Below are 57,671 nucleotides of genomic sequence, written 5' to 3' on the forward strand. Positions count from 1 at the left end.
CACGAGGTTTTTCGCTTACCTCTGGTCGACCTTCAAACGCAACATCAAAATTCTCTTGAAAGTTGACAATGGACGATTCTGCCATGGCATGTGAAAACGGTTTCAGGTAATTGGATAGAAACTCCGATTCCGTTCCAATTTGACCAGAAGGCAGTAAGCCCATTTGGGGATCATCCATCCCAAGTTCTATTGAATCCGACATCATCCCCCATTGGAATACCTGTTCCATAAGGGCTATCAACTCATCTAGGTCATCAAGGTTCACCCATTTGTCACCCGTTCCAGGCTGCGCGGCCACAAATTCTATCAAGCAACGAACAGCGAGTGTAGTTTGTACAAACTCCTTATTAGTCTTTACTAGTTTTCCCACTTCCGAAGCAAAGTCACTGCAACAGGAAACTTTTGCTGGAATATCTATTTCCTGATACTCTCGCTTCTGAATACAGCCTTCATGCATACTCATAAGCCATTTCAAGAGGGTTTCGCTTGGATATTTTTGCATTTTGAGGACAATCTCGTCCACCAACTTGGCCACGATTCTGTTGCAAAGTTTCTTTTTGTCTTCAATGTTGTCGATTGTCTCTGGTATTGGCGATTCCAAGTCCAGTTTGTCTACTAAGTTTTCTAGAATGTGTGACACATCACTTTCTTGAATCGCTCTAAAAGGTAGAATCCACCTGTTATCCAGTCGAAGGTCTCGGCTAGAATCTACAACGATTATCATTTTAGCCGAGGTTGGTATCATGATCTTCTTGACCCATGTATCAACCAAGTCTATTTCTGGGTATTCAAGTTCAGAGGATTTAAGTAAATCCGACATCCCGGAAAGGACACTTCTCATTATTTTTTGCTCCCCCACATTGTTTGACTTCATCAGGTCAAACATGATTTTTTCGGATAACTTAACCATAAGAGAAAGACTCTCGGGCAAACACTCAACTTCAATGTCCGTTTTTGAACTCTTTATCTCATCAACAACAGATGGGTGAATAATACCGTCTTCCAGTTCTATCTCGATTTCGACAGGTTGATTGGCCGTAAATTGATTTAGATACGGCTTCAACTCGTCTTTCATTCTGAAAATCCAATAGACTATGGCCTCGGAGAAAATGTTTATCATCCACTTATCAGCTGGCTGCTTCGCTTGCGTATTTTTAACCCACAACGGAGAAGAAAAACATTCAAGAACCAATTCGTGTCTGGCGCCATTTTGTTCTCTAAGTCCATAAATCGGTGCAAAGTCCTTATACCTGGTAACCGGAGCCAACCTTATTTCTCCATTGAAACGCTGACGAACGGAGTGTTCATCTCTATGCCCCTGCACCTCCCTTTCAAAATCATTGGACAAACCAACGGAGAAGCTCATAAATGACATTTTTGGAGCATCTGATGGAGTAAGTGATTGTCCATTGGTCCTGTAATATGAATACGAATCAAGTATTCCAAACAACGGCATAGATGGAACCGAAGAGTTAGAGTACGTAGCTGTTCGAACGTTCGCAAACTTCCATAGACCTAAAGCATCTAACTCCTCAGAATGCACAAGAGTCTCCAGCTCACCGTATTTGAGAACAAGCAGTTGGTCCAAATCATTTTTTGAGCCGTTTGTAGAAAACGAATAATAATCAACTGTAAAACTCTCGCCAAGAATATTGAGAATGAAGTATCTGTATGGATAATCAACATTCAGTTCATTTCTTAAGAAGTCTATTACGACATTGACTCGCTTATCCCGAGGCTTTCTTTTTCCCTTACCAATATTCTCAAATGCATTGCGTTGGTCTTCCGGATTACTCATCCCCGGCATAATGAAACGGACGTAGGCCAACTTGTCGTTATCAAACCTGTATACGCTTTCAAAAAGTTTAGACTCTGAGGGGGGAAGTTGTATACTCGTTTCAGCCCAGTCAATCTTTGTCAATAGCTTTTTTGAATTATCCCATTGTGTTCCAGCAATAAGTTCCAAGAGCATATCTTGACAACCAAATTCCATCGATTGCTCTTTTAAATACTGTAATAGGCAGTCAACAATTGCTGTAGGCAAAGCAAAAACATATTCACCATCAATAGTTTTGACAATCGGTCTTCGTAAAAGTGGGTTGGAATCGGCATCGTCACCATACAAGTCCTTATCCTCCCTATCAACAACAAATGCCTCAAATGCTTGAATTGATGAATTGACGGTATTAACCAAGTCTTTTATCTCATCTTGACTAAATGTCACAACCTGCTTGAGAAATTCCAGTCGACTTCTTTCAGGAATTTCGATTTCTGTTTCTATCGGTTCTTCAAAAAGATTTCGGGTTAGGCCAGCATTGGAGGTAATGCTTTCGCTAATTGCAAGAATAAGGGTAGTAGCTTGCCCTATTCTATGTTTAAATTGGATTGGCAACTGGTTCTTTTGCAAAAAGATTGCCTCTAGGGTGGTTCGCAGAATTCTTGTCCCGCCTGTGGTAAGTCCAGGGAGGACCGTGTGGTCTCCTCCATACCAACTAATGTTCTCAGAGAAAAAAGAACTTACTGGATCTTCTAAATAATGATCTGTCAGGTTCTCTTTGAAGAACTTTAACAAACTAGAAAATTGAATTTCAGGCTTAACAGATGTCTGAATAGATCGTGTCAGTTGCCTTGCAATAATTTCGAAACGAACATTCTTGCCATGGTTCTGAGGAACCAGTTGGCAAGCAGCGTTAATTTTCAGTAGATCATCCGTGTCATACCGTGATATTAAATCTCCCAACGGAGTTGAGGAGTTCGGTTTCGAGAACTGTTGCTCCTTTTTGATACAACATTTCTTGAACTTTTTTCCACTACCGCAGGGACAAGGGTCGTTTCTTCCAATCTTAGCCGCCATTCGTCATCTTTTAAACCATCACATATACTTCAATTTCAGAACACTCGCCTTCAAGATTTTCAATTCTGTCGATACGTTCACAATGTAACAACAACTTAGCTTATATGTCAGACAGGAATTTAGTCAAAACTTCCGTGCATAGTTCATTCGGAATCTTCGACCTTTCATAATTCCCTTTCAATCCTTGAGTTCCACTATGACTTCCCTTCGGTGCTGATTCATGACACTTCGCCCGAGGCTTGCACATCGGCCTTGGTTTCCAGTTCGAGTTGTTCGTCCAGATGTCAGTTGGTTTCATTCGGAAGTCTCCGTATTGGCAATACGTGACCGTATGCCTGAACGGTAGGTTCTGCATGAATTTTTGATGCCTCAGTTTACCGCGTGGATTCTCGATGTACCAGATAAGGTTCGGGTTGAGCTTCTGGTAATATCGGATGAGTTTGAGTGTCTTCTTGACCAGCTTGATTCCAAGCAAAGCTGTATCTGTTACGGGAACAGAGTTTTCAACTTTTCCCATTCAATGCTTCCAAGGAGAAGATTTTTATATTCAATTTTTCTGCGGCCTTGCCGACACCTCCGCTGCCGGCAAATAATACTAAAGTATACACACCACCAAGCTGGCATGATCAGAACGCGAATTCCAGAATTCAAATATTGTCAAACGAACATTTACCCTCCGCTATGATCAACTAATCTCCAATCCCATTTTTAAAAACACCACGCTAAGCGCGACTAATTTTTGAAAAAGCAATTTCCGGTAGAAAAGCGGTTGAAACCGTTTCGGAACTGAATTCTTCCAATTGATTTCCAAAACCATTTCAAATACATTACCGCATTTTCCTAATACGTTGATTACACCAACAGCATTAGAAAAATGCTATGGCGGAGCCAATTCTCTTCTGTGGCTCACTTCTGCCAAAGCAGCAAATTAAAATCGGAAGTCATGAATTACAAACATTAGATAATCTGTCTTCCTCTTGACCTATAGATCTTGTTTCACGACCGTAAAACTCCGAATCGCCTCTCCAATAAATAACTGCCCGAAATAGATGCCCTGTGCAAGATTGGACATGTCAATCTCAAGCTTTCCTGCTTCTTGAGCAATTACAGATGGCGTCAATTGACGGCCGCTGGCATCATACAGATGTAGCTGGTAATTGCCATGGCTTTGACCTTGCCAAGTGAGGGTAGTGGCTGAGTTTGTGGGGTTGGGGTATATTGTTAATTCGGTTGAGTTGGTCTCTACCTCTTCTACTACAGAAAGTGTACCGCACCGGTCTGTGAAATCGTCACCTACCCATTTGGCCACCCGAAGGATGGTATCATTATTTATGGTTCTGAAGCCCCCTCCGATATAGAGTTCTCCTTGATGAACAGTAATCGCGCCAATAGTATTGTCGAATACATCACCGAAGCCACACCATTCTTCTCCATCCCACTTGGCAACATAGAGGGCATCCACTCCTCCTGCCTGTTGGCAAGTACCTACAGCGTAGAGTTCACCTTCAAACACTACCATGTCGCGCACATCGCAGCCCAAACCTCCGGGTTCATAGATGCCGCCTCCCACATCCAACCATTCCTGTCCATTCCAACGGGCGATGTTCGGCCCTGGATTACCGTTTCCGGCAAAGAACCGACCACCGACAAACAGGTATCCCTGATAGATCTCGAAGCAGTTGACAGAAGCGATTCCACCACGAATGCCGTTACCCACCTTGTGCCATTGAGAACCATCCCATCGGGCAATGCGGTCAATGTCAAGTTCAGTATTATGCATATTGCCTCCGATGTATAGATCTCCCTGATATTCTATAGCACAAGCCGTTGCACTAACGCCCCATTTTGTTGTATCGATGGCACTCCATTGCTGACCGTCCCATCTAGCTACCCGACTTGCAGCAACTGAACCTATGGTGTCGAACCAACCAACGGCAATAAGATCATCCTCAAAAATACCCATGCCCAATACAGCTGAATTGCTGCCGCCTCCGAGTAACGACCATGCTGAACCATTCCAGTATTGTATATCACAGCTTCCTGCCGCAATCAGGTTTCCGTTGAATTTGGTAATAGCCAAAACAGGTCCCATTCCACATCCATTGTCTATCGAATCCCATTCCATTCCATTCCATTTACTGATTGGGTTATGTGAGTTATTATAAACCTCAGTCCCCACGTACAATTCAAGTCCATCCGAATACATCACTCTAGGATTCAACGACAACCCTGTATCAACTGATTGCCAATTCTGTGCCCTAATATTTGCAGAATAGGACACCAGAATACATTGAAACAAACCGAACCATCTGGTTATCTTATCCATGTTTAATCACTTTTTTCGTAACCATTATGTCCCCTGCAAGAACCCTGATGAGATATGTGCCTTGCGGAAAACCAGTAAAATCAATCTCCTCACGCACCTGACCATATCGTTTTCCCATGTTCAACGTTTGCATTCTCCTTCCCTCAATGGAATAAATTTCCATTTGCACTTTTTGCGAACCATCAATCTCAAACTCAACGGTAACGGAATAAGAGGTGGGATTTGGATAAACTGCAACTGGAAATGCGAAGTTTACATTCTCCATGTCTTCGACACTCATAAAATGGGTATTGGCACTAAACCTTACGAGGAATGAATTACCTGGTAACCCGTTGTTTGATGGGGTTAAATATGCATTTGGACAGCAATAGAGGTAATCGCCACCTCCATGACTGGCGTATCTATTGAAGTCATCGCTCGCGGTATAACCCGTAAAATAGTAAAAGCGATTATTCGCATCCGTACTGTAAACTGTCAGCGCATTAGCCCGATCCAAATTATTCATTCCATAAAGTGTAGAGTATATCCGAACAGATGGGTCGGTTTCAAATATTCCAAAAAGACCATCTGATAAACCTGCACGTTCAAACTGTTTGTACCAGAATGATCCGCCCTCGTTACACTCCAATACCAGATCCCCATTCAAATCATCATCAGGATAACTATAAGACTCACCGCAGAATAATAAACGGTCGGTATATTCCTCAATATCTAGGTCATAAATGGCATCTGCCAACTCTCCGCCATAGTAGGTGGCCCACGTAAGATCCAATGAAGGATTGAACTTTGCGAAAAATCCATCAGAATCACCACCACGGTAATGTCCTAATCCAAGCACGCTGTTCCCTTGGAAATAACCTCCGGATTCTGGACACTGTGGAAAATGACCCGTAGTGGGAACTTCACAAAGACAAGTTGAACAAGCTGCTGTAGAACTTGAGGTAGAACCGGCAACATAAATGTTGTTCTGAGCATCGATTTCAATGGCGTAGCCTGCATCATCTCCATTCCCTCCATAATAGGAACAGAAATCGAGCACCAAAGAAGAAGTGAATTTACCTATGAAAGCATCCTTACCGCCTCCGTGGTCATTCTGATCATACCCTCCTCCATCGCTAATCGGAAAACCTGAAGCACTATACGTCTCTCCTGTTATAAAAAGGTTTCCAGTTCCGTCAAAGGTCAGGTCATGGATCTCATCAAATGCACTTCCACCGTAGAACGAACTCCATTGCAGCTGCCCTGTGGTGCTGAAGCGGGCAATGAAGCCATCGGTTTCTCCTCCAGTTGCAACTGAATTATCATAACTGCTGGAAGTATTGCATTTAGGGAATCCAGCATCGCCAGTGGCAGGAACTGCACAAGTGGTGGAAGCATAGGCATCGGTGGAGGTAGAGCCGACCACATAAATGTTGCCAGAACCATCTGCGGCAATAGCTCTCCCTATCTCGTTTCCGCTACCACCGAAGTACGTACTCCAACGATCACCTAGTATTCCACCGTCTAGATTGTCGAGGGAAATGAGAAACGCATCTTGTCCTCCTCCAAGCGAACCGTCAAAATAACTTCCAGTTTCATTAAAGGTTGAGAAGTCAAGGCTGCTGGTATACCCTGTAATATAGACGCTGCCCGTTTCACCGTCTCCCACGTTGACTGAGGCATATGCTCTGTCATTATCTGTACCGCCCCAGTAGGTGGTCCATTCAAGTTGATCAGCATTTGAGACCACCCCTAGTGTTGCTCCGTCAGCGGATCCGAAACGAGCGATGTAAGCGTCCTCGCCACCTCGGTTGTACCCAAATACTGCTCCTATCGAAGTTGGAAAATCAGGACTGCTTGTAACCCCACAGTTATACAAGTTCCCGTCCTCATCCAATGAAAGACTAAATCCTTCATCATACTCTCGTCCTCCAAATTGAGTTGACCATTCTGGATTACTGATGTGTCTTGGTTCAGCAACATATTCCTCACCCAAAGTAAAGATCAACACCTCTGCGGGGTTGTAACTTCCGATATTGACAAACCGCACCGTATCTCCGGTAACACTCAGATCCCAATCAGGTTGCCAGCCAAGTTCAACTGCCGCACCCACGGTATCTATTTTCAAGGCGGTGGGTTTGGGGAAAATGTAGGTACCGATACTGCTGGTCACAATCAGCAATCCCAATGACTGTATCACCTCCACGTTATCTGCTCCTTCAAAGGTCATGAGTATATCTTCCGGGTCGCCACCGGGGTGTATCACAAATTCAAACTTCATCCAACTGTTATTGCCTTTTATGTGAAGGTCGGTATTTTCATACAACTCAGGATAGACCACTCTGTTGTACGAAGGTGTAAGGGTCACGCCATCGGGGCAATGGGCGTAATAGTAATTGTAATGATGCGAGTTGAGTCCCATGCCCAAGGGTTCGGCCTCTCTGAACGTTTCGAGGAAGTGGATGTCCACCCGCGCCAAGGTATCGGGTATGGCGGCCACGGTATCTATCTTGGCGTGGACGAATGATAGGCGATTATCTCCGCAATACATCATGGGGCTGGCCTGATGGCTGTAGATGCCAACGTCTGGTCGCGGTGCACCATCGGTATCTATTATCTGTCCGTTGTTCACCACAAAATCGAGCGATGAACGGGCAGTGTCCTCCGGCAATACCGTTATGTATACCACCAAGGTGTCCGTGGCCACGCAGCTATTTTCTCCAGTCACTTCCAACACATATTGGGTTTTGGTGGTAGGGTAGGCGCGTGTGATGGCCGAATCAGACTCTTCCACGGTGGCAGAGGGTACCCATGTGTAATCCCAATCTGGTTGCACCATGACTCCGATGGCTACGGTATCGCCTGCTACCATCACACGATCGGGCCCTGCATCGGCACTGAGACCGCTGAAGTTGCCCCATGTGTATGCACCATATATGGATGTGGTCTTTTCGGTACGTGCCGTTCCTGTCACCACTGTTCCGGCCTCTGCGCCATTTCCCAGATTTTTCCATTGCGTACCGTTCCAAGCGCAGACGTCAGGGTCGCTGATACTAGAGATGCCGCAGGCTACATCGCGCCAACCCAGTGTAACGTAAACATTTCCAGTGCCAGCGATCCTGTTGAACATCCAATACTGCGAACGGTCGAGATAGGCAATAGATCCGTCACGGTTGCTGTGGATGTAGTCGGGGTCAGAATCCTCGTCAAAGTATTCAGCTCGGAAGGCATGAGAGGTGGAGCTGGGCGCGCTGATCGTTAGCGGCTGGTAGATACCGTTCCGGCCAATAGGAAAGGAAAAGCCATCGTTCCCCACCTTCTCCACGGGGCCTTGCACATGGCTGGCATCGGAAGCAGACGAAACAGTAGTGTTGTCCAGTACTTTTACAAGACCTGTGTCAACTGCATGAATTACTCCTTGCATCAGGACCATTGAGTTGCTTACCTGCATGGTGCCAGTCAGCCGTGCGTACCCAGACGGTTTATTAAAAGTGATGGTCTGCACATCGCAGACCCCACTTTGCTCCAAAGCGAGGGTTTGTACACCTAAGCCCGCCACTATGAAATCGCCTCCCGAAGTACCTCCCAGTATGATGTCGCCCGACTGTTGATCGCAGTAAATGCTTCCCATGGCCACGAACTCATCATAGGCTCCAAGAATGAGGTCATTGGAGGTGGTAGTTCTGAGTTGAAGGGTGGAAAATGCCGTGTCAGGGTTGGTGTAGGCAAACTGCATTTCAGCTGAGCCAGATTGGACAATGGTGGTCGGGCCGCGGAAAACATTGCCCCCATTATTGTTGGTATTACCCCCTTTTTTCTCTAGGTACGCTGAGGAATTGAATTGATTGTTGGTCACTATCAACGAATTAGCAGAGATATTAGCAGGTGCATTTACCACCGCCCCATCAATGGTCACATCATCGAGGTCAATGGTCAGACTTCCGATGTTCGGGCCATATGTGCCTTCTGAGAGATAGAATTCCTGCGCATCGGCACCTTTGTTCAATATCACGCCTCCCCCAGTTCCTTGCTGTGTCAGTCCCATGATCTTCAGAAAACCATCCGTATATCCCGTACTTCCGTCAATTACGCCATTGCCACTTGTTTGGATCAGTTCGCAGGTACCGGAGGTTACAGCGATGTTCAGATCGCCTACACCGCTCTTGTTGATGATAATGTTGCCATCGACCTTCATCTTGGCCGAGCCATTTCCACCTGCCAATCCGAAACTGGTTCCTGAAGGTCCTTCATCATTGATCACCACATCCTCCTGAACATAATTATACGGGTATTGATAGGCCAAACGTATCCTTCTTCCAGAAATAGTTAATCCTGCAAAGCATGAATCTGCAGGATTGTTCCCCATGTTCATGTTGGCATTGGATGTGTTCTCCACATCCACGTGACCATAAAATTTATTTCCGCGCCACCAGGTAGACCCGCTGCCAGTGGTCTGATGGATCTTGACACTGTCTGTACATGTAGCGTATTGAACCGTAACGGTCGTGGCGGTCAGGTCCAACTTACAGTTCACTGTGGCATTGGTAATGGTCGTACTGTTGGTAGCACTCTGAACAATCTTTCCAGATGTTGTAGTTCCACCGTACATCAGCAGTTGGTCATTGACCGTCAGTGTATGATTATTAAGGTTCATCATACCGCTGTTGATACGATATCGTTCTATGGTCTTATCACTTGTCAGCGTAAGGTTATTGGATGCTGAATTAATGACAATGTAATCAGACGAACTTGGAACTCCGTTCGGACTCCAGTTAGTAGACGTGCCCCACGAAGTGTTCGTGGAACCTGTCCACGTATACGAAGTCTGAGCAAATAGAGAGAGGTTGAATACCGTGAGCGGAAAGAGGAGGAGAAGATTTTTCATGGTCAATATGTTTAGGTTCTGGTTGTCCTGCGTTGATGACGGGCGTTACTTTTTAATGGTTATGGATATGTGCCTTGGGCGACAGTAGGCCCTACCAAAGGGGTATTGGCATTGACCAATTTCACCCTGAAGGCAGAAACATTTTCGAACTGCCCTAGACCTATGGTCCATGCTCCCGGTTTTCCATATACATAGGTACTGTCCGGAAATGCCTGTACTTCCAATGGGAATACCCGGTCAACATAGTTGGTAAGTCCGTCAGGGCTTTCCATGATCACTCTGACGCTTGGTGCAGAGAAATGAAAATCGATCACGCACTCCTTTGGAGCAGCCTCCAGTGACGAAAGAGAGAGACTATTCGCATCAACATTTCCTGCCACATGGTAGTCGATACTCACAGGTGCCTGGGCGTTTGTGTTGAAGGAGATGATGGCCAAGGCCAACGTGATGAATGAGGATAACAGTTTCATGGTCAAGTGGTTTTGATTATAGACGTCCACAATGTCATAATTTTGACCGTATAGAACAGTCGATTTACCGTTACGAGTTATCAACGATCTGACCAGACGGATATTAACTGACTGTTATGTACTAATGCGTGCAACAATTCTGTCGTTGCAGGGTTTTGAACTTATCAGCTAGTGCATTTAGTCGTAATGTTTAGGCAACATCTCGACCTTAGATCTGTGAATAACTTTCTCCGATGATCAATGTTGAATTTTGTGCTTCTACGTGATATTCGTAGTCTTGATGTGGGATTTGGAGCTGGACACAACGGATTAAAACCTTTGAATGGTCGCTAAGCTTCCTGTAAAAAATAGAGAAAACACATATGTCCTGCTCGATGAAGATATTCTTCAAGATCTGAGGGACGATTCTGAGTTAAAGCGAAAGGCTTTCATCGAAAAACTTTCTCTCCACTCACGAAGTGGATACATATATTTCCAACGTTATCTGTCATACAAGCAGTTTCCGAAGTATGAGACCGTATACCTGCATAAGCTCATTGCGGAACGCTACTTAGAAAAACCAATTACTGACAAGAAGCTCTTTGTTCGATTTATCGATGGTGACCCCCTCAATGTCCAGTTAGCTAATTTGGAGTGGGCGCAGATGAAAACGATCAGAAGGGAAATGAAGGGAACCAGTTCTACGGGGTTCAGAGGCGTGACCAAAGACCGTGGTCGGTTCAGAGCCGTTATCTACGTGGGCGACAAGAAGCATGATCTGGGATTCTTCAGCTATGCTGAGGATGCGGCAGAGGCCTACAATGACAAGTCCCGTGAGCTGTTCGGTGAAACCGGGAGTCTTAACGTGATTGATGGAGGCAATAATCATTAGAACCCCGAGTCACTCAAAGGTCTGTTTGTTCATACCCCACTCTTGCAATACGTTCAAGTGACTGCATGGGAAAAAAAGGGAAATCCAAAAACTCTTCTTAGTGCAACCCTTAATAAGTCAGGCCTTTGAAATAATGTTGAAGAGGAACTGAAAAGGAACGTCAACTTGTTCAACCAATCTCGTTTTCTTGCGTACCGCGTATCCTAACCAATCCAGATACGCATGGAATCATTCAAACACGTTTCTTTAGATTTTCTTCGGCATTGTATATATGAGAAAGGGCTCAATGAAAAAACCCTCAAAGCCTACCAAACAGACATTAGGCAATTCAGAGAATTCTTGGCTCTTTCAGCGCCTGATATTCAGATTCTTGAAATTGACAAATCCATACTCCTTGCATACCTGAAGAATCTTCACGAGAAACAGTACAAGGTCAAATCTATTAAGCGAAAACTCGCTTGCATAAAAGCGGTCTTCAACTATTTTGAGTTTGAAAATGATGACTTCATCAACCCGTTCAGGAAAATCAGGATTAAACTTAAGGAACCATTTGTCGTTCCAACAGTGATGAACTTTAACGAGGTCAGAGCCATTTTTCAAAACCTGTATTCCCTGAAACTGGAAATATCGCCTTCCGATGTTTACCAATACCGGGCTCTAGTACGGGATTTAGCTGTTCTTGAGTTGTTCTTTGCTACAGGGCTCCGAGTTTCTGAGTTGACGAATCTGAAATATGACAATATCAACTTGGATGAGGGTGTACTGAAGGTGCATGGAAAAGGAGGAAAAGACCGTGTCATTCAGCTTTGCAATGCGGGCGTTATCAAATGCCTCAAGGAGTACGAATCGCTATTTATCAATGAGATGAAATCCACAGGCTGGTTTTTCATCAACCGACTTAGTAAAAGGTTGTCTGAACAGTCAGCCAGAAATACTGTGAAAAAGTATGCTTCCGCTGGAAACACTTCCAAGTTGATTACACCCCATACTTACCGTCACACCTTTGCCACCATGCTGCTAGAAGAAGGAGTGGACATCAAATACATCCAGAAACTTCTTGGTCATAGTTCAATTATGACCACTCAGATTTACACACATGTAACCTCTGTCAAACAGAGGGAGATTCTCGCGACCAAGCATCCCCGAAACCGAATGTCGATGATGGTCTAGTTATCCTATGCAGGATAACTGTCAATTATGAATGGTAAGGGCTTATGTTCTATAATAATACCGTACTACAATGAAACGCACCTGATAGAAGGATGTATTTACAGCATCCTACAGTCCGTCCAGACCAAACGGGTTGAAGTGATAGTGGTAGTATCTAATCCCTCTATTGTTGAACCAAATATCGATGATGAAAGAGTTTCCATACTAAGAGGAGAAAAAGCACTCAGTTATCCGGAAGCGATAAATTTTGGGGCTGAAAAATCCAATGGCAAATACCTGATCTTTTCTGATTCTGATGTTTTTGTCTCGAAATCATGGTTCACCTCATTAATTCACTTTTTTATCGCTAATGAATCGAAAGGTGTTGGAATTGCAAGTTCTAAGTTGCTCAATCCCGATAACGATTCGATTTTGGATTTCGGAATAGCGTTTAGCAATTACAATTCACCTCATTTACATCGTAGTCGAAGAAAGGACACGCCCTTAACCAACGAGAATCAGGCGGTACAAGCGGCTTGTTCAGCGTCCATGATGACCACTAGGGAAAAGTTCCATGCCGTTAGTGGGCTAAACACCAGACTTCCATACTCATACTGTGACCTTGACCTTTGCTTAAGGTACAAATCAAGAAATTGGAGTACATGGGTAGTCGCTGATGCAATTGCTTATCATCAGGGAGATTCATCCAAAATAATTTCAGGGACAAGTAAAAGCGATGTGAAATCAAGGTTTTGGGCTTTGAATGAAGGAAATATTAGCATCGACTTACCGGATTACTTCAAGAAACACTTCGAAATATTTAATCGATCATTTAAACTCTCAGATTCTTACCTATTAGTAGATGTCTCGACCGTTGTGGACCGGGACTGGTATTACGACATTTTCGTGAGCGACCTAGGTATTCCAATCAATGATATTTACCAAAAAGGATTTTCAACAAGGGATGCTTCCCATATTCCCCTTTATGGCTTTTTGGGTTGGAACGTTCTGAAATTGAGGTTTCCATTGTTGTTTTTTACCGATGATTTTTCTGCCTTAGTGCCGAACAAACTTTGGTGGGAAATTCGTCCTAAGGGAAAAGACATGATAATTGATAGGAACGCCAATTTTTGTTCTTCACTAGACATTATCAGAAATGATTACTAATTGGGACGAACGCGTTATTCGGGAATGTGAGTTTTTCGAAGGTAAACGAATAGAAATCTATCCTATTTATCTTGATGACCCAATACATAAGTGCTTCTTGGTCCGGTCTGATAAAAACTACAAAGTTCGATTATCAAAGAAGCAATACTCTCGGACCGTGCAGGCAGAATTAGATGCAATAAGACTGTTAGAGAAGCATGTTGAGTGGACACCTACTGTTTACTATTCTAACGTAAGCAATGCAAACAGAAAATTACTAGTTTATGAGTTCATTGAAGGCACCAGTCTAGACAAGATTGAAATCTCTGGACAGCAATTCGATAGCGATTCGATATGCAAACAGTTATCTCGAATCCTTAACCAAATTCACCAGATACCAGGAGATTATTTCGGGGAATTTGATGGTACGCATTTTGCCTCTTGGGAGCATTATCTTGGGTTTAAATTCGAAAATCACCTTAACAAATCGCTGGAATTAAACCTGTTGGATTTATACGACCTTAAACTGATTGAAAGTAGGATTTCTCGACATTGCGATTACTTCGCTCAAGTAACACCCACCTTCTTGCATTTTGACGTTAAACCCGCGAATATTGTGCTATCTGACGGGGGAACCGTGACACTTATTGATTTCGAACTTTCGAGATTTGGAGACCCTGCCATGGAGTATTCCAAAATGTTGACTGACTTTGGAACCACGTCTAACGTTAAAGATAAAATACTTGGAAAGTTGGCTTCAGACTGGTTCAATAATCTAAGTAAGGAACCAATAAATTTTAGCGAAATAGTGATGCTTTATCAACTCTACAATCAATTAGCGTATTATACAACAAGCCTACTTAAACACCATACACCACGTCCTAAACTCATACCATTAATTAAACAGCAAATACAAAGCATTAGGGATTCGGAAAACTTGTTCGTCCATCGGTAATGTTGGTTTTAGGTTCTAAGGCGTATAAGAATTCAGCAAACCTTTCGTTATCCATATTCAGAATCCGTTTTACTTGACTTCGGACTTGTTTACTCCTAATGCAGGTTTGGAGTTTTTCATCCACATCTTCCGATTTTAGTCGAGAGAACTGACGCAGCGAAATTGCCATATCCTCGAAAAAGTACAGGTATCTTTCCTCCATTCTATTATCAACTATGATGGTGCTTAACAGTTCTAAGGCGACCAAATATGACTCGTTCTTGACACTATGATCACTGGTCACTTTTCCTAGTAGGTAATGAGATTTCCAATACGACCTATTAGAGCTGTATCGTACACATAAATCAATGGCTATTTGCGCATAGTCTGCAGGTGATTCATTAGAATGGTTCTTTCCAAGATAAAAAACAAGACTCTTAACCATTGTCAGTTTAATCTTGTTAAACACGTCCATTCTTATATCAGCCCATAGAATACCTTGTTCAACATAATTCAATGATTCATCATACTTACCACGGATAAGGGATGTAAGCGCGCGATGGAAGTAGGCAGAAACCCTCCTTCTTTCTACGCTTTCATCTTTGGCTGCCAGAAACATCTTCCATGCCTCATCCCAATTGGCGAGGAGCTCTGTTTGTTTTTTCCGATTCTTGTAATAGATGTAACCTATGTCAATGAAATTCTTAATCATCAAAGAATGATCCTGTAATTCCGAAGCAATCTTCAGTGACTCACTTCCAACTATTTCTGCTTGTTCTGGATAATTGGCTGACTTATATGTGACACAAAGCCGATTAAGTATGGCTGCCTTTAATCTCTTTCTTTGAGCGTCCTCTGAGAATTCAAATCTTTCAAGCCTGTCAAGCTCTGATAAAAGCAGTTCGTGAGCCGAAGAATCTAAGTGGAGAGACAGAAATGAGTTGGAATATCTTATAACAAATTGGAAGTAATCATCTCCTAAAGAATAGAATCTCTTCTGATCACTTGACATAATCTCATACACCTGCTTGTAAACAGTCACTGCCATAGAAAAAGTCCCATAATCCTTTATCTCATCGCAAATCCTTGTAAATGCACGAATGATAGAGATTTGACCAAACCAGAGTGATGAAAACCTCTTTACTGCTTCAAAGAGTTTCAAGGAAAACGTGACCTTAAGTTCCCTTGCTACTTTTCCCTCAAATAAGCAGTCTAAGCCAAAACTTACAACATCACTATCTAAAGGATCGAGCGTATTTTTCGCAATGAACCATTGAGATGGATACAGCTCTTTCAAATTAAACTTATCAGTTATGATTAGTAGACGTGAACAAATTTCTTGATCGACCCCACTCGAAAAGAATGTTTCATAGAAGAAAGTTTGAAGTTTTTGATGGCGGAAAACCACCTGATTTGTGGATGTGACATCTAAAAAGCCAAGTTGAACAAGTTCTCGAACCTTATTAAGATGTATCTCCAACTCATCCAACAATGAGAAGGATACTTGTTGAAGTAATGCCAAGTACTTAAGCAAAACTTCAAACTTCCGCGACTCTACCTGTTCCTGTATAAAGCGCCAACGCAATAAAAACAGCCCCTCAATCCGTGGAGGAAGTTGTTTTAGGAGTGAGTGAAAACCATTTATGTCAAATATGTAGAAGTAGTCTTTTCTTTTTCGAATAACCCCCAAGTCAAACATATGAAGCAGAGTTTGCTCAATGTATAACGGAGATTTATCCAGTCCTTCTAACGCGAACGCAAAGGTTTTCGGATATTTCTCCCTTAGGTCTGGAATACAATGCGACACAAATTTTTCAGCGTCAGCAGTAGAGAAATCCAAAACTTCGAAGTCAAACACGAAATTGGTTCGTGCAATTCCTTTTTCCCGGACCAGATTAAACAACGTGCCAATATGAGATTGTTCTATCACAAAATCTGTATTGAAGCTAAGTACTAAGCAAATGCCAGAGGTCTTGCCTACGGATTTTCTGATTAACTCGTTTAATATTGCCCCAATGTCCTCATTGAAAAATTGTACGTTATCTATTACAAAAGCAAATTTGGAATTACTGATTTTTTCCACCAAATCATCGATTACAATCGAAAGGTTGTCTGACAAAAAACTATCCTCGTAGAGAGCTCGGATCAATTTGTTGGTGTGTCCAGTTAACTGCTTCTTCGAATTCGAAGTACCCGCAAGAATCTCTGTTTGCGGCAGTCCAACCACCTCAGAAATCCACTTTTTGAGAACCTGAAACCCTGATGATTCACTTGCTTGAAAATCACCATCAACACTAACAATTCGAAAATTATTGCTCAGCAGGACATCATTTGTCTCCTTCAGGAGCCTGGATTTTCCAGTACCGCTACGACCATAATAAGTAAAGATTCTGCCTTTATTTATTCCTACGGTTTCGTTTTGAATTATATCTAAAAACTCAAGTCGACCACGTCCTATTATTGGTGTTGAAATCACCCATGAGCAGTTGATGTTTCCAAGTGATAGTTCTACTTCAGTTCCATCCTCACAAATGGAATACACTTTGGGCAAAGGAATGGTCTTGTGGTACTGCTCAAGTTTGAATACAAATCGATGGAACTCTATGCTAGCTTTATCAATACGAATATCAACTTTCCAATGATCTCGCTTGAGTTGTTCGCTAAGACATGAGAAGTGTCTTTTAAACTCATTTGGTTTTAAGAATAGGATGGCAGCACGGTCCGCATCTGTTTTATTAGAGACGAAAACGTCAATGCAGAAAGTTTCGTTAACGTTGAGAGCCGCGTTTTTATTCTGTAGTTGAGTAACTATCGTTTTAGACGAGTAGTCATAAGAAACATCTCGTTGGAGGTTAATTCGATATTGTAATTCTTGTTTCGTTCCAAAGTTCCGACTGCGATTTTCTATGGAAATCCCCGGGAAATACTGCTTGAGAATTGAATCATGTTTAAGAATTTCCTCCTCAAGGATTTCGTCTTCAATAAGCTGGAACTTAAGACCTGTTTTCGACTTAAACTGTGTAATGTAGTTTCTAGCGTTATCATTCAACTTAGTTGGTGTAAAAAAGAAGACCGCTTTAACCTCCTTAATCACTGCCATAACTAAAGTCGGACTTAGCGTGTCAATGGAAATATTCGCTGATCGATTTTTACACTCTACCCAATATTCGTCTGTATAGAAAAACTCATCGGTTAATCCAATTTCAAAATCTCTCTTACCATCATGGGTTCTTCTCGTCCTCTTCCAATCTAGCTTAGGATGTTGTTTTGATAAGAGATCTTGGACGAGATCCTCAAACCGCTCTCCTTTATTTTCCGACATTAAAGGCTCCCAATCAGAATCCGTTAAGAACTTCATTTACAAGGTAATTGACAGTTATCGTTTATTGGTTTTCCTTATTCAAAACTTGAAGTTTGACCTAAGCAAACACATTGGCAAGGTACACTTCCCTTAATTCATTTCCTATGCTACAATACTGGCATGGAAAAATTCCCAGAACAATTCAATTCAAACAAACCAGAAGTGGTACCAGTCCAAGCGATAACTGTTCAAGATTTAAGCAAATTGGGGCCTGCGTTAGCAAAAGGTTTAAATGCAGCAATGGAAATCTTATTTACTGTAAGTTTTATTCACCCGAAAGCCGATCAAAAATATTTGATTGATTCTCTCACAGATGGCGATGTCATTACTGAAGATCAAGCGCGGGATACGATTGAGAATCTTATCCAAAAGAAGATAATTGCTGAAAATCCTGATGGAACTTATAAAGCCCTTGTTAAAGTTAGACCCGAAGATGAGGCATCTTAAACTTATTTCTTAGCTGAAAAACCGCCCAAACGGGCGTTTTTCACTTCTTAGCATTTCTCATTACTTCTACACACAACTCCTTCGGAATCTTCGACCTTTCATAGTTATTCTTCAATCCCTGTGTTCCCCCGTGACTCCCCTTAGGAGCACTGTCGTGACACTTCGAGCGAGGCTTGCACATCGGTCTTGGTTTCCAATTCGGGTTGTTCGTCCAAATGTCGGTCGGTTTCATTCTGAAGTCTCCGTATTGGCAGTACGTGACCGTATGCCTGAACGGTAGGTTCTGCATGAATTTTTGATGCCTCAGTTTACCGCGTGGGTTTTCGATGTACCAGATCAGGTTCGGGTTGAATTTCTGGTAATGGCGAATGAGTTTGAGCGTCTTTTTTACAAGCTTGATTCCAAGCAAAGCAGTTTCAGTTACAGGAATAGAGTTTTCTGCTTTTCCTTTCCAATGCTTCCACGAGCTTGCGACTGAGAACCCTGTACATGGTGGGCTTGCCCAGATCACATCAGGAATGAATGGGATGTCTTTAGGAGTTAGTTCTAATACGTCTTTGACGAGGTCAATCTTCTCGAACGGCTTTACATCCGTTGAGAACACCTCCATATTCAGTTTTTCTGCGGCCTTGGCGATGCTTCGGCTGCCAGCAAACAGCTCTAATATTTTCAGATATTTTCATCAGGTCTGACCTATCTTTTGGTTCTGTGATAGAGCGTCATCCAAAGACTGTAAGGGGTTCGCAAGTTCTTGGTATTCACTCCTGGGAGCGAGTATTCCTTCAAGTGCTTTTCTCGGTAGGTTATCCCATCCTCATGAACCGTAATGGTTCGTTCCCCTTTTTGGATATAGATCGCTTCTTTATTCTGTAGCAGTTGCTCCATGCTTCCTGCTTGTTTCAGTTCCTTTTGGAAAAGTTCTATGTCATTTTCCGTGAACCGATAGTTTCCGTTGGAGTCCACCTCTTTTGTAACGGTTTCTTTTGTTATTGGCAATTTCTGTGTTGGTTGCTGGGCAGTTTTTTCTCTGCCGCCCTGGGTTTCCACAGCTTTTCCACTTGGTTCTTGGAACCTGTAGAACATCCTCAACTTGCCTTTCCGCTCTTCCGCGGTTCTGAGTTGAAGGCCTGCTTCTCCAGTCACTTGGATCAGTTTTTTCTTGATGAGTGTTGAGGTTGCATCTGTCAGGGCACGCCTTGAACAGCCTGTCTTCCTGCGAAGCTGGCTTCCACTTATCCAATCTTTTGTTTTTCGTTGTTGCGTTCGTGGATCTCTCCATCCCCATGTTTGGCGGATGATGATGAGCAGCAACTTAAGTTCCGTGGACTTCAGCTTTGGAAGATGCTCATCGAAAAGACCGTTCGGAACTGGTGTTGTTCCGCTAAGTTGTTTGTTGTTTTCCTGCATAGACCTACATCTCAATCTCTATCGAGGGCATGTCGTCCGGGTGTAGTTCTTCTTCCTCCTCGTCCATGTCAAATACATGGAAGTCCGTCTCTGGTTGATGGAACAGGGTCAGGAACTTCGTTCCCTTTTCTGTGATTCGCATGGTTCCAACTTGGAACCAGAGTATGCGTTCCTTACCGTCTATTTGTACGCTCTTTTTGGTACAGATCTTTAGATATGTCATGACCTTTTCGGTTATCCGTATAATCTTCTTTCGACCATACTCTGACCGAAGGACGATGTGGTGCACTGGAAAAGGTTGGGGACACCTACAAGCACAATGCGACTTTACGACTTTTAAGTCTTATTGTGCGACATTCAGAACTGCAAAAAATAAGCAGCACACATCAGAACGGTCACCTAAACAAGACCTAGTTAATAATGGATGCCCTTACCCTTTTCTTCTTTATGAACGATACATCGTTTCCTTCTATCAAAGTACTTTTTGATCATACATGGATGGTCTGTCTTTGACAATATCTTTTTTGGTCAGGCCGCAAACTTGTACGGGCTGTCAACCTTGTGCAACTTTTTCCCTTTGCTCGATTCTTTTGGTAGAAAACGTTGAAGCATTTCTCCCTGTTCTTGCAGATTGAGACGTACATAAATCTCACTGGATGTGATACTTGAGTGCCCTGCTATGCTCTGTATCTGATGGCGATTTCCGCCAGCATTCAGAACAGCATGACATTTGCCATGCCTGAAGGCGTGGGGACGTATCGGAAAACCAAGAAAGTCACTCAGTTCCCTGCACCAGCGTTGAACCGTCCGTGGCTGTAAGCGTGTTCTCCTTCCTCGGTTTCTGGAGGTCGGTGGCGTTTGGAACAGTTCATCACTTTTGTTCATGCAGATTCGGATACCGATATACTTCATCAGTAATCGGTGACACTCGTCATTCCACATCACCATTCGAAGCTTTTTTGTTTTTAGTGTGGTGATGTAAGTATGGTTGCGGTCGGTTTGGATGTCGCTGATCTTCAATGACAGAAGTTCGGAGATTCGCATGCCTGTGTTCCAAAGCAGTTGAAAGATGACCTTTCTTGTCAGTTGGTTGTAATCATCCTCGTCCAAGGTCTCATCGATCAGGTCAATTTGCTCCTGTGAGATGAAATCCGGAAAGGTTTCAGTGATTCGTGGACCTTGGATCAGTTCCCAACTCACGGTGCTCTCATCCTTGGCCGACCAATGTTTGAAGAAGGCCCTAATGGAATTAGCGGCCAGCGAACGGGTTCGCTCTTGGTAAATGGTTATCAGATATGCCAAGTAATCATCCACGTGGTCATCGGTGACCGTATGCAGCTCTGGATTGTCCAGCCACTTGCAGAAGAGCATCAGGACGCTCTTATAGGTTGATAATGTTCTCACCGATAATCGGCTTGAACGACTGTTTAAATATCGTTCTATTGATTTTTCAAATTTCATGGTAAAAAGGACCCACCAAAGCAATCAGTGGGCCCTTTGTACCTGTCCAATCTGCCGTTTCCGCGCTGAACCAGATAGTATATGACCCCATTGTTGCTTTATTCCAGTCTAACGACTGAAAGACCTCTTTCGAGGCAACGGGTTATTCTTGTTTAGGTTATTAATATTATATACGACCATATTGAATTTGACAACCTGTTTTCCACAGGCAGGGCGGATAGTGATAACATATCTTGGATATAATGTCAATAGGTGAAGGTCGAATACCTTCCAAGGCCGATGCGCCTCTTGCCTCTCTTTGCCTGCGCTCGGGTCTGGGACACTCATCCCGTTCCACCCGTTGCGGTGAACAGATGGAACTGTATGAAAGTCCCTTTTTGACCGTGGAAGCCGTTCCGTGACCCCTTCGCATACTCGGTTTCCCTGAACCGCTTCCTTTTCTCTGTTCCCGCCCGTTATTCCCTGTCGCTGGTTATCATCCAATTGGTCTGTGTCCGTGCTTGGGTTTCTGCTAAACACCGAATGTAGCAGGGGTCGGAAAATGTGCAAGCAATTGCCCCAGAAGGGTTGGGGTTCCTACTTGCACTTATTTCCTACTTCCCCTGCTATGGCATTGGTGTTTATCAATTAACCCTATAAGCATTATGAACACTAAAGACCAAATTCGGATCATTAACCAACTTAACGACATCGTGAAAAACGAGCATGGGACCATCCGCGCTTGCGTGGCACAAGAGGCTCTTGACTATTCAGCCGAAGACATTGAGGCATTTTTCAAAGACCTGCTTTCTCACGGATGCATCAGCGGCATGATCAATTCACTGATCTACTACGCGGACACCGCCATCTTCTTCGATAGACATTACCTTGAAATTGAAAGTCTACGCTTTGAGTACCTCGAAAATGGTGGCGAACCGCTTCAGTTCGATGGTGATCTGAAGAACGCTATGGCTTGGTTTGCTTTTGAGGAAACTGCAAGAAACTTGGTGGCTGAATTGAAAATAGACCTGTAATGGGTCTATTTTTATTGGTCTGAGCACTACTTGCTCAGGCTTCTTTTTTAGGGTCTGGGAAGGGTGAGGTTTTGTGGTTTTTCAGATGGTTTTTCGACTGGAATTTTATTCTCAGGTTCAGACTGCTATGGCAGTGCAAGATAGCCTTGGGACAGTCTCGCTATGCTTTTGACTGCCCAAGGCGATCTTGGAAGGAGGAGTCCTTCACCTCTTTTTAAAGATTCGTCAGCTTTGCTGACAACCGACCTTCGGTCGAGGATACTACAATTATGTAAATGCCCGAAGGCTGGTTTTCCAGAGCAACACTTCCGAAACCTGTATTGCCCGTCATGATCTGCTCTCCCAATGAGTTGTAAACGATGAACCCTTCCGATTTGGAAACCCGGTCATTGCTGAATGAAAACTTACCTGCGCTGGGGTTTGGATATACCATCAGTTGTTTTGAACTGGGATTGTCCTCAACTGACGTGGGGATTGAATTGGGGTCAAGCTTCCAAAGTTCAGCACCTGATGTACCATCATCAGCAGAAAAATAAACAAACCCCCCAGCTTCGGTCATATGCTTCGGATTGCTATCTCCTGTTGGATTTATGTCTGCCACCATCATGGTGTTAAGCCCATCATGAACCCACAATTCTCTTCCGTTTGAACCGTTAGCAGCTGAGAAGTACAGCTTATCATCTATTACGACCAGATCTTGAGGATTGGAATTACCTGTTGGATGTATATCATGAACTAACGAAACAGTTGCCCCATCATAGGAGAACAGCTCCCACCCATAAGTGGGGTCATCGGTCACGAAGTACAATCGGTCATCGTACTTCATCATGTCTTCCTGACCGATATTTTCAATAATGGTCGTAAGTGTTTGTCCATTCCATTTGAACAGGTTGTTCTGCGGTAGTGGAAACCCTCCATCAGATGCCCGAAAACATAATACGGTATCAAGGACCGTCAGATCATTAGGGTACGAACCAGCACCACCGACAACGATATCAGCCACCATTTGACTTGACTGACCATCATATTTCCAAAGCTCATTTCCTGAGAAGCCATCGTTTGAAGAATAATAGACTTCTCCATTAAAGTCGGTAAACCAAACAGGGTCACTGTCGCCTTGTCCTGGATGATTATCGCCCATTGAGTTGATTCCGAAGCCATCGAATACATACGGTTCTTGACCAGAACTTCCATTATCGGAAGCAAAAGTTAGCCCGAATTGAGTAGAGCCAATTGCACCTTCATCCAAACCTGACGGAAGGTTGGAGAGATGTTGTACTGTTTGCCCTGAGACTCCTTTCAACTCATACAATGTGGTTTGTCCGATGCCTTTGTAGTAGTAAAAACCATCATGCGCAACCAACGGAATACTGAATGTCATCGACTGAGAAAGTGGATGAATAGAAGTGTTGATCCCATCGAATTGCCAGACCGAGGTAAAACCAGTTCCCGTATCGACCGAGAACATCAAGAGTCCGTTCTGCTCTATCAGATGTTCCGCTTCTCCGTTCCAAGGCCCAGTATATGCATCAAAGACCGTTTGAATAGTGCTGCCTCCATCAATCTTGCGAAGTTCTCTTCCCGTACTTGGTTCAATGGAGGAGAAATAAAGTTCATCCTCGAACTCTAGCAGATTATTGGGTTCCGAACTGACTTCTCCAGGGTAATGGTCGGTCACCATTTGAACCTGCTGGCTGAAGACCAAGTGAGTGGATATTAAAAATGATAGTGTTAAGATTGTGCTTTTAGTGGTCATGATATTTGTATTTGAGTTCATCCAAAAGTAATAGGAAATGAATAATATATTGACGTTTACGTATATTATATAGTCATTATGATTAGCTGACCCTGCAATACGATACATGACTTTTGACGGTCAAAACAAATGGCTGCCAACATTCATATCGGTAAACTTGTACAGGACAGAGTAGGCGAAATGAACCTGTCGATAGCGGAATTCGGACGTAGGATCAATAAATCGAGGGCAAGTGTTTATCACATCTATAAAAGCTCATCAGTGGATGCTGAACTGCTTTTGGCCATATCCCTTGTTCTTGAAAAGAATCTGTTCGCACCTTATTTGGAGTTACTTCCTGATGCTGGATCAGAAAAAGCGCTTCTTTGTCAGATAGAGGAACTGAAAAAAGAATTGGAACTGAAGGACAAGCTCATTGCCTTGATGGAGGAGAAGATACGGAAGTAGGTCATCGTTCGATGTCCATTTCCCTATCGTCATTGTCTTCTCGCAGCTGTTCTAGTTGCTTTAATCGGTCATTCTGAATATCCAACTGTTCGAATTGTTCCTTTCCGATTCGCAATCTGGAGAATCGCATCTTCTTTTCATCTTCCCCAAAATACACACCCATGAGCTTTCCACCATGGTCATACGTTCTCAGTCCCATTTCTTCGAGTTGTTGCTTGAACTCTTTGGTGTTACCTGAAAGTCGGAACAGACGCTGAACGGTCATTGCGAGTTCATCTTTCGTCAGTGTCAGAAGTGGGTTTCTTTTCTGTTTATAGTAGGCTTTTTCTGAGTGCAAACGCTTGCCATAATTGGACATATCGATACCGATGGTCAGTTCTGGATGGTGTTCCTGCATGTAGAGGATCATTTCCTGTTGTACGGCTCTTAGCTGTCCCTTCGTCTGGCGGGTGGATGTTTTTGACATAAGTTCGTTTCCGCTGATGATCAGGTGGCTATGCCGATGGTCCTGTTTCATATGGTGACATCCGAAGACAATTGCTTTTGGAAAAGCGGTTTCGATGTAATGTCTGGACAGGTCGTCCATTATCTCCATCGTGACCTTATCACGGTCAATCGGGTTTACGGATAATATGACGTGCTTGGCCTTGTTCTTTATTCTGTTGCTGGCATGGTTAGCAAAGTTGGTTTGCAGTTGGGTGGCAATCGACCGTTGGTCGGTGCGATTAAGATTATGAAAAATACCCTGCTCATGATGGTCCTTTATCCGCCCATCATCGGAAGCAATGTAGTTGACCACATTTGAAATGGCGTTGTAACTCTTAAGTTGAATGACCTTGATTATCATACGTGTTGAGCCATGCTGTCAATCTGCCAACCTCATCCGGGTGTTGCTCCAAATACTGTTTGAGCACTTCGAAAATGCTGGGTGGAAGGGTTATTGTTTCAATGACGGTTTCCTCCAATTGCTTTAGAAGTTCTTGCATTTGCTGAAAGCCTTTCAGATCGAGCTCCCTGCGGGAATTTGCAAACCTGACGGTCTGGTTCAGGTTATTCCCAATTTTTTTGAACTCATAGACCATCTGTTCGAGTTTGCCATCATCGGGCAGTACATATCCATTGCCTTCCATGTCGGCCTTTATGAGTGCCTTTATGAGCTCTGGAACCGAGAATCCGGTGCTTTTGGCATGGTTGAGAACCTTTTCCGCTTCCACTTTGGGAAGGGACACCGAGAACGTACGGTGACGTTTGCGGTATTCCTGTTTGCGTTCGGTGTCCTTACTCATGTCAGGCATGTTCCATTACATGTTGCTTTTTGGCGGCTATTAATTGGTCAATGTCCATCAGATTGAGTTCTGATGGAACTTTGCCTTTGAAGGGTGCTGGGGGAAGCTCGCTTATCTTCCGCATCGACCTGTCTTTGAAATACGGCTTTACCTTGACCTTGGCAGGTCTGTGAGACCCAGCGACCAGCATCGCTTCGCTCTTTTCAAGGTGTATCAGTTCTGATCGGGTCAGAATTTCCCGCTGGCCTCGACCTTTGCCATCTTTACGCTCGAAGCTCCATTTGCCTAATCGCTGTTCGAGCTCCGTTGCCAAACTCATCTCCATTCCTGGAAAGATCAGCTTGCTCCAACAGTTGTTCTTGATGGTGTTGGCATCATGCTGACCGTATCGTTCTTCCAATTGGGAGAGCGTCTGGATACAGCTCATTGCCGAAACATCGTACTTCCGTAAATTTGCCAACGCTTCCGGAAACCCTTTCACCGTAAAAGATCCCATCTCATCCGCCAATATGTTGATCGGCAAATCTCCATCTTTAGGCATCTCTTTCATGAACGCTCGGAACATGAACGTGAACAGCATCTCATAGATGAACGAGTGGTAATCGGACATAACATCCGTGAAGATGTAGAGTGCTTTTTTCTGCTTTCGGAACGCTGAAAAGTCAATGGTGTTTACCGAAGTACAAAGAGCCAGTTCATCATCGGCAAAGGCTTTCAACGCACTTTGAATACTGCTCAGAATATTTTTGAGAACTTTCGGATCCTGAGCAATGAATGCCTTGTAATCGCTGTAGAGCCTATCATCACCATACAGCACGCAGAGCTTATCGACCTTGGTGCCTGACATCAATTCGTCATTCAACCGTTTGAGATTGACCGGATTGTGGTAGATTTTTGGGAGACACTTCAGCAGTCGTGTTTCTATCGACAGTCCAATGGATGCCGCTGAAGGCCAGAAGATATCCTTGGACGCTTTCATCTGTCTTGCCATGAGCATCTCCGCGAGCATGTTTATTTCGGTTGACGTATTGGCCAGTTCAATAGGATTGAAGCCTTCTGAAATTCGATGGTCATTAGGCGAGAAAACCATGACCTCGGCTCCATGCTTTGCCCATTGTCCTGAACTTTTGGTATGTCCTTCGCGAGCGGGGTCAAGGAATATCATCGAGCAGTCCTCACTTCCAAATTTTATCGCACTGGGAAGTAACGTTGATACGGTCTTTCCTGAACCCGTATTTCCAATGACCAGGGCGTGCATGCGGGAATGTTCTCTGCTGATTCTACCTGACCCGATATAGAAACCTGTTAGCCACGGTTTTATCAATCTGAACGGATTGAGCAGGTTATCATCATAATCTTGCTTGCGCTTCTCTTTCGTCAACTCTACCACCAGGGCAATTCCGATGAACAGGACGGCCAAGTGCCAGAGTTTGGGTGTATATGCGTATAAATAGTCCATATCGTTTTTCTTTTAGTCGAGTATCAATCTGATGAGGTTCTCAATGGAATTCAGGACAAAGGCCAGTAATCGTAGCATTGCTGTGAACAGCCAGAGGATGAGCCGTCCGGTCAGTTTGAATACTGACCAGACGGCTTCCCAAAATGTGTTTCCGCTAGCTGCCATGGTTTCCGTTTCCTTGGTTGATGGCTCCATGAATGTGAACTTCTGCACCGAGTTCGGTCAGTCGGGCTCTGAGGTAGTTCGCCCGTAATCGGTATGCAGCATCTTCATTCGAATCCTTCGGTCTGTGAATCAGATGGACAACTATGCCTGAAAGGTTCTTCAACTTCCTTGCGCCATCAAATCGGTTCCAGAGAACCTTATCATTGAATTCCAATTTCACGCTGGTATCGAAATCCGATATCCAATTGTCTCTTGGCGTGTTCTGACCGAGATCCGAATACACGTACACATATCGGTCGTCATTCGGAAATTTCTCAAGGTGGATAAGCTCTTGTATCAGCGGTTCCATGACGGCCGAATGGTCGTATCCTGTCTGTTGCTCAGCGAGCTTTGACAGTTCCTCGGAAACGGTGGCCTCCAATTTCTTGACACGGCTTTTTCTGAACAGTTCATTGTCGTCCAAAGCCCAAGTAGATGGGGCACCCCAGTCCCGAAAGGTCGGGAGGGTCAGTACCGTCAGGTCTTCGACCGCAACGTCTGTTATCCTTCTCAGTCGTACTTCTCTTCCCTGTTTGAATGCATCCCATGAGAACTCCTGCTCATCGAATTGGAATGTCTGTTGGATTTTGAACGTATCAGTTCTATCCAGCAAAAGAGTTGCCCTATAAACGGGACGCTGTGGTGCGTTATACAGGTTCAAATAAGCCAATACTCCTGCTGTCAGGATGATGGCCATGCTTAATACTATAATCGTTACTTTTCTCATGATCTTGGTTCTTTTATGTTATTGTTTTTGTTTTCGAATTCATCGTGTAAAGGCGGTATATCGGTCACGAACACCCCTGATCCCTGACTGCCATGTGGTCGTCTGGAATTGTAGATGCTCTGATATTTATTGACCGTCCCTTTATAATGGTCTGCCAGATACTTCTGAAGTGACCTTGCATTGTCCATCGAGATAAGACGTGAGCCCAATCGGTTGCTTCGCTCGTTTTCGACCGCTTTTATCTCAGATATGATGTCCTTCTTTTTAGCTTCAAGCTCATCGAATTGGACGAAAACCTTGTTCTCTTCGGTAAGCTGCATTTGTTTCGCTCTGACCTCCTCAGCGAGGAATTCCGCGACCCATGCCGTGAGTGAAAAAAAGAAGGACAGGAATGCCAAAATGATAGGTCCGTAAAGTGAACCTCCATCCTGTGCCTGTAGGTAGGCGTGTCTTGAGAAGCCCAGAAAAGCGGCCACAACTCCGTAGGTGAACAGGCCGACAGAAACCCATGCCCATTTTTCCTGCTTCGTTGTTGCATTACGGATTCGCTTGTTTAGGAATTTGGACAGAAAGTATTTTCCTCCATTGAGCAACGCTGCCCAGAAGTAGGAAATTAGCCCGGATCCCCCTGCCGCACGTAAAGCGGGTGCCTCAAAAAGCACGTCCAGACCTAGAAGAATGAACGGTGCTTTAAGCAGCACTTGTTCATACGTTGACAATGGAGTTGGTCGCGGAATGCCATTGGCTGGATGTGCAGCAACTTCCTTTTGAACTTCACCCAGATCCAACCTCAGTTCATTGAGTTGTTGCGTGAACTGCTTTGCCTCATGGTTGCCCAGTAACCCTTGTGAACGTGGGTTGAGGGCAATGTCAATGTCGGGAAGCAGTTCTCTGTACTGTTGACGCAGGTCTTCGATATTCACTTTGAACTCGGGAATGGTCAACGGTTCCTCACGCTGACTGCGGATCTGGGCATCGATCTCCGATGCACTGCGTATCCTGTTGGCTTTGGTCTCAAGTTCTCCCTTGAGGTTCAGATACCCAGCCATGTCGGGCATGGTCGTGGTCGATAATCCGGTATTCTGTTGTATTGCTGTCATGATTTCTTAGTTTTTGTTCTTGTTTGAGGTAGGTTCTGATGTGTTATTTCATTGTAGCACGAATTGAGATGCTAGTAACTCATGGAAGGTCAAGGTCTGATCTGTTTTTAGCCATTGATTTTCAGTTGTGGCTTCTTCCCGGCTTAATTTGGACACCGAGACCGCGAATAAAAAATCCGTGAAAGACTCAGGCCTCTTTCTCTTATCCATCACCTTTCTCGTTTTTCAAGATTCCAAACGACACTATAGTAGATGGGAGATTGACCTAGCGCAAGTCTCAGGTCATTGTCCGTCATCCTTTCCTTATCAACTGGAATACTGATGTTCTTGTCGGTTACTGGATTGCGAAAGAGAGCACTTCTTGCCGTTCGGTATTTCTCCCTGTAACCGTAGTCGGTGAGTTTTTTCCTGACCTGACTAGTCTGGTAGCTTTTGAGTATTGTTTCCATTAGACCTGCTCTTTGGTAAATACGATGCATGCCTAAAGCCATCAATAGTGCCAAGTGGAGTTGAACACAATCAATTATCAACAACGCTAAATCAATACCGCATTCAAACAACTGATTTTCAGATTATTAACATCCGTCTTTTCCTTAACCGTGAGTACTTAGCTAACGAAAGACCTAGGTCACATGACTAATCAATAAATGATGTCATCTATCATTTATTGATTACTTTTCCAAAAATGAGCCAATGAAAAAAGTATTGATTTCTTGGATGGCCAAGGAGAATGATTTCGATAAAGAGAGTGGAGCGGTCAGGTCTAATGGCCCCACATGTTCAATACATCAACACCATTATCAATATGACGAGCACATCCTGCTTACCTCGTCTAAAAGTTCGTCTGAAGATATTCGGTACCAGCATCTTGTAACCTACTTGAGGCGTTCTTTCGGCAATCAGATTGTTGAATGTGCCATGGGAATTAATGACGTGATAGACCTGAGTGAAATACTTGCGAAGGTTACAAGTCTTCTCTTGAAGTATCGCAATAGTGAGATTACCGTTTTCATATCTCCGGGCACTCCATCAATGCAAGTGGCCTGGTATCTCTCCCATTATAGTTTGGGACTTAATATGAAACTCTTCCAAATGCGTAGACCTGAACATAGCGAAAACGCTATTCCTAAACAGATATGGGTTAAAATGGAGTTGTCGTCCTACATTTCCTCTGCTATAATCAGACAAGATGAGTTGGACAAGAAATTCCCTTCCGCCCATATTATAACAGGGATCTTGAAGCCCATTTATGCCAAAGCTGAGCGAATAGCTTCCACTGATCAGGTCCGAGTTCTGATACTAGGAGATACAGGAACAGGAAAAGAACAAGTCGCTCGGTTTATTCATGACAACTCACCAAGGAAGCAGAAGGCGTTCATAAAGGTGAATTGTTCAGCCATAGGTGATAATCTTTTGGAAAGCAGGCTGTTCGGTTACGTAAAGGGTGCCTTTACAGGTGCTGACAAGAATGAAGATGGGATTTTTCATGCCTCGGATGGCGGAACAGTCTTCCTTGACGAGATTGGAGACATCAGTCCGTACATGCAACAATCTCTATTGCGATTCCTTCAAGAAGGAGAAATACAGCGGGTCGGTTCATCTAGACCCGAAAAAGTGAACGTCCGAGTATTGACTGCAACCAATCGTGACCTATACGCAAAGTCCAGCAATGGCAGCTTTCGTCAGGACCTGTATTACAGGTTGTCAGTTTGTGAGTTAATCATGCCATCATTGAGGTCGTATCCTCTGAGTGAAAAGGAGGAAATTTTCACCCACATATGGAGAAAGTCAGTTCAAATTCTAGGTAAACGTGCTCCAAAACTGCCAAGCCCATTGAAAAGAACATTAATAGAACACACTTACCCTGGGAATTTCAGAGAGTTAGAAAATACTCTTTTAGGGATAATTGCAGAAAGCTCTGACATTGTGCGAAAAGAAAATATTCCTAGAAGAATTCTTCAGCCAATTGGCACCGACTCAGTCAAACTCGAGGAGGTGGTAAAATCACATATAAAAATGGTTTATTTAGAATACGGTGAAAATGCGGTTCGAACGGCACGTGCTTTAGGTGTCAGTGTTAACACTGTAAAGAAAAAATTAGGCGAGGCTCGGTAAATCTATACGGCTATCTCCTTCAAAGCATCAACGACAAACTTTAAATCAATGGCCTCACTAGGTAAATGCTCCTGATGCGCTTTTGTCCTATTTAAAAGAAAATCGGCATAGCGACCCTCAGCATTCTTAAGTTGGAACCACCTGTCATCTTCAACATTTGTAACTTTGTCCGATAGTTTTATCCACACTTCCTCGGGAACGGTAGGTCCGTTGTTAATCGCTTTCGAGTTAATCGTTTTGTCGTTTAAAATCATAACACCAAACCCATTATTTCCTCCTGAAGTATAATCTGCATTAATCAAAGCCTTAACAGCAGTAGCTACATTAGGATAATGAGGATTTGTCACTTCCACATTGTACACTACCAAAGGCGAGTCGTAATTCAACGTACGATTTCTGGTGTCTGATTCCCGTTGTTTAGGAACGAAGTTCTTTTCAGTAATCTCAACCTTTTCAACCCACCCGAAACGCGCTTGGTGTTTTCCCTTTTCCACAGTTACGGACTTAATGTCATCGGTGATTTCACGGAATGTGACCTGATTTTGAAACAGAACTTGCCAGAGATGCATCATAACAAAGTTAGCCACCGGCACTCCCCAGCATTTGTACAATGAATAGCACACATAGTGTACTATTAGATTTTGTGGCTTTATCTTATTTCCTTCATCGTCCTTCCAAATCGCATTATCGATTGTTTTATGATTCCCAACCTTGTAATTGTGAAAAAACATTCCTGCTACGGATTTAAAGGCCTTTGATTCCCCCTGAAGAAGAGTTTTCTTTACAAAATAATCCAGACTACCCTTCGCACTTCGTTCCATGTCCGTCTTTTGCCTGTCGTTCAATTCCCCGAGGGGAAGTAGTTTATTTTCGTAGCAGAAAATAACGGCAATCACGCAAGCGTCAACAATTGCCCTTTTCCAATTTTCCGTTAAATACTTTGTCGTAGGCTCAGCCGACAAATCATCTCCTCCTAAGAAGAATGGAATGTCATGCATGCTTGAGATAATATTCTTAATGTTGTAGGTATGGGCACCTGCATGTGAGTCAGAATAGTTTACCTCATCCAGAACAGTTTGAATTGAGCTTGGAAGCTCTCCAGAATAGAATGCTTCCGCTACTAGTTGACTACATGACGGCTTCGTTCTGGTTCCATCCGCGTGATGCTCATCATAGAACGCCAACGCTTTTGCACCACCAGACTCATCTGCATGAATACCAAATACAACTCCCGAAGACCATGACATTCTAGCGTACGAATCGTCCTCAGCAGACATAAGTACATGATCGGAAACCTCTATGTCTTTCAAATGGGGCGGGAGGATTGCTCGAAAGAATAATTCAGCAAAATATTCATCCAAATGCGCATTCTTGTGAATAATGGTTCGCTTAAGTTTTGTCGTTTTCTGCGTATCAAACCTAGTCAGCTTTGTCTTATCATGTTTTTCAAGCACTTTGTACAAATACTGAGCGCTTGCATATGTGATAGCATTAAGAATTCCGCCTTTTTCAGAAATAAGATCCTCACATAACAGAATTCTATTAGCATTGATTATCGATGTCCTTTCTTGCTGATTCATGTTTTCTTATCAGTATTAGTTCTAATAACAGAAATAAAAGTTGCATCATCGGTAGGCCAATCACGCCCTTCCTTCTTCTTCAGCACCTCCTTAACAACCCTTTTTTGAAATTCTCTCCTTCTATCTTGAAACCCATTCTTTAATCCTACTATTTTCGAGTCAAAAAAGAAAGAGCCGAACTCTGGAGTTTCCAATACATCCGTGTCTAGAAGGCCATCCGTGGCAATAAGTAGACTATCCAGATTCTTTGTATTCCCACTACCTACTATTTTCATTGATACCAAAGCTTCCTCATCTCCACTATTGAATTCAACGAAATTGTTGGATAAGTATTTCCCAGAAGAACTAGTTACCGTCATCCGATTCCCGTTGATAAAGACATCACCATCACCACAATTAAGAATGACGTAATATTTCTCTGTGATAACAAAAACCGTCAGAGTGGATGACATCAGATTATTCAAAAACTGTTTCCTTTCAAACTTCCAAGGGTGTACTGCGTTGATGGTTCGAGCTAACCGATAATTTATAAGTCTCTCAAACTCTAATGGAAAACCAGCCAGCGAAACTTTATTCTTCAAAACAATCCTGCGTGCAATTCGGACACCAAGAAAACTAAGGAAATAGGCACCTACCTGATTGAACGAGTGACCATTGAGATTTGTCCCACTCGTACAACCGTCAGCGATAGTTCCTACTAGAAGTCTTTTTCCAATATAGATGCTTGCAGAATCCTGATTTCCGATACTACTTTCTTTATGCATCAATCCTTCCTGGCTCATCCCAAATACCGAAAACGACAATCCAGTGCTATTGTCCGAATCCGTAAGAAAATCTACGTTGTACTCAAAAGGCCCCATCATATTCAAGGTATCTTAAGTCCGTACTGATCCATGAATAACTTTACTTCTTCTGGGTCGTTCTTGTCCTGACCTAAAAGCTCGAATTCATTTTCCGATGACTTTATCTTCCTTCTTTGAATATAAACGGTGCTTCTTGGACCATGGTAATAATATTTGCGTTCACCTTTTACAAAAACATCTTCGAAGTACTTGAAAATGTCAGGGCAATTCTCCGATAAGTACTGAAGCCTGTCAGACACAGCATCGAATAAAGGATTGCGTTCAATGTTCAAACCTGAGTTCTCAATTTTAGATTGGTTTTTGAGAACGAAGTCAAGCCAACTAACCCCTAAGTTCTTTTTGTAATCGGTATCTGTCGGGTCTGTTGTCTGATAAAAATGCGGCTTTACCCCCACTAGTAGCTCAAAAGCAACCACGGCCATAGCATAGATATCACTATCAGTATTATACAGGAAAAACCTTGCTCGACCTTTGCCATCAGTCTTGACGGTTGGATCAACATATTCTTTGCGTCTTGTAGTACTGAAAAATCCACCAACCTGTACAGAGTCAAAATCCACAAGTACCGGAGCCAAGGTTTGTTCATTTATCAATATGTTTTCTGGGTTAATATCCCCTACGACAACCCCGACCTTATGAAAAACCTCCAAATAGTGATTTAGCGCATGCACGATGGAAAGCAGGTTTTCATCAACCAAGTTCGTTCTTCCATAAGAAAGCCCATTGCTGGAATATTTGATGTCATTAAGATCTAAATGGTTGGGATAATAACGCATCATAAACCCACAGAAGTGTTTAGTTCCAACTTCGTAGACAGGAGCTTCAGGAAAAGCTACGAAATTTTCAATTCCCAATAGGAACTTTTGATTTCTGTTAATCAGCGTAATAACCTTTCGTTCATTAAATGCTGTTCTCTTGTCTGGATTATAAACCTTAACGCACTTGACAACACCCTCAACATTAGTTGTCCATAATTCCCCTTCACCACCGAACTTTCCAGTGCTAGTTAATTGTCTTTTTTCTTTGTTGATTATTACCTCCATGGATTTACTATGTATTCTTTGCATTCGTAGAGAAGAGTTGAAAGGCCCTTCTGATTGATTCAGCGTCAGTATTGTCTATCGAAATTGACTCGTTGAAATTCAGTTCTTCCCGTATTGATTCCAATTTGTCGTTTGAAAATTCACTTCCTGTAAGACCTATCAATACGCTTGAAACGAGAAACGATTTTTTATTATCTCTGCTCCTTAACTCTTCAAGCCTTTTTCGGATTTGATTGACTTTAGCAATTTTCTTACTCGCATAAGCCTCGGGGCTTTTGGAAACTTCTATACCGTCTGTAATCGTATCCTCTCCATCAGTTATGACACCGATAGAAACCTTATCGATTCGTTTATGGCTTTCTTCAACCTCCCGAAGCTCATTGTACACTACTCTCAGGGATTCATCAATCGTATCATAAAGAGCGGTCATTCCACCTGGTCGGTATCCCTCGCCACCTAGAGTGACAACCTTGTCAGACCCTTCCATTGCCTCCAAATACTCGGGCGGATTGATAAGGTGCTTACGACTATCAAATGTGTATTGATATATCTTCAAGTAGCCATCTTTGCATATTGCGCTACCTCGAAGTGCTTGCAATGCTTTCTTATGGGCTTCACCAATTGCCAACCTCAATCGTGCCACAGCATTCTTATAATCCTGTGAATCCCATTTATCCCAATTTGATTGATCATCGAGAAACGGCCAGATCATAGACTGGGAACTATCAATCAAGAGAATCACGCAATATTCCTCTCGCTCTATGTATCTACGTTCTCGTCTTTCAGGTACTACTTTAAAAAGCGGTTGTAAAGCCTCGCGTTCTGAATTTGACAGGTTCGTTATAGAAACCAAAGAGTACCTCCGATAATTCGTCAAGTACCATTCCATAACTATTTGAAGCCCCAGCATTAATTGCTGAAACTCTCGTTCGATAAGCTCAAAATCATCCTTATAAGTATTCCAATTCCTTTTTTCAGTAATATCTCCAATGTTTTTTCTCACCTTTTGTAAGATTCCACTTCTAAAAGTGTATTTATTCGTTTGCTTGTTTTTTGAAGAAAAGAATTCCTTCTTATCAACAGTATACAAGGGTGACCTAAAGTCAGAGGAAGATTTATCAATATGAAACTCATGTATACAGATGCTTTGCATCAAACTGATAACGGCGTCCCTAGCGTCTCGAAGGGCATCGGTAGGTTCTCTACTGACTCCAATAGCTTTACAGTATTCCCTCACTGCTTTCAGTTCATATGAATTTAACTCCATGGCAAAAATTGAATATTAGAACAACGCAAAAGCAAGTTAGCATTATTAAATCAAGATTCAGGCTGGAGAGACTTAACATCAGTAAGATATCAAGGCACCGACTACTAATTGGTAATAGAGTTTGAATCGTTTTTGGTGTATCAGTGATGGGCTAATTCCCAGTAATCAGCTCATTGAGCCGAACATCTAGGCTCGATTTCTTATGACGTTCTTCGAAATATACCCTTGTAATACCAGGATGCCCATGACCCAAACCTTTTCCGATTATTTCTTCGGAAACATTTGCATCAAGAGCAGCATTAACCCATCCGTACCTTGCGTCATACGTGGTTATCTTCTTCCCTATTCCTGCCATTCCAGCAAGCATTTCAAGATTGCTGTTTTGCTTCTTTAATGCCCTTCTTCGTCTATTACGCTCAGTGACTTTGGTATTTGATGATTTTGTTTTTGCGTTGATGGCTCGAATACCGTTGTTCACTTGCTCTACATCATAAATATCAAAAGCAAGGTCATGCGGATTCTTGCCTCGCGTGAAGTATTCCCAAATGCTTGCTGCTTCTCTGGTGAGAGCGACATCAATCCGTTTGTTCTTTCGCTTTCGGATGGTTTTGGTTCGTTCGTAGGAAATGAACTGCCCCACTCTATCTGACACGAGAAGTTTAGCTAAATCAACAAAGTTCATTCCTTGGCAATTAAACATGAAGAGAAAGCGGGCACGGGCTTTCCAGAGGTCAGATCCTTGTTCTAATTCAAGTCTTCTCAGGTTTGCTATATCAGTTGAAGAAATGGAATCAACCTCTTTGGTTTCGTACGGAATACCAACGATTCGGAAGGGTTGAAAATCAGAAGGAACAAAGTTTCTTTTCTCCTTTATTGACTGGTTTATTATTGCTCGAACCGCTCGCATGTATACACCTGTAGTATTGGGTTGCCAAAGACGTTTTACACCTTCAATTTCAGTTTCTGCCCAGACCTTGAATTCTTCTAAGAATTGCTCGTTGATTTCAATGAGCGTGATGTCTTTCCCTTTATTGAATTTGATAAAGGCATGTATTCCGTCTCGATACCAACTGGCTTTGCCTACTCGGTTTGTTGCTAACGCACGACCAATGAGCAGCTGCCCCCAATTCTGAAGTGTTCCCTCGGTTGACTGTGTGTAACGGACTTTTTGGACCGTGTCCGCAGTAGTGTTTCCTCCCCTCTTTATAGCAATGGTGAGTTCGGTCTTAATATCTGAAATGTTCATTACTCGGAGCTCTAAAGCATTCGATTCCAAATAGATATTCGCTTTTTGAACGGTCGCCTCAAGACGACTTTGAAGACGTTTGTAGTTATCGATACCAGATACCGATTGTGCCTTTGCATTCCATTGCTTCGGTAGCAATCGTATATCAAGGGGAATTGTTCGTGTCTTACCTTTGTGTGCTACTTGAAGAACGAGTGGATAGGTGTCCGCGTTATCTGAATAACGCTTGTCTAGATGAAGTTTTACATGTGCCATGAGTAGTGTTTTTTGCTACTCAAATTTGCGTGTATTTTGCGTGTATTGCTGGTTCAAAAAGGGCTAATTTGGGAAATGGTCAATTCACAAATTGTTGATAACCAGTCATTTGGTATTAAATGGTTTCATATGAACACTAAAATTTCCTCCTGTCACGCAGGGGGTCGCGGGTTCGAGTCCCGTCCGGACCGCTAAAGCCTTTCAGAAATGAGAGGCTTTTTTTATTCATGAATACGTCCATGAAAATCTGAAACCATCGTGCAGCTTTGATCATACTTTTACAGCAAATATTTATCATGAAGAATTACTTATTAGTGGGACTGTTTGCGACAACTTTATGGAGCTGTGGCGATAAGCAGAATACCGCCAATTCCGGTGAAGTGGTTGAATTGGAAGAAGAAAAATCGATCAATGTGAACTTCGACCTTCAAGGACACAGAGGAGCGAGAGGATTATTTCCGGAGAACAGTATCGAAGGTTTTCTTGCTGCAGTAGAATTGCAGGTGAACACCGTTGAGATGGATGTAGTGGTAACGAAAGATGGGAAAGTGGTGGTTTCGCACGAGCCTTGGGTGAGTTCGGTGATATGCTGGGGACTGGAAGACAAGCCTGTTCCTGAAGGAAAAGGTCTGGTTATTTACCAAATGACATACGATCAGCTGACCAATTACAACTGCGGAAGCCAAGTTCATCCTGATTTTCCGCTGCAAGCGAAAATGGCAACATTTAAACCGCTACTAAGTGATGTGATCACTGAAGTGGAAGCCAACGCATCGGCATTGGAGTTGGAACCTCTGAAATACAGCATTGAAATAAAGAGTACACCTGAAGGAGATGGCGTTTTCCATCCAGCTCCGAAGGAATTCTGCGAGTTGGTTCTGAACGTGATCAAGCAAGGAAACATTAAGGACAGAGCGATTATTCAATCGTTTGATGTGCGGGCATTGCAGGCAATGAAACAATTGGAACCTTCCATTCCTGTGGCGCTGCTGATTTCGGAAACGGATGGATTTGAAAAGGACCTAGAAAAGCTTGGTTTTACACCTGAAATCTACAGTCCGAATTTTCATTTGGTGAATGAGCAACTGGTGAATTCGTGCAAGCAGAATGGAATTAAACTTATTCCGTGGACGGTGAACGAGGAAGAAGATATGGTTGAATTGCTGGAGATGGGTGTTGATGGCCTCATTACCGATTATCCGGATGTGGCCTTAACGCTGAAAATGTGATTCAGTCTTCGAGTTTGGCCCAAACAACGCCTTGCTCGTTGCCAATTTTCATGACGTTTCCTTCAAGTTCTAAAGGTCTGCACAGAATGGATACCTGATAGATGTGATCGGAAGATGAAATTTCCTTTTCGAGTTGCATTTTGAGATTCTGGAATCGGTATGGAATGCGTTTTACATCTTCTTCGGATGCAAACCGGATCAGGAACGTTGAACGCTTTTCAATCTGTAGTTCGGCTTGCTTAGACTCAACTGTCACTTGCTTGGAAGGAGTGCAGGCACTGAACAACACGACAATTGAAAGTAAATAGAATGAACTGCGCATGGCGTGAATTTAATGGAGATCGGTGATCTGCGCGAAGGAAAGCCATTTTGACGTTGGAATGTTTGAGGGGCCGCGCGTTAGGGAATGAAGCGGCATCCTTTTTTGTTTTTCACAAAAAAGATATAGCGGAATGCCCGACCCTGATTTTTCATCGGGGGAACGCCCAAAAAGCAACATTGAAAAGCATTAATTGTGAGGAAATTGAATGGGTTCGGACCTTCGTATATTCGTGGAACCGAAATGATGCTGAAATGAACATTGAAGAATTGCGGATTTTCTGCCTATCGCTGAAGGGTGTTGAAGAGGGTTTTCCGTTTGGAGAAGAAACGTTGGTGTTTAAAGTGATGGGGAAGATCTTCTGTCTGTGTGGATTGGAAAACAATCCGGTGCGATGCAATTTGAAGTGCGATCCTGAACGTGCGATTGAACTGAGAGAAGAATATTCAGGAGTGATTCCGGGTTATCACATGAACAAGCAGCATTGGAATACGATTGTTTTTGACGGGTCGTTTTCGGATGAATTGGCGAAGCAATGGATCATTGATTCGTATGATCTGATTGCCGCATCTTTGCCCAAACAACTAAAGGCTGAACTTGCAGCACTGTGATGAAAAGTTTCCTTCGAAAATCGGCCGGTTATTTCCTTCAAGGACTGTTGTTCATTACGCCAATTGGCGTGACGGTATTCGTAATCGTCTGGTTCGTGAACTTGCTAGATGACCTTTTTGCACCCGTGTTTGAAGGTTTGCTTCCTTATCACATTCCTGGATTTGGACTTCTATTTGCGTTTTTTTGGCTGGCGCTGCTTGGATATTTGATCGCTCATTTGGTTTCTCGATCGGCCGAAACGTGGTTCGATGGACTGATGAAACGTGCGCCATTGGTGAAGGTGATCTATTTTTCTGTAAAAGATCTGATCACGGTTTTCTTCGGGAAAGAAGACAAAATGGGCAAACCAGTGAAAGTGCTGGTGCAACGTGATCCTGCTCAGTACAAGTTTGGTTTTGTGACGCGCCACGACATGACGGATTACAAACTGAGCGAAGAATTCATTTCCGTTTACATGCCTTTTTCGTACGGAGTAATGGGAAATCAGATGGCGGTCAGAAAGGAGGATGTGGAATATCTTGACCTACCCTCTTCCGAAGTGATGAAATTCATTGTATCGGGCGGTGTGGTTCAGAAGAACGATGCCGACAGCTCAAATACCACGAAGTAGTTTTATCACATCTTCTTCTTTTGGCGATGCAGGAATGAGCACATTCCTAATTCCTTGTACAGCCAGAAAATCTGCCGTAGTGTGCCCAATGGCAATGACGGTTTTTCCTTTCAAAGAAGCATTGTTCGAATACGATTTTGCATTTGAAGGACTTGTCAAATAGACAATTTCCGTCTCCGGAATGTCGATATCGTCTTTCAGAATGGTTCTATAGATCGGAAGAAATGTTCTCTGGTTGGCAGGAATGGCCGAACGGATCTTTTCCGAACCTCCATCGGCACCAACAAACAGCACAGAACCACGGCCAATTGTTCGGGCAAGCAGATCACCCAACTCGTTCATGTTGCCTGTTTTGCCTATGAAATCTGGGAAGATTCCAAAATTCTTGACGGCTTTTGCCGTGGCTTCTCCAACCACACCGACTTTGGTGGTTTCGGGAATGGAATATGAATTCAATAGAATCTTTGCGCCATTGGAACTGGCGATGAAAATCCAATCGAATTCAGCATCAATTCTAAACGGAATGGGTTCTACATGAATGAGCGATTGACCATGGAATTCCCAATCGTTTTCTTGAAGAAATGCGAGAAGCAAACTGTTTCCAGTAAGACTTCTCGATATGAAAATGGAGCGTTTCAAGCTTTGAGAGAAGCAACTGTTTCTTGTGCGAGAGTTTCCACATCGGAACCGATATTTTCGGAGATACGAACGGGCGCATCCCAAGCATCGGCCACACAAGCGCGTACCTTCAGTTGGCCGTTATGCTCAACGCAATAAGCTCCAAGCGGCATCTGACAACCGCCTTCGAACAGGTTCAGTATTCTGCGCTCCACTCCTATTCTTCTGGCCACGTTATGGTCATTCAATTTTCCGACAATCTCAGCCGTTTCCGCATCGTTTTGGCGAATCTGTAAACCAAGTACGCCTTGCGCTGGTGCTGGAATGAATTCGGTTGGATCCAATTTCACTACATCGAATTCAGAAAGATCCAATTTTAAGCGTTCCACACCTGCCGATGCAAGCATGATAGCATCATAATTTCCTTCGCGAAGCTTGTTGATCCTTGTAGGAACATTCCCTCGCAGATCTTTTATCTCCACATCTTTTCTGAAGTGAAGAAGTTGTGATTTCCGTCTGGCTGATGAGGTTCCAATGACAGCATTCAGCGGCAGTTGCCATTTCTGCGAAGCATCCGATTTCACTTTTCTAATGAGCAACATATCTGACGGATCTTCGCGCTCAGAAACAGCTGCAATGATCAATCCTTCGGGATGTTCGGTTGGCAGATCTTTGTGCGAATGAACCGCAAGATCGATCTCTCCAGAAAGCAATTTTTCTTCCAATTCCTTGGTAAAAAAGCCTTTGCCTTCCATCTTATCAAAACTCAAATGCTGAATGATATCGCCTTGCGTTTTGATGATCTTGATCTCAACTTCCTGTCCGAGCGCTTTCAACTGAGCTTCTACATGATGGGCTTGCCACAATGCAAGATCACTTCCTCTCGAACCGATAATTATCTTTCTACTCATCCTTTTAACATGATCTCTTTAGCCATTTTCATGGGCACACTGATGTATTTCTTCTCCATGTATTCCATCATTTTCTCCAAAACCTCACGCGATTTTGGGTCCAATGCTTCCAACTCTTTATTAAAAACCTGATTGATGGCACGCTCACGGATTTCCTTCACCACTTTCGGAATTTCCTTCATCGAAAGTTCCACTTTCCGCTCGCGTAGCAAACGGTCAAATTCGTTCATCTTATCGTTGATGAGCCGCTTGCAAACCTCCAGTTCCTTTTGTCGTTGTTCCAGATTCTTGCGTGCTTCCTCCTTCAGATTTTCGATGCCGATGTAATGGATATTGTTCTTCCGAAGCACTTCTAATTCAATGTCGGAAGGAACAGCCAGATCAACCACCACCTTTTGAGAAAGGTCAGAACCGATCAACTGCCGATAAAGACGATTGTTGATAATGGGCTGCGAAGCGCCCGTACAGCTGATCAGAATATCGAAAGGCTCGTTGAAATCCTTCAATTCACTCAACGGAAATGCGTTTCCTTTCAGCGATGCGGCCAACTCCTCAGCCTTTGCCAAGGTTCGGTTGAAAACCGTCACCTTTCCGAATGGCGCTTTTTTTAGATACAGTGCCATGGTCTGATTGGTCTGTCCCGCACCAATAATGACAATATGTGGCGGATGATCGATTTCCACTTCGCGCATTTTACGATACGCCAAAGACACCACCGAAACCGGATTCTGCGCGATCTGCGTTTGTGTGTAAATGAGCTTGGCCGTTTCAATAGCCGAGCGGACCAGCAAGCGCAATCGATCTCCGGTCAGACCCAGTTTCTGGCATTTTTCATAGGCTTCGCGAACTTGTGTGATGATCTCGCGTTCGCCCACCACAAGCGAATCGATGGAACTTGACACGTAATAAAGATGCTGAAGCGACTTTTCGCCTTCAAAGGTTCTGCTGTGGTTGGTAGCCCAATCAATGTCGGTTGAATTCCATTCTGGATTAAAAGCAGCAAAGAATTTCCTTCGGAAAGGCTCGTCCAACTCATGCTCCGAGATCATCATGAATTCAACTCGGTTACAAGTCGAAACGTAAAGCAGTTCCTCCAACCCAAGCGATGCTTTCAAATTAGAAAGCCGAGCTTCCAAAGCATCGTCTTCGATGTGCAACCGACCAATGTCTTTCAACTCGGTGGTTTTGTGCGTAAATGCGATGGTTTTAAAATGCTCCATGAAGTGATTTGGACTTCGCAGCGCGAAGATCGTTCAGCAATTTGTTTGCTATGTCACGGAAATGTCACGGAATAAAAAAGCCGTTCCATTTGCGGTGGAACGGCTTTGGATCTAAATCCGAAAAGATTATTTCTTCAGTAAATCTCTGATCTCTCCCAAAAGAACTTCTTCATTTGAAGGAGCTGGTGGAGCAGCAGGCGCAGCTGGTGCAGCTTCTTCTTTCTTCTTGGCAGCATTCATGGCTTTTACCATCAAGAAAATGGCAAATGCTACGATCAGAAAATCGAATGTTACTTGGATGAAATTGCCGTAGTTGATAGATACAGCTGCTGCAGTTTCAACTCCATCAGCTCCCATAACTGCTTCAGAAAGTACGAATTTCAAATCCTTGAAATCCATTCCACCGATCAACAACCCCAATGGAGGCATTAGCACATCGGACACAAACGAGGCTACTATTTTCCCAAATGCACCTCCGATAATGATACCGATGGCCATGTCCATTACATTGCCTTTCATGGCAAACTCTTTAAACTCTTTTAGCATGATCTTTTGATTTTATGGTTAATGCTGGAAAAATACGTGAAATACTTATTTCGGTGCATAACGTTAATTGAGAGTTATTACCATGAATTCAGGTAGCGTATTTTTGCTGAATGATGCGACAGCTTCTTTCCCTCCTTCTTCTTATTCCGTTTCAATTATCTGCTCAACCGGAAATCACGCTTTCTGAAAACAGCAAAGTGAGTTTGGTAACCTGCGGGCCAGGCGAAGAATTGTACGAAGCTTTTGGTCACACGGCCATCCGAATCTATGATCCCAGCCTTGGTTTTGATGCGGTTTACAACTACGGAACCTTCGATTTCAATCAACCGAATTTCTATTGGAACTTCGTTCAAGGACGTTCGATGTATATGCTGGATGTGAACCGATACGCCAATTTTGTCAGGGCTTATCAGTATTACAACCGTTCGGTTCGAGAGCAATTCTTGAATTTGACCTTAGGCGAAAAACAGGCTTTGTTTGATAAGCTTACGTGGAACGCACAAGAAGAAAACCGGGAATATCTCTACGATTATTTCTTCGACAATTGCTCTACGCGTCCGCGCGATGTGATCAATGACGCATTGGGCGGGAAAATTGAATTTGATTCGACCTTTTTGGGAGATGATCGACTTTCGATTCGTCAGCTCACCGATCTCTACATCATCAAGGAACAGCCTTGGGGCGATCTTGGAATCGATCTTTGTTTAGGTGCGGTGATTGATAAACCTGCCACTTCCATGCAATACATGTTCCTTCCGGAAAAACTGGAAGAGGCTTTTGATCATGCATACGTTTTGCGTGATGGAGAACGCATTCCGCTTGTGGAAGAAAAACAGACAACGTTCCAAGCTGCGCCAGTGGTCAGAGAGAAAAGTTGGTTTGTGCCGCAAGTGGTTTTCGTTGGTTTTCTGCTTATCAGTGCTGTGTTTCTCACCATTTTCCGCGTTGCAAAAAGATCAACACGCATTTTTGATGGGCTGCTTTTCATGGCAACAAGTTTTATCGGCTGGAACGCGATTTTCCTTTGGTTCTTCACCAACCATTTTTCTGCCGATTACAACTGGAACATCCTTTGGTCGTTGCCCACAAATGCCATTTTCGGATATGCGCTAATGAAGAAAGAACGTTCAAAATGGACGCGCACATATGCCCTGTTCTTAATTCTGCTCTACGCTGGACTTCTGGTCGGATGGAATTACGTGCCACAATTGTTGCACTACTCGCTCAGATTCTTGGTGGTTTTGCTCCTGTTTGTTGCCGTAGGCGTTTTCAGAACAAGCAGCCCAAAACAATAGCTTCAATTTTCAGCTTGCTTGTACCAACTTTATCTGCATAACGGTGGCAATGCTCAGTGCGCGCTCCTTTGCCAAATGCGCTTTCATGCCTGAGAAATGATTGTCAACGGTTTGGTTGAAATGTTGCAACCATCGGTCGAAATGCTCCTTCTTCAAAGGTTCTTTTGTGTTCAGATCCATGTGAACGCGCATCGGATTTCCTGCATATTTATTGGATCCTAAAAGCTGATCCTCCCAAAAATCAACAAGCCTCGGAAGATGTTCATCCAGATCAAGTGCTACAACTTCCGTAAAAAGAAAGCCTACCAGTTCATCAACCAGCAACTTATCGTAGAATTCTCGAATGATCAATTCAATGTCAGACCGCGTTTCGATGTCTCGTAAAGCGGTCATTTCGATAATGATTCGAGGTTATCGAACATGATATTCTTGTTTTTCAGTTTACCCTCTTCCAACTGTTCAATCAGTTGTTCAATGGCACAACAGTAGTCGTTATACAGCACTTCCAAACTGATATGAAGCACTTTTTCGGAGAAACCAAGATGTTGTTCAACAGCGTTGGAATGAACGACAATGGAATTGGCGGGTAGCATGCAATGCGCAAGATGGCTGCGCAATTGACCATAAAGATCCAATTGCCGATTGGCATTGGCGTACTCGGCAGGAAACAACTTTCGTACAGCAATGGCAAACCGTTTCTTTCCTTGACCTTTTGCTTTAAACGGAAGCGGATCTAAAAGTGCACCGGCCGTTTCTATTCCGTGAACCATGCTGATGAGCAAGTTCAACTGAACATCCGAAGCTTTCATCTTCTTCACTTCGTCCAATAAAAATTGCTGCGCGAAGCGTTTAGAATCCATCAGAGCTTATCGGTAAGTTCCGCCAAAGGTGGTTTGTGATCTTCTCCAAAAATTTCGAAATACACATGGTGGCCAACACTTTGGCGCACGCCACTTGCAGCAATCGTGTCTTGATAAGTAACGTAGCAATCAAGTGCCTTGTCCATCATTTCGCGGTTTTCAGTATTAGCGGTAACGATGCAATCGATATTTTCTTCGGAAGAATGTTTCAACCTGATTCCTCCCGAAAATGTTGGTCCGCCACCATCAGGAATTGTGAATAAAGCCAAACGCTTCAGATAGCTGGCACCTTCATCTTTCATATCGAGATACAACCTTTTCACCACGGCATGACAAACCAAATGATCGTGAAATCCGCTGATTCCGTGCACCGCATAGGTTACGATTATCTCAGGTTTCAATCGTTCAATTTCTTGCTTGATCTCGCTGGCAATTGCTCTCGGATCCATTTCCGAAAGGCCGCTGTCTGGCATGTCAAGAACAGTCATACCACTTAAACCAACCGTTTTCTCTACGTCCAACATCTCTTTGTGGCGCAGCTCTCCCATTTCTTCGACCGACAAACCCAGATCGAAGCGTTTTTTAGTGGCTCCGCCTTTGGTTAGCGTCAGTAGAAAAACATCATCGCCACGCTCCAACTGGTGGTGCATGGCGATAACAGGTCCGAACGATTCATCGTCCGGATGAGGGAAAATGTATAAAATGCGCATTCTAGTTTGTGGCGATTACCAGCACTTTAGAATTCCTCCAAAATGCATCTGGGTCGCTGATCACCAATTTGGCTACTTTTTTACCTTCCTCAACAAATTCGTATGAGTCTTTAGGATGTGGAGTAACCAACTCAGCTTTCTTGGCATCGATGGCTATTTCCTTCACTTCTTGGATATTCACTTCAGCAAGGTCTTCCAAGTTCATATCTTCAGATACGACTTTCACACCACCCAGACCGAGAAACGCTCCTTCCTTGTCAACGATGTTCTTTTCGCGCAACTCCTTGGTCGTTCCCAAAATCCAAAATCCTTTTTGCAACTCATCTTCTTTCGTTTGCAAGGCCTGGTTCTTTTCCTGAATCACTTGAATTCTTCGTTCGTTCTCCAATGCCAAGCGATCCACGCTTGACATCAACTTGTCGATGTAGATGTTCGCTTCTGCCAAACCTTCTTTCAGCATCGCAATTTCTTCGTCTTTCTTTTTCAGATCATTCTTCAAATTAGTCAGCATCTGCTTCAGGTTATCAGACGAAATAGAACTTTGCTCAAGTTTTTTCTCCAGCGTTTCTATCTGACTTCTTGTGCGCTTCATGTTATCGTAAATGAGCATCATATCGTCTACAATGGCATCTTCTGCATTTGTAGAAGTTTCGCCCGAAATGGCACGTGCCGTAACAATCCCTTCCAATTCCTTGATGCTATCCAAGTTCGTTTGGATGTTATTGAGCGATGCGATGAACGAATCGATGTCTTGATCTTTCTGAGCTGCCAATTGCTGCATTTCAGTCAGTTTCAGTTCAAGTTCCTTCTCTCTTTGGTCGCACGATGCTAAGAACAGCATGCTCATTAATATGATTCCGATGTTTTTCATGATAAGTTGGTTTTTCAAAAATTGAAATTAGAACAAATGAACGGCACCGACCATCACATTCGTAGCATCCAATCCAAATTTAGTGCTTCCGATCAGAGATCAGGTCTCTACTTCAATCAATTTTGTTCCAATTAGCTAACGAAACACTTTAACAGACATTATTGGCGGTTTGAAAATCTAACAGATCTTAACAACTGTTTGGCAACTTATTAGCTTCATTTTCGACTTTCGCACGATAGTTGCTTACTTTCGCCTTATGTCAAAAACAACAAAAACCATTATGCCTTTATTGAATCGATTATCTCTTGCTGCCGTCCTATTTTGTATTTCATTTTCTGCTTCTGCGCAAGTAGTTGGCGGAATGAACTTCAAGCTTGAAAAACTCTACATCGAAGAAAAATTTGAAGATGTTGCCTACAAAGGAGAGAAAATGCTGGAGGACGACAAGTACAGCAAAGACCCTGAGATCTACCTATACGTTGCAATGGCCTGGTACGAGATCAGCCAGACAAATGACGAGAAGAAGAAAGAGGAATATCCGAACGCACTGCGCGATGCTTTTAAATATGCAGCTCGTTTTTACAAGAAAGACAAGGAAGGAACTTGGTATGATGACAATGCCGATTTCTTCAACGATCTGGCAAAAGGCGGAATTGCAGAAGCAGCTCAATACGTAGATGATGATAAAAAGTTGAGAAACGCTGTTTCGACCTATAAATACATGACCAAAGCGATGCCTGAAGATTACAACCTATTGTTCTTCAAAGGTGTGCTCGAAAACAAGAATCGAAATACAGGACAAGCAGAGCGCGACATTCAGCAAGCGATGAACGGACTTATTCCATTGTATGAGAATCCTAAATACAAACCAAGCAAAGCCACAGCGCCTGCTTTGGAAGATGGCATGCTTAGATGGACAGATGCGATGCTTGAAATGAACTATGCCGATTCTGCCAAAAAGACCATCAACTGGGCTTTGAAGTTTTTCCCTGAAAGCGAAAAAGTAAAAGCAAAAGCAGAGAAGCTGAAATAGCTTACCGCGGAAACGCTATTTCGGTTCGTATTGGTAAAGTAAGATCTGCGAATTGCAGATCTTGAAACGCATACGTTCCAAATCCGATTCCAACTGATATTCTTTGCAAGGCGTGTCTCTCACCTTGCTTTCGTTAAAAAGCACATCAGATTCTTTGATGCGCGAAACAAGCAGTGAGTCGGCAAAGGGTAATTCAATTCCTTGTGCAATAACCACGGAATCAACTGCAAGTTCTTCAATCACTCGGTCGGCTGGAAGCCACGCAGGGAAATCCCGATCCCGGATCAAAAGAGCATAAACCAACAGACAACCTAAGGCTGTGCCGAAGGCAAAATATCCAAAGCGCTGAAAGAAGTTCATTTGCCTGTGTTTCCTTTTAGCAGATTTCCCGTAAAGCGTAGGAATTCAGAACGCTGTTCCTTATTGGTAAAAACGGAACGTATCGTATCCCAATAAGTGTTTGTCACTTCTTTTACTTCTCGCTCTTCAGATGTGAGTTGAATGGTGTGGTCGCCAGCTTTCATGGAAAGCGTGTCGGCTTCCTCAAACCTCCGCTGCGCGGATGATTTATATCCTTGTTGCTCCTCGCACATTCCTAAATTATTGAGCGTGATCGGGTCTTCAGGATCGAGTTCAATCGCTTTTTTATAATCGGCAATTGCTCCTTCCACATCACCAAATCCGTTTCTGACAAAAGCGCGTAACGAATAGCGATAACTGTAGTTCGGGTCCAATTCCACGCATCGGTTCAGGTCAGACATGGCGCCATCGGTATCTTTCAGTCTGAGTTTTGTGACTCCCCTATCACTGAGGTACGTTACATTATTGGGCGATAGTTCCAGTGCGCGGTCGAACTCAATAAGTGCCATAGGAATCTTATCCAATTTCAAATGGCATAAAGCAACATAATAGATGGCTAAATGATTTACGGGATTGGAATCTACCGCCAATTGAAAACGCTTTAGAGCAGATTCAAGTTCTCCTTTCTGTAATGCGATTTTTCCTTCTTCAATATGCTCGTCAGTTATCATGGTGCAAAGTTACTGATGCGTTGGTCAAACTTTCACAATTCGTTCTTCATCCAAATAAACCAGCAGACCTTCCACTTGTTCGAAACCCAATTCGTGCATTGCTTCTTTGTAAACTGCCATTTGTTGATGATGTTTCTTCAACTCTCCGCCCGTTTTGTAATCCAACACCCAAGCATGATCATCTGCAGAAACCACACGGTCTGGACGAACCCATTTACCATTCGCAAGTTGGATATCAGCTTCATTCCTGATCTGTTTTCCATCCGAATAGAGTGCCACCAATTCGTCTTTTGACATAAGATGTTGAATCTTCGTTTTCAACGATTCTGTTTCTGCCTTTCCTATTCTACCATCTTCAACCAAAAGGGCCAATGCTGCATCAATGTCTTTTTCTGTTTCGATGGTCGCCATCGCTTCATGGATCAGAATACCCAGATTTCGAGCATCATTTGGATCTGCGGTTTTCCATCGCTCTTTGGATGGTCGTGAAATGCTTATCCGTTGCTTCCAAAAAGGATCACCTGTTGATGCGATTACGTAATCATTCTTTTTCCCCTCCTTCTTCTCTGTCTTTACCCGATCACCGAGTTGAAAACTGAATTGTTCTCTCACCTTTGAATCCAGCACGGAAACATGCTCGAAAATATATTGGATGGCTGTAGATGGCGATGAATCTTTGGCATTCGCATTTTTCAATTTTCCACTCACATACAATCTCTCTTTGGCACGTGTAAGCGCAACGTACATTTCGTTCAGCATATCCATTTGCTGAACAGCCACTTCACGATTCAGGTCTTCTGCAAACGGAGTGGCAGAAAGCGAATCGCTCGCTTGTACACGCAATCGGTCGAGCGGTTTGGTTCGCTCATCATCCATATAAACCCAAATGGAATTTTTCTTCCTTGGGTCAGGATAATCGGCATACGGATGCATGACGACCGGAAACTCCAAGCCTTTGCTTTTGTGTATGGTCAGCAAGCGAATGGAGTCGCTGTTTTCGGAAAGCGCAATGGATCTTTTGGCTCTTTTCTCAGACCAAAACTCCAGAAATCCTGACATATCGTTTCCAGTGGTTTTGCCAAAACCCAACACTTCATCCATAAAATAAGTGATGTACGCATCCTTCGCATTATTGAATACTGCGTGTTTGAGATGCTCAAAAATTCCAAAAAGCGATTCTTGCTTCAGCGCTGCCCAACTGAGCGTTGGAAACAGTTCTGCCAAAAGCTGAATGACCAAGGTTGGGTCTTTTCTCTGGTTGACGAACATCAATCTTTCGGAGGTCATTTCGGTGTCGTTCCGCACCAATCCTAAATTCTGAATGAGTTCGGCAATATTCACCCGATTTTCGGGCACATGAGCAAATGTGGCAAGATTAACGAGCAAGCGAACGCTTGGTGAACTGTTGATTAACAGTGATTCGTTGGAAACCACCTGAAGCTCGTTACTTATAAGGTACTGCGCCAGTTTTACCGCTTCCTTATTCGTTCGGCAAATAATGGCAATATCGCCAGCGGCAAAACCATCTGCAATGCAATCTCTCACCCATTCAAGAATGCAATCCTGCACCATCGCGTCATATTCTTCCCTGTTAGATTCGCCTGGAAAGAAGCGAAGGGAAACCAAACCTTGGCGTTTGCTAGAAGGCGTCTGCTCGTTTCCTTCGTACATCTTCTGAAGCGATTCGGGCATGTAGGTCTTGAGCGAACTGAACAGCGCGTTATTGAAATTGACCACTGTTTCTGAAGAACGATAATTGAAAGCGAGATTTTCAACCTCCGCATTGGCCTTCAACACTTGTTCGCGTTGATTGATCACCAAGCTCATTTGCGGTTGATCAGCTAACTGCTCTTTCAAATAATCGGTACGATGAATGTCTGGCAATTGCACAAATTGCTGCACATCACCACCTCGCCAGCGGTAAATGCTTTGCTTCGCATCGCCCACAACCAGGCAAAGATTATCGTGCGCCAAACTTTCGTCAATCAGCGGCAGCAAATTGAACCACTGAAGCACACTCGTATCTTGAAACTCATCTACCAGAAAATGCTTGTATTTGTGTCCGATACGTTCGTAAATGAACGGTGCAGTTTCGGTCATTACCACCTTGCTTACGATATGGTTGAATTCCCCAATGTGCAGTAGTTCTTCTTCCGTTTGCAACTGCTGTTGAATGCGCTGCATTTCATCTAAAAGCGCAATGCTGTAAATGTGGTCGAACACCAGTTGCAGGAACCAGTTTTCAGCGTTTATCTGAATGATCTGCCGCGTGTTCTCTGCCAGTTGCATTTTTATTGCGTCCAAGGCCATTTCATCTGCAGAAGTTGCTTTTCCGCTCATCCATTTGTCCTCTTCGAGTGTCTTAATGACGTAGCTATTGGGATCTTTAACCGATCCTTTTGACGCGTTGCTCAAGAAGCCATAAATACCTTTCGCTCCTTGAAAAAACTTATCCGCGCTTAAGCCATTTGCTTGGATTTCGCCTAAACTGCTCTGTCCAAGTGCTACCATCCGAGCGGCACTAGCAGAAAGTTTCGACCGTAGTTCACTGCGGAGCTCGTTGAATTCTTGCAGTCCGATTGTTCGGAGTCTTTCCAGATGGAATCTGCTCTCTTCGCTAAAAAGTGTGGAAGCAAATTGTTCGAGCAGCGCATCTATCGACCAATTCCCTTCTTCATCAATCCGAGATTGTACCACGTCAATAAGCGCAGCGGTCAAAACCCTATCCTCGCCAACCATCTGCAAGAGCTGCTTCACCACCTCGTGCTTGATTCTATCCGTATCAAGTTCAACTTCAAAATTGATGGAAAGTCCAAGATCTTGGGCAAAGGTTCGAATCACCTTGTGCGTAAAATGGTCGATAGTGCTGATGCTGATGTCGGAATAATGGTGAAGCATATGCCGAAGCGTTTGCTGCGCACGCATTTGCAGCACCGATTCTGACACGTTCAATTCGGACATTAACAAGCTTGCCATAGCATCTTCTTCTTTCGATCCGCTGGCAAGCTTAGATAGTACGTTGACCACACGGGTCTTCATTTCTTCAGCAGCCTTGTTCGTAAAAGTGATGGCCAGAATTCCCCGATATAAATCGGGCTTCTCTGCCAACAAGGCGAGCCTGAGGTATTCCTTTACGAGGGTAAAGGTTTTTCCAGACCCTGCAGATGAACGATAGATTTTAAATGGCACAGTCTGAAGTTAAGGATGTTGTTCTTATTAATGTCTCATCCAAGCTCTTCCAACGGAAAAATAACCGGTCTGCTTGGTGCCGCATCATTCTCGAAAGGTGCTACTTGCAAATTGAGTAAGTACAAGCCATCTACAACGTTTGATGGAATAAAAGCCAGTTCGGTTATGGTGCAATCCATTCTTGGCGCAGTCGGATAATTCCAAAATGCGCGATGTCCCAATAATTCTCCGCCATCCTCTTCCCTATCCACGCTTGGAAGATCCAAAATCAAATGCTTGCAACCGCTTTGTACCAATTTGGTAATTGCCAGATGATGAACAAATGGCGGATTTGTTCCGGAATAATTCCGCTCGCGTTTATCTACCTCATTCGGTAATGTTCTGATGATTACCGAATCGGTTTGTTTCAATGCTGAAAGCTGATCAGCCAAAATGATACAATCCCCATTATCCATTATTGTTGGAGCGACTGAAATGAGTTGCGCAACTGAATGATGCTGCTTGAAATACTTGTTTACGCTATAAATGGTCTTGTCGATATGACCCAAGCACTCAGTGTGAGTGCCATTCCCGTGTGGATTAAAATGAACATCTCTATAATTCACGGGAGCACCCAAAGCAACTTCACCAACCCAATCACCCATTTTGAAGGGCTCCATTCTCACAGGATGCGCGAAGTATGCATTCAGTTTCCCATTTTCCGAAACCGGTATGGAGAGGTCTATTCCTGTAGATAGATCTGCGTAATAATTCTTCCCGTTATGAGCAACTGAAACGTCCATTTACTTAATCCACGCTTTGATCCATGCCATGTTAGTGTTCGCTTCAATATTGTTTTCTTGGGCATCATCTAATTGCCAAAGAAGGTCTAAACCGCTGCGTTTTTCCACCTCATCAATGGACACGATCTTGGAAATCACCGAATCATTTCTGCCACTTGCCTGATCCATAATGAAGGCTGCCTGCTGGAAAGAATTAGGTCCCGATGGGAGAATTACAACCTTCCAATAGCCACTTGGTACTTTATGGGTTTCGTTGGCCTTTGGTAATGGCGGCATGGTACGCTCGTAAAGCGGACCTGTCATTACATACACTTCCTTGTTCCCTTGCAGGATGAGGTCACGAACGGCATCTTCCAGTTTCACCCAAGGACCTTGATTGAGGTCGGATTTTTGGGGTGTAATGTTGCTTAGCAAATTGGTCTGTGACGCCAAAAGTGAATTCTTAAATGATCCAAGAGGTGCTTGATGTCCACGTTCGTAGTCTTCCGAACCGTTGGCACCAGTATAGTCCGATGCTTCTAGCGTTTCATCTCCATCAAGCCATTCTTCCGATTTCCAGTTCCGTTCAAGCCCCAGTTCTCCATCTACTTCATGAATGGTTAGTCTGTAAGCTACCCAATCTGCAAACTTGGTTTCATCATTACTGCTAAGCGCATAAATGTCATGAATGATAAGGTCGTTGGTTGCAGGCGCTCCAAACGGAAAACCACCAAAAAAATGCTTACAATGAATTTCGGGTCTTGACTGCCCTACAACCGTGGTGGTCAGCAACAAGAGCATTAATTGTATGATATTCTTCATTCGAAATATTTGCAACTAAAATAGCTTGGTACCGATGGAAAAAACAATGCCCCGCTCATAAATTATGAACGGGGCAATGCAAATGGTTCTACGTCAATTACTTGACCACCACAAGCCTTTGCTGAAGGACCTTATCATTATCGAGTGCAATTCTCAATATGTAAACTCCTTCGGCTTCATTGTGAAGATCGATCATCGTTGTTCCAGCGAATGAAGTCAGATTGATACTTCCAAGCACTTGTTTTCCCATAAGATCGAACACAGCTAATTGCATGTCCGACTGACGATCGAGCGAATAGCTGATGGTGAAAACACCTGTAGACGGATTTGGATAGATGTCCATACTTAAACCAAACTCCTCAATTCCTGTGGCGCAAGGCGAATTCTGATCAAAGGTGAATTCTTCGATAAAACTAGTCACGGTACATCCATAGGAATCCACAATTGTTACCGTGTAATTTCCACTAGCCGTAGGACAGTAAGTCACGTTTGTTGCATTCGCAATTGGAGCTCCGTTCAACGACCATTGATAAGAAGAAGCAGTGTCATTTGAACAGCTCAGCAATCCATCAACCGTTGATATGATATTCGGAGTAACCTGATCAAAGAATGAAACAAGCACCGTATCCGTGTTACTTACGCAACCGTCCTGGTTAATTACGGATAGCCAATAACTGGCCTCATTTGTCACCGTTATGCTAGCAACACTTGCACCTGTGCTCCAGTTATATTGAGAATATCCAGAACCTGCAGTCAACACCACTGATTCTCCTTGACAAATCTGTACAGGTCCGCTTGGTTGAATCTGAATCTCGAATGGAGCATCTTGTCCAATGCTCACATTTCCGACAACGCTACATCCGTTAACATCAGAAACGGTGACCGAGAAGTTTCCAGCAGGAAGAGCATTAGGATTGAATCCTCCCCAGTTTTCAGTGTATGGTCCAGTTCCACCTGTAACAGTTACTGTTGCCGTGCCATCATTACCGCTATTGCAAGTAACATCTGTTCCTACAACTTCAACTTCCATTTCAACCACATCCACGAAGAATGTACAGCTAGCTGTATTTCCATCCTCATCTTCCGCTATAATGGTTGTGTTCAACTGTCCGGTAATTACAGTGCCAACAGCTGGAGATTGCGTCAAAGTCACCGTTCCGCAGGCATCTGAAGCAGTTGCTAATGTTGTGTAATCGAGCAACGCGAAGTTGCAATTAGCACTCAACTGAAGTACCTGATCAGATGGACATATTACCGTTGGAGGCAATACATCATCGACCGTTAAATTGAACGCACAATTGTCACTATTGCCATTATCATCCTCAACTGTAATCTGAATACCATACGTTCCAGTTCCAAAAATTGTGCTTCCTGCTGCAGGAATCTGCTGATATGATAATGTTATATCGCAATTATCTTCCGCACTCATCAAGCTTGTATAATTTGGAACGGTGAATGAACACGAGCTATTCAGCGTGGCAAGCTGATCAGAAGGACATTGTACGATTACTGGATCAGTGTTGTCCTCAGGAATCACACCAAAGGTACAGGTCGCTTCATTTCCATTATCATCCTCCACTGTCATGGTAACTGCAGTTCCTGTCAAAATAAATGTTCCCTGAGGAGGAAACTGACTCACCGCCATTCCTGATGCACAGTTGTCTGAAGCAGTTACAAGTGTAGAGTAGTCTTCAACCACAAATTGGCAGTTTGCATCCAACGAAACGAACTGAGCGTTCGGACAAACAATTGTAGGTGTAACATCATCAGATGGGACAACATTGAATGTACAAGAAACCGAATTTCCGTTCAAATCTGATACCGTTATCAAAATCTGTGTAGTTGAACTGATGGCCGTTCCTTCTATTGGAGACTGGGTAATGCTGGTAGCATTACAATTGTCGCTAGCAACTACTTCTGGCTTGTAATCTTCCAACAGGAACTCACAATTCTCATTCAAACTAACGAAGACCGTTGAAGGACAGGTCACTGTCGGATCTGAATTATCTGAAGGATTGACCACGAATGAGCAGGCGTCTGAATTTCCATTGCCGTCATCAACGGTCAAGGTTACCGTTACAGTACCAGCAATTGATGTTCCCGCTAGGATATCCTGAGTGACAACCAAGTTTAAACCACAGTTATCGTCTACAACCGCCATTCCAGTATAATCTGGCAGAATAAACGCACAATTCGCATTGAACGACACGTCTTGATCTTGAGGACATGTTATGGTAGGGTCTGTTTCGTCAGCTGGAATAACTGAGAACGAACAACTTGCTGTGTTTCCATTTCCGTCTTGCGCTGTAAGCGTGACAGAACTAGTTGAACTAATGAGTGTGCCAGCAGATGGACTTTGCGTAATTACAAAGGTGTTGGAACAGTTGTCAGTAGCTGTTACAAACCCGATGTAATCAGAAATTTCGAACTGGCAGTCTGAGTTGAGAGACACATTCTGATCAGGCGCACAAACAACTGTTGGCGGTGTATTGTCTTCAGGAGTAACGTTGAACGAACAAGTTGAGCTATTGCCGTTGCCGTCATTGGCAGTTAGTGTAACCGCAGTTAATGAAGTGACACTCGTTCCAGCCAATGGGCTTTGACTTACCAAAATGACAGTAGAACAATTATCGGAAGCAACTCCAGCAACTGTAAAATCAGCCAAGCTGTATATACAATTCTGGTCGAGGTCAACAGCTAGATCTGATGGACACACGATCACTGGGTCAACATTATCCTCTGGTTGAACTACGAAAGCACAACTTGAAGTATTGTTGTTGTCATCTGAAGCTGTTAAGGTCACAATCGTATTTGAACTTTGGGTTGAACCAACTGCTGGCGACTGAGACACAATAATCAGCGAACTACAGTTGTCATCAGTGACAGCCAATCCTGTAAAGTCTGATAACCCAAATTCACAGTTTCCATCCAGCTGAGCTACTTGAGCAGATGGACATGTGATACTTGGAGCCAAATTATCGTAAGGAGCTACGCTGAACGTGCATGAAGTAGAATTTCCGTTATCATCCTCAGCTGTCAATGTGATGACGCTAGTTCCTCCGATCATGCTTCCCGAAGTAGGACTTTGGGTTATGGTTGGAGTTAGATCGCAGTTATCAATTGATGATGCTTGCCCAGAGTAATCTGGAAGTTGGAACATGCAATTCGCATCAAAAAATGCTTGCTGATTCCCGATACACGTAATACTCGGAGCGATATTGTCAATCAGATCAACCGTAAATTGACATGTTGATTGATTTCCAAGATTATCTTCAGAACTAATCGTAACTGTGGTAAAACCAGTGATTACGGTGCCAACTGCTGGGCTTTGCGCCAATGAAACCGGACCACAATTGTCAGAAGAAACAGTAAGCAACATGTAA

At 43.4% G+C, this 57,671-nt stretch carries 51 protein-coding genes (2 of these 51 running past the window's edge); 13 read left to right on the forward strand and 38 right to left on the reverse strand.

Going from position 1 to position 57,671, the window contains the following annotated elements:
- The 5 genes from K9J17_05435 to K9J17_05455 form a co-directional block, all read right to left on the reverse strand.
- Positions 1–2,854: the 5' portion of an SEC-C domain-containing protein gene (locus K9J17_05435; protein ID MCF8276159.1), read on the reverse strand. It extends 950 nt beyond the left edge of the window; 2,854 of the gene's 3,804 nt are visible here — the first part of the coding sequence; the start codon lies at positions 2,852–2,854; its stop codon lies off the left edge, out of view.
- A 100-nt stretch (positions 2,855–2,954) separates the two neighbouring features.
- Positions 2,955–3,371, reverse strand: coding sequence for a hypothetical protein (locus K9J17_05440; protein MCF8276160.1), 417 nt, complete (start codon positions 3,369–3,371; stop codon positions 2,955–2,957).
- A gap of 465 nt (positions 3,372–3,836) precedes the next feature.
- Positions 3,837–5,180 (reverse strand): T9SS type A sorting domain-containing protein, encoded by a 1,344-nt coding sequence (locus K9J17_05445; protein ID MCF8276161.1) that lies wholly within the window; start codon positions 5,178–5,180, stop codon positions 3,837–3,839.
- Complete coding sequence (locus K9J17_05450; protein ID MCF8276162.1) at positions 5,173–10,044, reverse strand: SBBP repeat-containing protein; 4,872 nt, start codon at positions 10,042–10,044, stop codon at positions 5,173–5,175. Before K9J17_05450 ends, K9J17_05445 begins: the two co-directional genes overlap by 8 nt.
- A gap of 59 nt (positions 10,045–10,103) precedes the next feature.
- Positions 10,104–10,514: a hypothetical protein gene (locus K9J17_05455; protein ID MCF8276163.1), complete on the reverse strand. Its 411-nt coding sequence runs from the start codon at positions 10,512–10,514 to the stop codon at positions 10,104–10,106.
- 322 nt (positions 10,515–10,836) lie between these two features.
- Between K9J17_05455 and K9J17_05460 the strand changes: the two genes are divergently transcribed.
- The 4 genes from K9J17_05460 to K9J17_05475 all read left to right on the forward strand — a co-directional run bounded on the left by K9J17_05460 (position 10,837) and on the right by K9J17_05475 (position 14,635).
- A complete protein-coding gene (locus tag K9J17_05460) occupies positions 10,837–11,385 on the forward strand; it encodes a hypothetical protein (protein MCF8276164.1) in 549 nt (182 codons plus the stop codon).
- Between the two features lie 222 nt (positions 11,386–11,607).
- A complete protein-coding gene (locus K9J17_05465) occupies positions 11,608–12,555 on the forward strand; it encodes a tyrosine-type recombinase/integrase (GenBank protein ID MCF8276165.1) in 948 nt (315 codons plus the stop codon).
- A gap of 27 nt (positions 12,556–12,582) precedes the next feature.
- Positions 12,583–13,701, forward strand: a complete 1,119-nt coding sequence (locus K9J17_05470) for a glycosyltransferase (protein MCF8276166.1) — start codon at positions 12,583–12,585, stop codon at positions 13,699–13,701.
- A complete protein-coding gene (locus K9J17_05475) occupies positions 13,691–14,635 on the forward strand; it encodes an aminoglycoside phosphotransferase family protein (GenBank protein MCF8276167.1) in 945 nt (314 codons plus the stop codon). The genes K9J17_05470 and K9J17_05475 overlap by 11 nt, the downstream gene beginning before the upstream one ends.
- Here K9J17_05475 and K9J17_05480 read toward each other — a convergent pair.
- On the reverse strand, positions 14,601–17,972 hold the full coding sequence (locus K9J17_05480; GenBank protein MCF8276168.1) for a restriction endonuclease: 3,372 nt from the start codon (positions 17,970–17,972) through the stop codon (positions 14,601–14,603). The genes K9J17_05475 and K9J17_05480 overlap by 35 nt on opposite strands.
- 123 nt (positions 17,973–18,095) lie before the next feature.
- Between K9J17_05480 and K9J17_05485 the strand changes: the two genes are divergently transcribed.
- Entirely contained in the window at positions 18,096–18,422 is a 327-nt protein-coding gene (locus K9J17_05485; GenBank protein ID MCF8276169.1) for a hypothetical protein, read from the forward strand.
- Positions 18,423–18,462: 40 nt separating this feature from the next.
- Here K9J17_05485 and K9J17_05490 read toward each other — a convergent pair whose 3' ends face one another.
- The 4 genes from K9J17_05490 to K9J17_05505 all read right to left on the reverse strand — a co-directional run bounded on the left by K9J17_05490 (position 18,463) and on the right by K9J17_05505 (position 21,233).
- Positions 18,463–19,032 carry a hypothetical protein gene (locus K9J17_05490; protein ID MCF8276170.1) on the reverse strand — a complete coding sequence of 190 codons (570 nt, stop codon included), beginning with the start codon at positions 19,030–19,032 and terminating at the stop codon, positions 18,463–18,465.
- Positions 19,033–19,115: 83 nt separating this feature from the next.
- Positions 19,116–19,829: a replication protein gene (locus K9J17_05495; protein MCF8276171.1), complete on the reverse strand. Its 714-nt coding sequence runs from the start codon at positions 19,827–19,829 to the stop codon at positions 19,116–19,118.
- Positions 19,830–19,833: 4 nt separating this feature from the next.
- On the reverse strand, positions 19,834–20,052 hold the full coding sequence (locus K9J17_05500) for a hypothetical protein (GenBank protein MCF8276172.1): 219 nt from the start codon (positions 20,050–20,052) through the stop codon (positions 19,834–19,836).
- Between the two features lie 305 nt (positions 20,053–20,357).
- A complete protein-coding gene (locus K9J17_05505) occupies positions 20,358–21,233 on the reverse strand; it encodes a tyrosine-type recombinase/integrase (protein MCF8276173.1) in 876 nt (291 codons plus the stop codon).
- Between the two features lie 701 nt (positions 21,234–21,934).
- Between K9J17_05505 and K9J17_05510 the strand changes: the two genes are divergently transcribed.
- Positions 21,935–22,303, forward strand: coding sequence for a hypothetical protein (locus K9J17_05510; GenBank protein ID MCF8276174.1), 369 nt, complete (start codon positions 21,935–21,937; stop codon positions 22,301–22,303).
- Between the two features lie 214 nt (positions 22,304–22,517).
- Here the strand turns inward: K9J17_05510 and K9J17_05515 are convergent, their stop codons facing one another.
- Positions 22,518–24,059 carry a T9SS type A sorting domain-containing protein gene (locus tag K9J17_05515; GenBank protein MCF8276175.1) on the reverse strand — a complete coding sequence of 514 codons (1,542 nt, stop codon included), beginning with the start codon at positions 24,057–24,059 and terminating at the stop codon, positions 22,518–22,520.
- A gap of 129 nt (positions 24,060–24,188) precedes the next feature.
- Here K9J17_05515 and K9J17_05520 point away from each other — a divergent pair, with 129 nt between their 5' ends.
- The gene (locus K9J17_05520) at positions 24,189–24,506 is read left to right on the forward strand and encodes a hypothetical protein (protein MCF8276176.1); all 318 of its coding nucleotides are present in this window, start codon (positions 24,189–24,191) and stop codon (positions 24,504–24,506) included.
- A 1-nt stretch (position 24,507) separates the two neighbouring features.
- Here K9J17_05520 and K9J17_05525 read toward each other — a convergent pair whose 3' ends face one another.
- The 7 genes from K9J17_05525 to K9J17_05555 all read right to left on the reverse strand — a co-directional run bounded on the left by K9J17_05525 (position 24,508) and on the right by K9J17_05555 (position 29,731).
- Positions 24,508–25,353 (reverse strand): relaxase/mobilization nuclease domain-containing protein, encoded by an 846-nt coding sequence (locus K9J17_05525; GenBank protein MCF8276177.1) that lies wholly within the window; start codon positions 25,351–25,353, stop codon positions 24,508–24,510.
- Entirely contained in the window at positions 25,328–25,792 is a 465-nt protein-coding gene (locus K9J17_05530) for a MobC family plasmid mobilization relaxosome protein (protein MCF8276178.1), read from the reverse strand. The genes K9J17_05525 and K9J17_05530 overlap by 26 nt, the downstream gene beginning before the upstream one ends.
- Before the next feature lies 1 nt (position 25,793).
- The gene (locus K9J17_05535; GenBank protein MCF8276179.1) at positions 25,794–27,251 is read right to left on the reverse strand and encodes a type IV secretory system conjugative DNA transfer family protein; all 1,458 of its coding nucleotides are present in this window, start codon (positions 27,249–27,251) and stop codon (positions 25,794–25,796) included.
- 12 nt (positions 27,252–27,263) lie between these two features.
- Positions 27,264–27,416, reverse strand: a complete 153-nt coding sequence (locus K9J17_05540; GenBank protein MCF8276180.1) for a hypothetical protein — start codon at positions 27,414–27,416, stop codon at positions 27,264–27,266.
- Positions 27,406–28,182 carry a hypothetical protein gene (locus K9J17_05545; protein ID MCF8276181.1) on the reverse strand — a complete coding sequence of 259 codons (777 nt, stop codon included), beginning with the start codon at positions 28,180–28,182 and terminating at the stop codon, positions 27,406–27,408. Before K9J17_05545 ends, K9J17_05540 begins: the two co-directional genes overlap by 11 nt.
- Positions 28,179–29,282 carry a hypothetical protein gene (locus K9J17_05550; protein MCF8276182.1) on the reverse strand — a complete coding sequence of 368 codons (1,104 nt, stop codon included), beginning with the start codon at positions 29,280–29,282 and terminating at the stop codon, positions 28,179–28,181. Before K9J17_05550 ends, K9J17_05545 begins: the two co-directional genes overlap by 4 nt.
- A 209-nt stretch (positions 29,283–29,491) precedes the next feature.
- The gene (locus K9J17_05555; GenBank protein MCF8276183.1) at positions 29,492–29,731 is read right to left on the reverse strand and encodes a hypothetical protein; all 240 of its coding nucleotides are present in this window, start codon (positions 29,729–29,731) and stop codon (positions 29,492–29,494) included.
- Positions 29,732–29,975: 244 nt separating this feature from the next.
- Here K9J17_05555 and K9J17_05560 point away from each other — a divergent pair, with 244 nt between their 5' ends.
- Positions 29,976–31,397, forward strand: coding sequence for a sigma 54-interacting transcriptional regulator (locus K9J17_05560; protein ID MCF8276184.1), 1,422 nt, complete (start codon positions 29,976–29,978; stop codon positions 31,395–31,397).
- Between the two features lie 2 nt (positions 31,398–31,399).
- On the opposite strand, the gene K9J17_05565 is transcribed toward K9J17_05560, so the two are convergent.
- The 5 genes from K9J17_05565 to K9J17_05585 all read right to left on the reverse strand — a co-directional run bounded on the left by K9J17_05565 (position 31,400) and on the right by K9J17_05585 (position 37,651).
- Positions 31,400–32,977 carry a hypothetical protein gene (locus tag K9J17_05565; protein MCF8276185.1) on the reverse strand — a complete coding sequence of 526 codons (1,578 nt, stop codon included), beginning with the start codon at positions 32,975–32,977 and terminating at the stop codon, positions 31,400–31,402.
- The gene (locus K9J17_05570; GenBank protein MCF8276186.1) at positions 32,974–33,759 is read right to left on the reverse strand and encodes a protein phosphatase 2C domain-containing protein; all 786 of its coding nucleotides are present in this window, start codon (positions 33,757–33,759) and stop codon (positions 32,974–32,976) included. The genes K9J17_05565 and K9J17_05570 overlap by 4 nt, the downstream gene beginning before the upstream one ends.
- 83 nt (positions 33,760–33,842) lie before the next feature.
- The gene (locus K9J17_05575; protein ID MCF8276187.1) at positions 33,843–34,883 is read right to left on the reverse strand and encodes a hypothetical protein; all 1,041 of its coding nucleotides are present in this window, start codon (positions 34,881–34,883) and stop codon (positions 33,843–33,845) included.
- A gap of 7 nt (positions 34,884–34,890) precedes the next feature.
- Complete coding sequence (locus K9J17_05580) at positions 34,891–36,150, reverse strand: hypothetical protein (GenBank protein MCF8276188.1); 1,260 nt, start codon at positions 36,148–36,150, stop codon at positions 34,891–34,893.
- Between the two features lie 151 nt (positions 36,151–36,301).
- Complete coding sequence (locus tag K9J17_05585) at positions 36,302–37,651, reverse strand: site-specific integrase (GenBank protein ID MCF8276189.1); 1,350 nt, start codon at positions 37,649–37,651, stop codon at positions 36,302–36,304.
- 296 nt (positions 37,652–37,947) lie between these two features.
- On the opposite strand from K9J17_05585, the gene K9J17_05590 reads away from it, so the two are divergent.
- The gene (locus K9J17_05590) at positions 37,948–38,880 is read left to right on the forward strand and encodes a glycerophosphodiester phosphodiesterase (GenBank protein MCF8276190.1); all 933 of its coding nucleotides are present in this window, start codon (positions 37,948–37,950) and stop codon (positions 38,878–38,880) included.
- Position 38,881: 1 nt separating this feature from the next.
- Here K9J17_05590 and K9J17_05595 read toward each other — a convergent pair whose 3' ends face one another.
- Positions 38,882–39,202 (reverse strand): hypothetical protein, encoded by a 321-nt coding sequence (locus K9J17_05595; protein MCF8276191.1) that lies wholly within the window; start codon positions 39,200–39,202, stop codon positions 38,882–38,884.
- 251 nt (positions 39,203–39,453) lie between these two features.
- Between K9J17_05595 and K9J17_05600 the strand changes: the two genes are divergently transcribed.
- The gene (locus tag K9J17_05600; GenBank protein ID MCF8276192.1) at positions 39,454–39,810 is read left to right on the forward strand and encodes an MmcQ/YjbR family DNA-binding protein; all 357 of its coding nucleotides are present in this window, start codon (positions 39,454–39,456) and stop codon (positions 39,808–39,810) included.
- Positions 39,810–40,421, forward strand: coding sequence for a DUF502 domain-containing protein (locus K9J17_05605; protein ID MCF8276193.1), 612 nt, complete (start codon positions 39,810–39,812; stop codon positions 40,419–40,421). Before K9J17_05600 ends, K9J17_05605 begins: the two co-directional genes overlap by 1 nt.
- Here the strand turns inward: K9J17_05605 and K9J17_05610 are convergent.
- The 4 genes from K9J17_05610 to mscL form a co-directional block, all read right to left on the reverse strand.
- Complete coding sequence (locus tag K9J17_05610) at positions 40,404–41,060, reverse strand: uroporphyrinogen-III synthase (protein ID MCF8276194.1); 657 nt, start codon at positions 41,058–41,060, stop codon at positions 40,404–40,406. The two genes, K9J17_05605 and K9J17_05610, sit on opposite strands and share 18 nt — an antisense overlap.
- Positions 41,057–41,950 (reverse strand): hydroxymethylbilane synthase, encoded by an 894-nt coding sequence (gene hemC, locus K9J17_05615; protein ID MCF8276195.1) that lies wholly within the window; start codon positions 41,948–41,950, stop codon positions 41,057–41,059. Before hemC ends, K9J17_05610 begins: the two co-directional genes overlap by 4 nt.
- Positions 41,947–43,170, reverse strand: a complete 1,224-nt coding sequence (gene hemA, locus K9J17_05620) for a glutamyl-tRNA reductase (GenBank protein ID MCF8276196.1) — start codon at positions 43,168–43,170, stop codon at positions 41,947–41,949. The genes hemC and hemA overlap by 4 nt, the downstream gene beginning before the upstream one ends.
- Before the next feature lie 126 nt (positions 43,171–43,296).
- Positions 43,297–43,716 carry a large-conductance mechanosensitive channel protein MscL gene (mscL, locus tag K9J17_05625; protein MCF8276197.1) on the reverse strand — a complete coding sequence of 140 codons (420 nt, stop codon included), beginning with the start codon at positions 43,714–43,716 and terminating at the stop codon, positions 43,297–43,299.
- 113 nt (positions 43,717–43,829) lie between these two features.
- Between mscL and K9J17_05630 the strand changes: the two genes are divergently transcribed.
- Positions 43,830–45,011: a DUF4105 domain-containing protein gene (locus tag K9J17_05630; protein MCF8276198.1), complete on the forward strand. Its 1,182-nt coding sequence runs from the start codon at positions 43,830–43,832 to the stop codon at positions 45,009–45,011.
- Positions 45,012–45,020: 9 nt separating this feature from the next.
- Here the strand turns inward: K9J17_05630 and K9J17_05635 are convergent, their stop codons facing one another.
- The 4 genes from K9J17_05635 to K9J17_05650 are packed head-to-tail and all read right to left on the reverse strand — an operon-like array spanning position 45,021 to position 47,452.
- Entirely contained in the window at positions 45,021–45,404 is a 384-nt protein-coding gene (locus K9J17_05635; protein MCF8276199.1) for a group III truncated hemoglobin, read from the reverse strand.
- A complete protein-coding gene (locus K9J17_05640; protein MCF8276200.1) occupies positions 45,401–45,871 on the reverse strand; it encodes a hypothetical protein in 471 nt (156 codons plus the stop codon). The genes K9J17_05635 and K9J17_05640 overlap by 4 nt, the downstream gene beginning before the upstream one ends.
- A complete protein-coding gene (locus K9J17_05645) occupies positions 45,871–46,581 on the reverse strand; it encodes a PIG-L family deacetylase (GenBank protein ID MCF8276201.1) in 711 nt (236 codons plus the stop codon). Before K9J17_05645 ends, K9J17_05640 begins: the two co-directional genes overlap by 1 nt.
- A 1-nt stretch (position 46,582) precedes the next feature.
- Positions 46,583–47,452 (reverse strand): hypothetical protein, encoded by an 870-nt coding sequence (locus K9J17_05650; protein ID MCF8276202.1) that lies wholly within the window; start codon positions 47,450–47,452, stop codon positions 46,583–46,585.
- A 256-nt stretch (positions 47,453–47,708) separates the two neighbouring features.
- Here K9J17_05650 and K9J17_05655 point away from each other — a divergent pair, with 256 nt between their 5' ends.
- Positions 47,709–48,485: a hypothetical protein gene (locus tag K9J17_05655; GenBank protein MCF8276203.1), complete on the forward strand. Its 777-nt coding sequence runs from the start codon at positions 47,709–47,711 to the stop codon at positions 48,483–48,485.
- A gap of 15 nt (positions 48,486–48,500) precedes the next feature.
- Here K9J17_05655 and K9J17_05660 read toward each other — a convergent pair whose 3' ends face one another.
- The 6 genes from K9J17_05660 to K9J17_05685 all read right to left on the reverse strand — a co-directional run.
- On the reverse strand, positions 48,501–48,845 hold the full coding sequence (locus K9J17_05660) for a hypothetical protein (protein ID MCF8276204.1): 345 nt from the start codon (positions 48,843–48,845) through the stop codon (positions 48,501–48,503).
- A complete protein-coding gene (locus K9J17_05665) occupies positions 48,842–49,516 on the reverse strand; it encodes a tetratricopeptide repeat protein (protein MCF8276205.1) in 675 nt (224 codons plus the stop codon). The genes K9J17_05660 and K9J17_05665 overlap by 4 nt, the downstream gene beginning before the upstream one ends.
- Before the next feature lie 24 nt (positions 49,517–49,540).
- Positions 49,541–52,705, reverse strand: a complete 3,165-nt coding sequence (locus K9J17_05670; GenBank protein MCF8276206.1) for a UvrD-helicase domain-containing protein — start codon at positions 52,703–52,705, stop codon at positions 49,541–49,543.
- Positions 52,706–52,740: 35 nt separating this feature from the next.
- Positions 52,741–53,487, reverse strand: a complete 747-nt coding sequence (locus K9J17_05675; protein MCF8276207.1) for a cyclase family protein — start codon at positions 53,485–53,487, stop codon at positions 52,741–52,743.
- A complete protein-coding gene (locus K9J17_05680; protein MCF8276208.1) occupies positions 53,488–54,288 on the reverse strand; it encodes a DNA/RNA non-specific endonuclease in 801 nt (266 codons plus the stop codon).
- Between the two features lie 97 nt (positions 54,289–54,385).
- On the reverse strand, positions 54,386–57,671 hold the 3' end of the coding sequence (locus K9J17_05685) for an HYR domain-containing protein (GenBank protein MCF8276209.1). Its footprint extends 8,066 nt past the window's final position; 3,286 of the gene's 11,352 nt are visible here — the last part of the coding sequence; its start codon lies off the right edge, out of view; its stop codon occupies positions 54,386–54,388.

This window comes from Flavobacteriales bacterium (genome assembly GCA_021739695.1).
Lineage (GTDB): Bacteria > Bacteroidota > Bacteroidia > UBA10329 > UBA10329 > UBA10329.

What these genes read in the sequence shown, in the direction of transcription:
- K9J17_05440 (MCF8276160.1), bottom strand. Translation starts at nt 3,371, where the DNA reads ATGGGAAAAGTTGAAAACTCTGTTCCCGTAACAGATACAGCTTTGCTT.
- K9J17_05445 (MCF8276161.1), bottom strand. Translation starts at nt 5,180, where the DNA reads ATGGATAAGATAACCAGATGGTTCGGTTTGTTTCAATGTATTCTGGTG.
- K9J17_05450 (MCF8276162.1), bottom strand. Translation starts at nt 10,044, where the DNA reads ATGAAAAATCTTCTCCTCCTCTTTCCGCTCACGGTATTCAACCTCTCT.
- K9J17_05455 (MCF8276163.1), bottom strand. Translation starts at nt 10,514, where the DNA reads ATGAAACTGTTATCCTCATTCATCACGTTGGCCTTGGCCATCATCTCC.
- K9J17_05460 (MCF8276164.1), top strand. Translation starts at nt 10,837, where the DNA reads ATGGTCGCTAAGCTTCCTGTAAAAAATAGAGAAAACACATATGTCCTG.
- K9J17_05465 (MCF8276165.1), top strand. Translation starts at nt 11,608, where the DNA reads ATGGAATCATTCAAACACGTTTCTTTAGATTTTCTTCGGCATTGTATA.
- K9J17_05470 (MCF8276166.1), top strand. Translation starts at nt 12,583, where the DNA reads ATGAATGGTAAGGGCTTATGTTCTATAATAATACCGTACTACAATGAA.
- K9J17_05475 (MCF8276167.1), top strand. Translation starts at nt 13,691, where the DNA reads ATGATTACTAATTGGGACGAACGCGTTATTCGGGAATGTGAGTTTTTC.
- K9J17_05480 (MCF8276168.1), bottom strand. Translation starts at nt 17,972, where the DNA reads ATGAAGTTCTTAACGGATTCTGATTGGGAGCCTTTAATGTCGGAAAAT.
- K9J17_05485 (MCF8276169.1), top strand. Translation starts at nt 18,096, where the DNA reads ATGGAAAAATTCCCAGAACAATTCAATTCAAACAAACCAGAAGTGGTA.
- K9J17_05490 (MCF8276170.1), bottom strand. Translation starts at nt 19,032, where the DNA reads ATGGAGGTGTTCTCAACGGATGTAAAGCCGTTCGAGAAGATTGACCTC.
- K9J17_05495 (MCF8276171.1), bottom strand. Translation starts at nt 19,829, where the DNA reads ATGCAGGAAAACAACAAACAACTTAGCGGAACAACACCAGTTCCGAAC.
- K9J17_05500 (MCF8276172.1), bottom strand. Translation starts at nt 20,052, where the DNA reads ATGACATATCTAAAGATCTGTACCAAAAAGAGCGTACAAATAGACGGT.
- K9J17_05510 (MCF8276174.1), top strand. Translation starts at nt 21,935, where the DNA reads ATGAACACTAAAGACCAAATTCGGATCATTAACCAACTTAACGACATC.
- K9J17_05515 (MCF8276175.1), bottom strand. Translation starts at nt 24,059, where the DNA reads ATGACCACTAAAAGCACAATCTTAACACTATCATTTTTAATATCCACT.
- K9J17_05520 (MCF8276176.1), top strand. Translation starts at nt 24,189, where the DNA reads ATGGCTGCCAACATTCATATCGGTAAACTTGTACAGGACAGAGTAGGC.
- K9J17_05525 (MCF8276177.1), bottom strand. Translation starts at nt 25,353, where the DNA reads ATGATAATCAAGGTCATTCAACTTAAGAGTTACAACGCCATTTCAAAT.
- K9J17_05530 (MCF8276178.1), bottom strand. Translation starts at nt 25,792, where the DNA reads ATGAGTAAGGACACCGAACGCAAACAGGAATACCGCAAACGTCACCGT.
- K9J17_05535 (MCF8276179.1), bottom strand. Translation starts at nt 27,251, where the DNA reads ATGGACTATTTATACGCATATACACCCAAACTCTGGCACTTGGCCGTC.
- K9J17_05540 (MCF8276180.1), bottom strand. Translation starts at nt 27,416, where the DNA reads ATGGCAGCTAGCGGAAACACATTTTGGGAAGCCGTCTGGTCAGTATTC.
- K9J17_05545 (MCF8276181.1), bottom strand. Translation starts at nt 28,182, where the DNA reads ATGAGAAAAGTAACGATTATAGTATTAAGCATGGCCATCATCCTGACA.
- K9J17_05550 (MCF8276182.1), bottom strand. Translation starts at nt 29,282, where the DNA reads ATGACAGCAATACAACAGAATACCGGATTATCGACCACGACCATGCCC.
- K9J17_05555 (MCF8276183.1), bottom strand. Translation starts at nt 29,731, where the DNA reads ATGGAAACAATACTCAAAAGCTACCAGACTAGTCAGGTCAGGAAAAAA.
- K9J17_05560 (MCF8276184.1), top strand. Translation starts at nt 29,976, where the DNA reads ATGAAAAAAGTATTGATTTCTTGGATGGCCAAGGAGAATGATTTCGAT.
- K9J17_05565 (MCF8276185.1), bottom strand. Translation starts at nt 32,977, where the DNA reads ATGAATCAGCAAGAAAGGACATCGATAATCAATGCTAATAGAATTCTG.
- K9J17_05570 (MCF8276186.1), bottom strand. Translation starts at nt 33,759, where the DNA reads ATGAGCCAGGAAGGATTGATGCATAAAGAAAGTAGTATCGGAAATCAG.
- K9J17_05575 (MCF8276187.1), bottom strand. Translation starts at nt 34,883, where the DNA reads ATGGAGGTAATAATCAACAAAGAAAAAAGACAATTAACTAGCACTGGA.
- K9J17_05580 (MCF8276188.1), bottom strand. Translation starts at nt 36,150, where the DNA reads ATGGAGTTAAATTCATATGAACTGAAAGCAGTGAGGGAATACTGTAAA.
- K9J17_05585 (MCF8276189.1), bottom strand. Translation starts at nt 37,651, where the DNA reads ATGGCACATGTAAAACTTCATCTAGACAAGCGTTATTCAGATAACGCG.
- K9J17_05590 (MCF8276190.1), top strand. Translation starts at nt 37,948, where the DNA reads ATGAAGAATTACTTATTAGTGGGACTGTTTGCGACAACTTTATGGAGC.
- K9J17_05595 (MCF8276191.1), bottom strand. Translation starts at nt 39,202, where the DNA reads ATGCGCAGTTCATTCTATTTACTTTCAATTGTCGTGTTGTTCAGTGCC.
- K9J17_05600 (MCF8276192.1), top strand. Translation starts at nt 39,454, where the DNA reads ATGAACATTGAAGAATTGCGGATTTTCTGCCTATCGCTGAAGGGTGTT.
- K9J17_05605 (MCF8276193.1), top strand. Translation starts at nt 39,810, where the DNA reads ATGAAAAGTTTCCTTCGAAAATCGGCCGGTTATTTCCTTCAAGGACTG.
- hemC (MCF8276195.1), bottom strand. Translation starts at nt 41,950, where the DNA reads ATGAGTAGAAAGATAATTATCGGTTCGAGAGGAAGTGATCTTGCATTG.
- hemA (MCF8276196.1), bottom strand. Translation starts at nt 43,170, where the DNA reads ATGGAGCATTTTAAAACCATCGCATTTACGCACAAAACCACCGAGTTG.
- mscL (MCF8276197.1), bottom strand. Translation starts at nt 43,716, where the DNA reads ATGCTAAAAGAGTTTAAAGAGTTTGCCATGAAAGGCAATGTAATGGAC.
- K9J17_05630 (MCF8276198.1), top strand. Translation starts at nt 43,830, where the DNA reads ATGCGACAGCTTCTTTCCCTCCTTCTTCTTATTCCGTTTCAATTATCT.
- K9J17_05635 (MCF8276199.1), bottom strand. Translation starts at nt 45,404, where the DNA reads ATGACCGCTTTACGAGACATCGAAACGCGGTCTGACATTGAATTGATC.
- K9J17_05640 (MCF8276200.1), bottom strand. Translation starts at nt 45,871, where the DNA reads ATGGATTCTAAACGCTTCGCGCAGCAATTTTTATTGGACGAAGTGAAG.
- K9J17_05645 (MCF8276201.1), bottom strand. Translation starts at nt 46,581, where the DNA reads ATGCGCATTTTATACATTTTCCCTCATCCGGACGATGAATCGTTCGGA.
- K9J17_05650 (MCF8276202.1), bottom strand. Translation starts at nt 47,452, where the DNA reads ATGAAAAACATCGGAATCATATTAATGAGCATGCTGTTCTTAGCATCG.
- K9J17_05655 (MCF8276203.1), top strand. Translation starts at nt 47,709, where the DNA reads ATGTCAAAAACAACAAAAACCATTATGCCTTTATTGAATCGATTATCT.
- K9J17_05660 (MCF8276204.1), bottom strand. Translation starts at nt 48,845, where the DNA reads ATGAACTTCTTTCAGCGCTTTGGATATTTTGCCTTCGGCACAGCCTTA.
- K9J17_05665 (MCF8276205.1), bottom strand. Translation starts at nt 49,516, where the DNA reads ATGATAACTGACGAGCATATTGAAGAAGGAAAAATCGCATTACAGAAA.
- K9J17_05675 (MCF8276207.1), bottom strand. Translation starts at nt 53,487, where the DNA reads ATGGACGTTTCAGTTGCTCATAACGGGAAGAATTATTACGCAGATCTA.
- K9J17_05680 (MCF8276208.1), bottom strand. Translation starts at nt 54,288, where the DNA reads ATGAAGAATATCATACAATTAATGCTCTTGTTGCTGACCACCACGGTT.